The organism is Paenibacillus sp. PvR098, from assembly GCF_017833255.1.
In the GTDB taxonomy this organism is placed as follows: domain Bacteria; phylum Bacillota; class Bacilli; order Paenibacillales; family NBRC-103111; genus Paenibacillus_G.
Genome location: NZ_JAFIBU010000001.1, coordinates 2,865,686 through 2,907,500 on the forward strand (window position 1 = coordinate 2,865,686; position 41,815 = coordinate 2,907,500).

General features: G+C 47.1%; 34 protein-coding genes, 12 tRNA genes and 2 rRNA genes (1 of these 48 only partly in view). 5 read left to right on the plus strand and 43 right to left on the minus strand.

Annotation, left to right across the window (positions count from 1 at the left end; translation table 11 throughout):
* Window positions 1–2,632 carry the 5' portion of a phosphoenolpyruvate carboxylase gene (gene ppc / locus JOE45_RS14130; RefSeq protein WP_210019609.1) on the minus strand. 158 nt of this gene lie to the left of the window's left edge, so 2,632 of the gene's 2,790 nt are visible here — the first part of the coding sequence; its start codon is at window positions 2,630–2,632; its stop codon lies beyond the left edge, outside the window.
* Window positions 2,633–2,823: 191 nt separating this feature from the next.
* Here ppc and JOE45_RS14135 point away from each other — a divergent pair, with 191 nt between their 5' ends.
* From JOE45_RS14135 to JOE45_RS14150, 4 genes are all read left to right on the plus strand, one after another.
* Window positions 2,824–5,535 (plus strand): CHASE3 domain-containing protein, encoded by a 2,712-nt coding sequence (locus JOE45_RS14135; protein ID WP_210019608.1) that lies wholly within the window; start codon window positions 2,824–2,826, stop codon window positions 5,533–5,535.
* A 117-nt stretch (window positions 5,536–5,652) separates the two neighbouring features.
* The gene (locus tag JOE45_RS14140) at window positions 5,653–7,398 is read left to right on the plus strand and encodes an alpha-glycosidase (RefSeq protein WP_210019607.1); all 1,746 of its coding nucleotides are present in this window, start codon (window positions 5,653–5,655) and stop codon (window positions 7,396–7,398) included.
* Window positions 7,399–7,442: 44 nt separating this feature from the next.
* A complete protein-coding gene (locus JOE45_RS14145) occupies window positions 7,443–8,504 on the plus strand; it encodes an AI-2E family transporter (RefSeq protein ID WP_210019606.1) in 1,062 nt (353 codons plus the stop codon).
* 20 nt (window positions 8,505–8,524) lie between these two features.
* Window positions 8,525–9,346 carry an SDR family oxidoreductase gene (locus JOE45_RS14150; RefSeq protein WP_210019605.1) on the plus strand — a complete coding sequence of 274 codons (822 nt, stop codon included), beginning with the start codon at window positions 8,525–8,527 and terminating at the stop codon, window positions 9,344–9,346.
* Window positions 9,347–9,395: 49 nt separating this feature from the next.
* On the opposite strand, the gene melA is transcribed toward JOE45_RS14150, so the two are convergent.
* The 20 genes from melA to JOE45_RS14250 all read right to left on the minus strand — a co-directional run bounded on the left by melA (window position 9,396) and on the right by JOE45_RS14250 (window position 25,104).
* Window positions 9,396–10,733, minus strand: coding sequence for an alpha-glucosidase/alpha-galactosidase (melA, locus tag JOE45_RS14155; protein WP_210019604.1), 1,338 nt, complete (start codon window positions 10,731–10,733; stop codon window positions 9,396–9,398).
* Window positions 10,734–10,777: 44 nt separating this feature from the next.
* Complete coding sequence (locus JOE45_RS14160) at window positions 10,778–11,665, minus strand: carbohydrate ABC transporter permease (RefSeq protein WP_210019603.1); 888 nt, start codon at window positions 11,663–11,665, stop codon at window positions 10,778–10,780.
* Window positions 11,662–12,546: a carbohydrate ABC transporter permease gene (locus JOE45_RS14165; protein WP_210019602.1), complete on the minus strand. Its 885-nt coding sequence runs from the start codon at window positions 12,544–12,546 to the stop codon at window positions 11,662–11,664. Before JOE45_RS14165 ends, JOE45_RS14160 begins: the two co-directional genes overlap by 4 nt.
* Before the next feature lie 34 nt (window positions 12,547–12,580).
* Window positions 12,581–13,921: an ABC transporter substrate-binding protein gene (locus JOE45_RS14170; protein WP_210019601.1), complete on the minus strand. Its 1,341-nt coding sequence runs from the start codon at window positions 13,919–13,921 to the stop codon at window positions 12,581–12,583.
* Between the two features lie 133 nt (window positions 13,922–14,054).
* A complete protein-coding gene (locus tag JOE45_RS14175; RefSeq protein WP_210019600.1) occupies window positions 14,055–15,077 on the minus strand; it encodes a LacI family DNA-binding transcriptional regulator in 1,023 nt (340 codons plus the stop codon).
* Between the two features lie 228 nt (window positions 15,078–15,305).
* Window positions 15,306–15,376, minus strand: a tRNA-Gly gene (locus JOE45_RS14180).
* 9 nt (window positions 15,377–15,385) lie between these two features.
* Window positions 15,386–15,462 (minus strand) — tRNA-Pro (locus tag JOE45_RS14185).
* Between the two features lie 29 nt (window positions 15,463–15,491).
* Window positions 15,492–15,568: transfer RNA gene (locus tag JOE45_RS14190), tRNA-Arg, on the minus strand.
* A gap of 10 nt (window positions 15,569–15,578) precedes the next feature.
* Window positions 15,579–15,653, minus strand: a tRNA-Gly gene (locus tag JOE45_RS14195).
* 244 nt (window positions 15,654–15,897) lie between these two features.
* Window positions 15,898–16,254, minus strand: coding sequence for a Rieske (2Fe-2S) protein (locus JOE45_RS14200; protein WP_210019585.1), 357 nt, complete (start codon window positions 16,252–16,254; stop codon window positions 15,898–15,900).
* Entirely contained in the window at window positions 16,251–17,366 is a 1,116-nt protein-coding gene (locus tag JOE45_RS14205; protein ID WP_210019599.1) for an amidohydrolase family protein, read from the minus strand. Before JOE45_RS14205 ends, JOE45_RS14200 begins: the two co-directional genes overlap by 4 nt.
* 366 nt (window positions 17,367–17,732) lie before the next feature.
* Window positions 17,733–17,918, minus strand: a complete 186-nt coding sequence (locus JOE45_RS14210) for a hypothetical protein (protein WP_245246974.1) — start codon at window positions 17,916–17,918, stop codon at window positions 17,733–17,735.
* Between the two features lie 24 nt (window positions 17,919–17,942).
* Window positions 17,943–18,131 carry a hypothetical protein gene (locus JOE45_RS14215; RefSeq protein ID WP_210019598.1) on the minus strand — a complete coding sequence of 63 codons (189 nt, stop codon included), beginning with the start codon at window positions 18,129–18,131 and terminating at the stop codon, window positions 17,943–17,945.
* A gap of 266 nt (window positions 18,132–18,397) precedes the next feature.
* Window positions 18,398–19,417 carry a tripartite tricarboxylate transporter substrate binding protein gene (locus JOE45_RS14220; protein ID WP_210019597.1) on the minus strand — a complete coding sequence of 340 codons (1,020 nt, stop codon included), beginning with the start codon at window positions 19,415–19,417 and terminating at the stop codon, window positions 18,398–18,400.
* Window positions 19,418–19,449: 32 nt separating this feature from the next.
* Entirely contained in the window at window positions 19,450–20,466 is a 1,017-nt protein-coding gene (locus JOE45_RS14225; RefSeq protein ID WP_210019596.1) for a zinc-dependent alcohol dehydrogenase, read from the minus strand.
* Between the two features lie 54 nt (window positions 20,467–20,520).
* Window positions 20,521–21,807, minus strand: a complete 1,287-nt coding sequence (locus JOE45_RS14230; RefSeq protein ID WP_210019595.1) for a TRAP transporter large permease — start codon at window positions 21,805–21,807, stop codon at window positions 20,521–20,523.
* Window positions 21,804–22,382: a TRAP transporter small permease gene (locus JOE45_RS14235; protein ID WP_210019594.1), complete on the minus strand. Its 579-nt coding sequence runs from the start codon at window positions 22,380–22,382 to the stop codon at window positions 21,804–21,806. The genes JOE45_RS14230 and JOE45_RS14235 overlap by 4 nt, the downstream gene beginning before the upstream one ends.
* An 83-nt stretch (window positions 22,383–22,465) precedes the next feature.
* Window positions 22,466–23,503, minus strand: coding sequence for a TRAP transporter substrate-binding protein (locus JOE45_RS14240; RefSeq protein WP_210019593.1), 1,038 nt, complete (start codon window positions 23,501–23,503; stop codon window positions 22,466–22,468).
* A gap of 93 nt (window positions 23,504–23,596) precedes the next feature.
* Window positions 23,597–23,968 carry a Rieske (2Fe-2S) protein gene (locus JOE45_RS14245; RefSeq protein WP_210019592.1) on the minus strand — a complete coding sequence of 124 codons (372 nt, stop codon included), beginning with the start codon at window positions 23,966–23,968 and terminating at the stop codon, window positions 23,597–23,599.
* Window positions 23,965–25,104 carry an amidohydrolase family protein gene (locus tag JOE45_RS14250; RefSeq protein WP_210019591.1) on the minus strand — a complete coding sequence of 380 codons (1,140 nt, stop codon included), beginning with the start codon at window positions 25,102–25,104 and terminating at the stop codon, window positions 23,965–23,967. The genes JOE45_RS14245 and JOE45_RS14250 overlap by 4 nt, the downstream gene beginning before the upstream one ends.
* Window positions 25,105–25,919: 815 nt before the next feature.
* Here JOE45_RS14250 and JOE45_RS14255 point away from each other — a divergent pair.
* Entirely contained in the window at window positions 25,920–26,684 is a 765-nt protein-coding gene (locus tag JOE45_RS14255) for an IclR family transcriptional regulator (RefSeq protein WP_210019590.1), read from the plus strand.
* 96 nt (window positions 26,685–26,780) lie between these two features.
* Here the strand turns inward: JOE45_RS14255 and JOE45_RS14260 are convergent, their stop codons facing one another.
* The 22 genes from JOE45_RS14260 to JOE45_RS14365 form a co-directional block, all read right to left on the minus strand.
* Window positions 26,781–28,286, minus strand: coding sequence for a tripartite tricarboxylate transporter permease (locus JOE45_RS14260; RefSeq protein ID WP_245246976.1), 1,506 nt, complete (start codon window positions 28,284–28,286; stop codon window positions 26,781–26,783).
* Window positions 28,287–28,298: 12 nt separating this feature from the next.
* Window positions 28,299–28,748 (minus strand): tripartite tricarboxylate transporter TctB family protein, encoded by a 450-nt coding sequence (locus tag JOE45_RS14265; protein WP_210019589.1) that lies wholly within the window; start codon window positions 28,746–28,748, stop codon window positions 28,299–28,301.
* A gap of 93 nt (window positions 28,749–28,841) precedes the next feature.
* Window positions 28,842–29,846, minus strand: coding sequence for a tripartite tricarboxylate transporter substrate binding protein (locus JOE45_RS14270; protein ID WP_210019588.1), 1,005 nt, complete (start codon window positions 29,844–29,846; stop codon window positions 28,842–28,844).
* 30 nt (window positions 29,847–29,876) lie between these two features.
* Window positions 29,877–30,539 carry an RraA family protein gene (locus tag JOE45_RS14275; protein WP_210019587.1) on the minus strand — a complete coding sequence of 221 codons (663 nt, stop codon included), beginning with the start codon at window positions 30,537–30,539 and terminating at the stop codon, window positions 29,877–29,879.
* A gap of 44 nt (window positions 30,540–30,583) precedes the next feature.
* Window positions 30,584–31,234 (minus strand): GntR family transcriptional regulator, encoded by a 651-nt coding sequence (locus JOE45_RS14280; protein ID WP_210019586.1) that lies wholly within the window; start codon window positions 31,232–31,234, stop codon window positions 30,584–30,586.
* 98 nt (window positions 31,235–31,332) lie between these two features.
* The gene (locus tag JOE45_RS14285) at window positions 31,333–31,689 is read right to left on the minus strand and encodes a Rieske (2Fe-2S) protein (RefSeq protein ID WP_210019585.1); all 357 of its coding nucleotides are present in this window, start codon (window positions 31,687–31,689) and stop codon (window positions 31,333–31,335) included.
* Entirely contained in the window at window positions 31,686–32,801 is a 1,116-nt protein-coding gene (locus JOE45_RS14290; RefSeq protein ID WP_210019584.1) for an amidohydrolase family protein, read from the minus strand. Before JOE45_RS14290 ends, JOE45_RS14285 begins: the two co-directional genes overlap by 4 nt.
* Window positions 32,802–33,430: 629 nt before the next feature.
* Window positions 33,431–34,078, minus strand: a complete 648-nt coding sequence (locus JOE45_RS14295) for a GntR family transcriptional regulator (protein ID WP_210019583.1) — start codon at window positions 34,076–34,078, stop codon at window positions 33,431–33,433.
* Window positions 34,079–34,237: 159 nt separating this feature from the next.
* Window positions 34,238–35,233 (minus strand): 2-dehydro-3-deoxygalactonokinase, encoded by a 996-nt coding sequence (locus tag JOE45_RS14300; protein ID WP_210019582.1) that lies wholly within the window; start codon window positions 35,231–35,233, stop codon window positions 34,238–34,240.
* A gap of 17 nt (window positions 35,234–35,250) precedes the next feature.
* Window positions 35,251–35,928 carry an RraA family protein gene (locus JOE45_RS14305; protein WP_210019581.1) on the minus strand — a complete coding sequence of 226 codons (678 nt, stop codon included), beginning with the start codon at window positions 35,926–35,928 and terminating at the stop codon, window positions 35,251–35,253.
* A 186-nt stretch (window positions 35,929–36,114) separates the two neighbouring features.
* Window positions 36,115–36,594, minus strand: coding sequence for a 2,4'-dihydroxyacetophenone dioxygenase family protein (locus JOE45_RS14310; RefSeq protein ID WP_210019580.1), 480 nt, complete (start codon window positions 36,592–36,594; stop codon window positions 36,115–36,117).
* A 41-nt stretch (window positions 36,595–36,635) separates the two neighbouring features.
* On the minus strand, window positions 36,636–37,406 hold the full coding sequence (locus JOE45_RS14315; protein WP_210019579.1) for an SDR family NAD(P)-dependent oxidoreductase: 771 nt from the start codon (window positions 37,404–37,406) through the stop codon (window positions 36,636–36,638).
* Window positions 37,407–37,842: 436 nt separating this feature from the next.
* Window positions 37,843–37,922 (minus strand) — tRNA-Leu (locus JOE45_RS14320).
* A gap of 10 nt (window positions 37,923–37,932) precedes the next feature.
* Window positions 37,933–38,005, minus strand: a tRNA-Lys gene (locus JOE45_RS14325).
* Between the two features lie 5 nt (window positions 38,006–38,010).
* Window positions 38,011–38,085: transfer RNA gene (locus JOE45_RS14330), tRNA-Gln, on the minus strand.
* A 21-nt stretch (window positions 38,086–38,106) separates the two neighbouring features.
* Window positions 38,107–38,182, minus strand: a tRNA-Thr gene (locus JOE45_RS14335).
* Window positions 38,183–38,188: 6 nt separating this feature from the next.
* A tRNA-Val gene (locus JOE45_RS14340) sits at window positions 38,189–38,264 on the minus strand.
* A gap of 5 nt (window positions 38,265–38,269) precedes the next feature.
* A tRNA-Glu gene (locus JOE45_RS14345) sits at window positions 38,270–38,344 on the minus strand.
* A 9-nt stretch (window positions 38,345–38,353) separates the two neighbouring features.
* Window positions 38,354–38,429 (minus strand) — tRNA-Thr (locus JOE45_RS14350).
* A 5-nt stretch (window positions 38,430–38,434) separates the two neighbouring features.
* Window positions 38,435–38,510 (minus strand) — tRNA-Asn (locus JOE45_RS14355).
* Window positions 38,511–38,515: 5 nt separating this feature from the next.
* Window positions 38,516–38,632: ribosomal RNA gene (gene rrf / locus JOE45_RS14360) — 5S ribosomal RNA — on the minus strand.
* A gap of 60 nt (window positions 38,633–38,692) precedes the next feature.
* Window positions 38,693–41,614 (minus strand): 23S ribosomal RNA (locus JOE45_RS14365).
* Between the last annotated feature and the right edge of the window lie 201 nt (window positions 41,615–41,815).

Below are 41,815 nucleotides of genomic sequence, written 5' to 3' on the forward strand. Positions count from 1 at the left end.
GGCGGATCGATTCCTGAATCACAGGCACGTTATCGAGAATTTCCTGCTGGCCGGTAATTTGCAGAATGAGCTCCGACGCTTGACGGTACTCCTCTTGAATCAGATTGAAAATGCGTTCAGCAATGCTCTGATCGTGAATCATGCTGCTGTACTCTTTGGCAATGAGCAGATCTGCCTTGGCCAGCGCCATCTGAAGATTATCGATCAGGGAGCGGAAGAACGACCACTTCTGATACATCTCCTGCATCACTTTCAGATTGTCCGGGTTTTCTTGATAAAAGCTGTTCAAGCCGGAACCCGAAGCGTACCAAGCCGGAAGCAAATACCGGCTCTGTGTCCACGCGAACACCCACGGGATAGCCCTAAGATCCTCGAAACGATCGCTATTCTTGCGTTTGGAAGGACGGGAGCCGATGTTCAGCTCGCCGATCTCCGGCAGCGGCGTCGACTCCTTGAAGAACGTCAAGAAATCCGGATCGCGGAAGATAAGGTCCTGATACTTCTGCTGCGCCTTCTCGGAAATACCGAGCATGATCTTTTCCCAAGCCTGCTCCGCATCGTTCGTTTGCGGGTTCTTCGCCCACAAAGCGCTTGTGATGAGCGCCGATGTCGCTTGCTCCAAACTGCGGTATGCGATGCCTTTCATCGAATAGCGCGAGGAAAGCACCTCACCCTGCTCCGTGATCTTGATGCCTCCGCCAACCGTATCCGCCGGCTGCGCCAGGATACTGCGGTTAAGCGGCATCCCCCCGCGGCCGAGCGCACCGCCGCGGCCATGGAAAAACTTCAGCTTCACCCCGAACGGCTTCGCTGCGGCCGTAATGCTGCGCAGCGCCACACGTAGCTCCCAGTTCGCGGTAATCACGCCGCCGTCCTTATTGCTGTCGGAGTAACCCAGCATGATCTCCTGCAGATGGTTCGTGCTGTTCAAGCTGTTCCGGTAAGCTGGAATCTGGAACAACATCGTCATGATCTCCGGCGCCGCATGCAGGTCATCGATCGTTTCGAACAACGGAACGGACTGCAGCGTGCAGGTGATCGAGCCGTCCGCCTCATGCAGATACAGTCCCGCTTCTTTACCGAAAACAAGCACCTCCAGAAGATCGCTTGCTCCCTGCGTCATACTGATCAAGTAGCTGGATATGCAGTTCCGGCCGAATTCCTGCTGGGCTTTGCCGATAACGCGAAAAACATCCATGCACTCTTGGGTCGATTCGGTATAATGCAAGTACGGAGAAGTAATCGGTCTGGGATCATTCAGAATGCCCGTCAGCAGCTCAATTTTTTGCGTTTCCGTCAATGCGCTGTAATCCGGACAAATGCTCATCTTGGCCAAAATCTCCGTCATGGCCGCTTCGTGCTCCTTGCTGTGCTGCCTTACATCCAGAGCAACAAGGTGAAAGCCGAACAGTTCCACTTGGCGAATGATTTTCTGTACATAAGAATCGGCGATAAAATCGGCATAGTGATTGCGCAAACTGCGTTCCATCACAAGCAGATCTTCCATCAACTCGGATGGATTGTTATATTTTTGCCCTTCCCCGACATTCGGATTGGCGGTATTGCGAATTTTCTGAATCATATACTTCACTTTAATGCGATATGGCTCATTTTCGTTGCGCCACACGACACCTGGAGGAAGGGTAATGCTGTCCCGGTCTTTCTGAATGGAATCCAGCAGCTCGGCCGTCACATCGACGATATTCTTGCTGAAGCTCATACGCCGCATGAGTCCGGTCAGCTGCTCTTCATATTTTTTCAGCACCAGATTCCGGTGCATCGTGAGTGTTTGCCACGTAATCGTGGAAGTTACGGACGGATTGCCGTCACGGTCTCCGCCGATCCAAGAGCCGAACTTCAAGTACGTCGGTACGTGCCAAGACTGGTCCGGATAATATTTATGCAAGCAGCGCTCAAGCTCCTGATACACTTGCGGAAGCACGTCGAACAGCGTTTCGTCAAAATAGTAAAGGCCATTCTTGACTTCGTCGATGACCGTAGGCTTACGGTCACGCAGCTCATCGGTCTGCCAGAGGGTGATGACTTCGCCGAGAAGATTCTCTCGCAGCTGCTCGCGCTCACGGAACGTTAGATTAGGGTTGTCCAGCTCCATGACGTCTTTTGCGATGCGCTGATGAATGTCCAGCACCGCGCGGCGGGTTGCTTCCGTCGGATGCGCGGTCATGACGAGCTCAAGTGAGATGCCTTGGATTATCTCCTGCACTTCGGCGAAGCCGATGCCGAGATTCTTCAGCTCGCGAACCGAATCCTCGATCGATCCGGGCTGAACGCTCTCGCCTGCCGTACGCTCATAATCGCGCTTACGGCGAATCCGGTGGTTCTGCTCCGCAATATTAATTAGTTGGAAGTAAATGGCGAATGCTCGAATCACCTGATAGCGAATCTCCGGCTCCAAGCCATTCATCGTATCCTTTAATTCGGCATACATTTCCGGTGAATATTGAGCACGCAGCGATTTACTCATTTCTCTAATTTTCTCTACAATGGTAAACAGCTCATTTCCGCCTTGATGCACAAGCACCTCACCCAGGATATGCCCTAGAAACCGTACGTCTCTGCGCAGCAAATTGTTGGACGTGTTTTTGTTAATCAAACTGATTGAATCCGACATGAGTATCCTCCATCCTACCAATGCAAGGTAATAGCCACTATTTTAACACATCCTACTGAAACCATGTAGTCCATTTATGCGGTGAAGTGAAAAAATCCCCAGAACCACTCTTATCATTGCCGCATTTGATATGAAGGGTTACAATGAATGGAAGGGAAGGAAACTTATTCTTCCCTAGAAGGGACATGGATATGTTCAAATTAAAAAGAACGAGCATCCGTACAAAAATTGCCCTGGGCTATCTGGCCATTCTTCTTTGTCTCGGATTCTCTACCTTCGTCCTCATGGACCAAATGTACACCCGGCAGACAGAGATTCAACATATGATCAGTCATGATCTGGAAACCAATCATTTATCGAACAGGATTGAAAAGCATGTGCTAGACATGGAGACCGGGTATAGAGGCTATGTCCTGACAGGCAACTCGACTTATCTGGAGCCTTATTACAAAGGAAAGCAGCAATGGCTTCAAGACTACAATAGGCTGCTTCTTTTGATTTCAGATGATACGCCGAGCCAGCAGCAAAATCTCGAAGCGATCAAATCTACAATTGAGGAGTGGATACTGACCTCCGAAGATCCCTCAATCGCGTTAACGGAACAAAGCAGAATCGAGCTCTTGAACCAAATGTATAAAGATGATCCCGGCAAAAAGCATATGGACCTGCTGAGGCAGCAGTTCGAAAGCCTCCGAAGCATAGAACAAGAGCGGACCGCCGCTCGCATATCGGAGCTCGAAAGTAAAATCACCCTGCTGAAAACCGAGCTCTATCTGCTAGTATTGGCGGCTATTCCCATTTCCATTATAATTACCTTCCTCATTTCAAACTCCATCGTGGAGCCGATCCGGCAGGTAGTCGGTACGATCCGAAGCATCGCATCGTCCGAAAACAATTTGACGACCCGCATCAAAGTCCATACCAAGGATGAGATCCGCGATCTGGCCGAGGTGACCAACCTGCTTCTGGACAGTTTTGAGCATCAGAACTGGCTGAAGTCGACCATTGCAGAAACGGCGACGATATACCAAGGCAAAGTTAACGTAACCGAGCTGGCGCAATCTTTCCTTAATAAGCTGGCCGTTCTGCTCAATGCTACACACGGCGTGTTCTATATAAAGTCCGGCTTCGGAGAGCCGAACAAGCTGATAAAAGCGGCCACCTATGCGGAATCGGGGGATTTACCGGCGAAGAATACGATATGGATCGGTGAAGGATTGGTCGGTCAAGCAGCGCAGGAACAGAAAGTGATTTCCGTCCCTGACATTCCTCCCGATTATGTTCAGATTAGCTCGAGTTTCGGGAACGCCCCGCCGCGCAGCTTGCTGATCTTTCCGGTGACCTTCGAAGGTGAGGTAGAGGCCGTCATTGAGCTCGCTTCACTGAAGTCGTTTACCCCGCTTCAGCTAGAGCTGCTGGAACAAATCCGCGATTCCTTCGGTATCGCCGTTCACAGCGTCGCCGGCCGCATGGAGCTGGAACGGCTGTACTGCGAGTCTCAAGCTTTGACCGAGGAGCTGCAGTCGTATTCCACGAAGCTGCGAATCCAGCAGGAAGCCTTAATCGCAACCAACGAGTCGCTGCGACAGTCGGAAGAAAGGCTTCAATGGCAAAAGCACGCTTTAGAGCAGCAGGCTGAGGACCTTTCAGCCATGTCCAAGTATAAATCCGAGTTTCTCGCCAACATGTCTCATGAATTGAGAACCCCGCTGAATAGCATGCTGATTTTGTCTCAATTGCTTGCCGACAATAAAGAGGGGAACCTGACCGACAAACAAAAAGAATTCGCCCAGACGATCTACTCCTCTGGCTGCGACCTCCTCCGCCTGATCGACGAGATTCTTGATTTATCGAAGGTGGAAGCAGGGAAAATGGAGTTGAACCTAGAGCTGTGCAGCCTCGAAAGCCTGACAGACAATTTGGCCCGAAGCTTCGACCCTGTGGCGGATAAGAAAGGCATTCGATTTCATATTCAGTACGGTCAGAACGTGCCGAGTGAGATCTACACCGACGAATACCGACTTCAGCAAATTTTGCGCAACTTTTTGTCTAATGCGTTCAAATTCACCTCGAAAGGCAGTGTATCGCTGCGCATCGAGCGCATGACCCATATATTCCGGAATGACGACGAAGACGTTATTCCTGCTATCGCCTTCTCCGTTATGGATACAGGCATCGGAATTCCCTCAGATAAGCTGGACTTGATTTTTGAAGCTTTCCGACAGGTGGACGGATCCACGGTACGCAAATACGGCGGCACAGGGCTTGGACTGACCATCAGCCGGGAGCTGTCTCGCCTGCTCGGCGGAAGCATTCGCGTCGAAAGCTCAAGTGGTGCAGGCAGCCGCTTCACCCTTTATTTGCCCGAAAACCTTAAATCTCCAATCATTTCACCGAATACAAGTGAGTCGGATTTAGAAGTTGCCGCTTCCTCCGCCGACAACGTGCAAAGCAGCTATCTCGCCGAGGTCTATCATACTCTCGAGGAGACCGAGACCACGGCTGACGGACGGGAAAATGCAGAGCACATGTTCGCAGATAAAAACGTATTATTGGTGGAAGACGACATCCGTAATGTTTTCGCCCTGTCCAGTGTTTTGGAGAAGCTGCGGATGAACGTGATCTATGCCGATAACGGCCGGGATGCGCTGACACAGTTGGAAAGCCTGCCTGAAATCGATCTCATCTTAATGGACATCATGATGCCGGAGATGGGCGGCTTGGAGACCATAAGGCAAATCCGCAGCATACCGGAATACGAGCAGGTGCCCATCATCGCTTTGTCGGCGAAAGTCATGGCGGAAGACAGGCAGCAAAGCCTGGAGGCCGGCGCATCCGACTACATCAGAAAACCGGTCGACTTGTCCAAGCTGCTGTCCATGCTGGCCCGGGTCATGAATTGAATGAAACCGTCATGCCTAACCGGCTGACGGTTTTTTTGCATGTGTTTAAAGGTCAGTTCCACAGGTTAATAGGTTGATAGGTTGATAAACCGCCTTACGGGAGAAGGAGCTGACGCTATGCTTTGGGAATGCTTTTATCACGTTTCTCACAGTAACTGGGCCTATGCCTATGATAACGAAACTGTGCATCTTCGAATCCGTACCAAACGCGACGATGTAGAAGAAATACACGCCGTAACAGGAGACAAGTACGATTGGGATCGTACGTATGCGGAATACCCGATGATGAAGACTGCTTCGGATGCCATGTTCGATTACTGGGAGGCGTATCTCAAACCCGCTTACCGCCGGGTTTCCTACGGATTCCGACTCAGGTCGGGAGAGGAGACAGCCTGGATGGTCGAAACCGGAATTTACGGTGAACCACCCACCCCGCCAGGAGGATACTTCGACTTTCCTTACATCCACGAAATTGATACGCACTCGGCTCCGGACTGGGCGAAATCGGCCGTATTTTATCAAATATTCCCTGACCGCTTCGCAAACGGCAATCCGGACAACGATCCGGAAGGAACCGAGGAGTGGGGAAACCAACCGACAACGGACAACCTATTTGGCGGAGACCTGCAGGGCATCATCGATCATCTCGATTACATAGAAGATTTAGGCGTCAACGCGCTTTATCTTACGCCGGTATTTCGCTCCCCATCCAATCATAAGTACGACACGCTGGATTACAAAAAGGTAGACCCTCAGTTCGGGAATATCGATACCTTAAAAACATTGGTGGAAGCCTGCCACGAACGAGGTATCCGCGTCATGCTGGATGCCGTATTCAACCACTGCAGCGTGGAGTTCCCTCCGTTTCAAGACTTGGTCAAGAACGGCGAGGACTCCATGTACGTCGACTGGTTTCACGTACGCAAGTATCCGCTGGAGGTACAAGACGGCATTCCCACTTATGATACCTTCGGATTTTTCGAGCACATGCCCAAGTTCAACACCGCGAACCCGGAAGTAAGGCAATACTTGCTGGATATAGCCGAGTATTGGATCAAGGAAGTTGATATCGATGGCTGGAGGCTTGATGTAGCTAACGAAATCGACCATCAATTTTGGCGTGACTTCCGCAAGGTCGTCAAAACGGCTAAGCCTGAGGCGTATATCGTTGGCGAGGTGTGGAACGACTCCATGAAATGGCTGCTCGGAGATCAGTTCGATTCGGTGATGAACTATCCCTTCTCCTCCAAAGTGCTGGAGTTTTTCTCCGGGTCTTATATCGACGGACATACCTTCTCAAGCAGCATGGGCCACCTGCTCATGCGTTATCCGCAGCAAACGAACGAAGTCATCTTCAACCTGCTCTGCAGCCATGATACACCCCGCATGCTCACACGCGTCGGTGAAGACAAACGAAGACTCAAGCTTTGCGTCGTTTTTCTGCTGACCTATATGGGGACGCCCTGCATCTTCTACGGCGATGAAATCGGTTTAAGTGGCGGGGATGACCCTGATTGCCGCAAATGCATGGAGTGGGACCCGGAAAGACAGGATAATGAGCTTTATGATTTCTATAAACTGATGATCGCGCTGCGCAAAGAATACGATGTCCTTCGTAAGGGGAGTTTTCGCTTCTTGAAGGCCGATTCCGGCGATTCACGAATCATCTATGAGCGGATCGATGACAGCATGCATTTTACCATATGGATGAATAACACGGAAGAAGAGACGGTACTGAGCCATCCGATGGAAACGAGCGATTGGAAGGATGCACTCTCGGGTCAGGAGGCACTTCCCGAGGACGGCATGATGAACATTAAGCTGGATCCGCTCGGGTATCGCATTTTGTATCGCTCACTCTAAGGCTTCATCGGCAGCAACAGGTATAAAGAAGTGGAGTGGTCCTTGTGCCGCAGAGTCGTTGGTTCCGTATCAGCCTTGGTCTGATCCTGCTGCTGATTATTATCAATTTATTCAACCAAATCAGCTTTCTGTTTGTGCCGATCTACACCATGGCCAAGATGCTGCTGATTCCATTCGCCGCGGCGGGCTTCTTCTACTACCTACTGCGTCCACTAGTTCACCTCTGGGAGCGTCGGGGGATGAAGCGTAAGGAAGCTACGCTGCTGATTTATGTGGTCTTGACCGCTTTTACCGCGCTGCTCATGATCGGCCTAGGTCCCATGCTTCAGAGTCAGTTAAATCTCTTTCTGGAAAATGTGCCTGAGCTTCTGGAGGCGCTGCGCGTACAGTTGGAGCATTTCGAAGAAAATCGTTTTCTTGCCGCATTCTTTCCGTCAGACAGCTTTGATCTCACGGCCAAAGTGTCGGATTGGGTAAACCGCAGCATCACCTTAGCTACGAACTACGTTACCGGTTTAATCAGTCTGGTAACTAGTACGCTACTGATCCTGACGGCGATCCCCGTCATTTTGTATTACTGGCTGACGGAGGGGCATTATGCGAAGCAAGCGCTTCTGGACTGGCTCCCTGAGAGAGTGAATTCCGTCGCGGAAGAGCTGCTGACAGAGATCGATAGTGTGCTGGGTGAATTTACGATCGGCCGTATCGTAGTCTGTCTTGTGGTGGGCGTCATGGTCTATGCCGGATTCCTTCTGATCGGCCTCCCTTATCCGATGCTGCTCGCCCTCTTCGCCATGGTCATGAATCTGATACCTCTCATCGGTCCGATGATCGGTACGATTCCAAGCTTTATTGTCGCATTTACGGAATCCTCTGTCATGGCCGTGTGGGTCATCGTCATCGTTGTAGTGGCCAAGCTGGCCGATAACATATTAGTCTCGCCGCAAGTATTCAGCAACCGGATGGACCTGCACCCGTTAACCGTGCTTCTCCTGCTGATCATATCTGCGGAAGCAGCGGGAATTCTCGGCATGATATTCGTCATTCCGGTATATATGGTTGTCAAAATTATGTGGCTTCGCTTCCGGCCGAGGCTGAGCACTTGATATAACAGGAGGAAAAAGAGATGAATACCAATCCAGTGCAATCGGGTGTTGGCAAGGACAGACGCATGGAAGGACAAGTGGCGCTCGTCACCGGCGGAGGGTCGGGGATCGGTAAAGCTTCCGCTCTGCTTCTTAGCGAGCATGGAGCAAAGGTGTGTATCCTTGGAAGAACTGCGGAAGAGCTCGACGAAACGAAAAAGCAAATCGAAGCACGCGGCGGCGAAGCGATGGCTGTAGTCGCGGATATCTCTGTCCCAAGCGATATGGAGGCAGCTGTAAAGCAAACCGTAAATCACTGGGGCCGTCTCGATGTTGTTTGCGCCAATGCCGGCATCAACGGCGTCATGACCTCGATCGAGGACATGGAAGTTGACGATTGGCAGCAGGTGGTGGACATTAACCTAAGAGGTACCTTCCTCACAGTGAAGTATGCAGTGCCTTACATGAAAACAAGCGGTGGCAGTATCATCATCACCAGCTCCATCAACGGCAATCGGGTATTCTCTAACTTAGGCTTCAGCACCTACAGCACCACCAAGGCCGGCCAAGTCGCCTTCATGAAGATGGCTGCCCTGGAGCTGGCGCAATACCGTATTCGCGTCAATGCCATATGCCCTGGCGCGATTGAAACCAACATTGACGATAGCACGCATAAACGTCCGGCGCTGGAGGAGATTCGCATTCCAGTAGAGTTCCCTGAGGGCGACCAACCGCTTGCTCGCGGCCCAGGGTCCTCGGAGCAGGTGGCGGATCTGGTGCTTTTCCTGGCCGGCAAAGCGTCTTCCCACATTTCAGGCACCGAAATTTACATCGACGGCGCGGAATCGCTGCTTCGGGGATAAACAAAGGGCTGCCCCTCTTCTAAGGGGCGGCCCTTTGAGGCTTTTATGATCAGATGCTTCCTATCTTGGACACGGACGGATTCAATACATAATTCCGCCCTTTGGTAAACTGAGGCAATAAAACCGCATGGGCGTGCAATAATTCTTGGGTCATATCCCAGATTTCATCTAAAGACAGTACGGATGAGGTATGCGGATCCAGCATCACCGCTTGATACACATAATCCACATTCCCTGTGAGCACGGCCTCAACCGTTAACTGCTGAACATTAATATTGGTCATGTTCATGGCTGCCAGCTGCGGCGGAAGGTCGCCCACATAGCAAGGCTGAATTCCGCCCTTATTCACAAGGCAAGGTACTTCCACGCATGAATTTTGCGGCAGGTTGGTAATTAAGCGGGTATTCAGAACGTTCCCCCATATGACACGGTCCGTTCCCGTTTCAATTGAATGAATAATCGGAGCGCCGTATTCATGGCTTTTTTCCGTTTCGAACGATTCGCCGTTCTCGATCTTCCGCTTCGTTTCCTCAAACCGCAGCAGATTCCTCTCGCTGCGGCGAATATACTCGTCAATCGGAATATCAAAATGCTGAATCAAATCGTCTCGTTTATTGAAATAAGGCGTGTATTCAGACATATGCTCACTGGATTCGGTAACAAAAAAGTTCAATCGACGCATCATTTCAAAACGAACCTTGTCTTGCGCGAAAATCTCCACTTTATCCATCGCTTGAAAGAGCCTCGGGTATAAGTCTTCTCCCTTACGCTTTAACTCCAGAAACCAGGCCATATGGTTAATGCCGGCCACTTTATAATCCAGTTCTTCTATCGGAATATTAAGATAGGAAGCCAAATCATCTGCCGTATTCTGTACACTGTGACAAAGTCCGACCGCCTTGACGGAGCTCGCCTTCGCTACGGCCAGCATAAGCATCGCCATCGGGTTCGTGTAGTTTAACAAGAGAGCATCGGGACATACCTCTTCCATGTCACGGCAAAAATCCAGCATAACCGGGGCTGTACGCAATGCTCTGAACACGCCGCCAATACCTAGTGTATCGGCAATGGTCTGCTTCACGCCATATTTTTTAGGGATTTCAAAGTCCTTCAGGGTGGCCTCATGCAGGCCCACCTGAATGAGGTTCAGCACATAATTAGCACCCGTTAAGGCTGCCTTGCGATCGAGCGTTGCTTCCACTCGCGCTTTATTGCCATGCTGCTCCACCAATTTTTTTGCCATTTGCTCAGCGGTCTGCAAGCGGACCGGTTGGATATCGGTTAAACTGAAGGTACTGTCTGAAAGCTCGGGATACGATAAAATATCGGAAATTAATCGTTTCGCAAAAACTACGCTTCCCGCTCCAATAATCGTAATCTTAGCCATGGTTGGTCCCTCCCAATGAATGATGTTATCTCTCTTCTATTTGATTATTCTTTCGTACCTGAGCTGACCATCCCTTGAACAAAATAACGCTGGAACAGCAAGAACACAATCATGATCGGGATGATGGAAAGCAGCGTCAGACACATGGTCATCGTCCAATCAATGTAATGCTCCCCTTTGACCATCGCCAAGCCCAGTTGGACAGTGTACATGCTCTTCTCGGAGACGGCAATCAGCGGCCAAATCAGATCGTTCCATCTCCACATGAAGGTGAAGATGACCAGCACGGCAATCAATGGCTTCACGTTAGGCAGGATGATCCGGTTAAAGATTTTCAACTCACCCGCACCGTCGATTCGCGCCGCTTCAATGAGGGAGTCGGGAATGTTCATGATATACTGCCTTGCTAAGAATAAGCCGAACGCCTCCGCGCCCCGCGGAACAATGAGCCCTGCGTAGGTATTGATCCAATCTAGCTCCTTCAGGATATAGAAGTTAGGTACCATAATGATTTGCGTGGGAATCATCAAGGTACTCAAAACCATCATAAAAAGCACCGTTTTCCCAACAAAGTTATATTTGGCGAAGGCATACCCGGCCAGACAGTTAATGAAGACCGTCATAACGACTGAGAAGACCGCAACAATCATGCTGTTCCCTACGTAGCCCATGAACGGCGCGGCATTCAACGCATCAGAGAAATTGCTCCACATGAGCTTCTCCGGAATAATATGTATCCTGCTTCCGGCCGCTTCCGCCGGAGTTTTTAATGCCGTTGAAAGCATCCAGATAAAAGGAAGCAAAAACAAGGCCGAACCTGCGCAAAGGATCAAAAAAATCATACTGGTTTTCCATGAATTTCGATTCAGCTTAGGGATCGACGGGACCAGGATGGACCTTTTCTTAAGGCCGGTCACTTCATGTGCTTTCATCCTTTCTCCCTCCCTAATCTTAATTGAATCGCCGCCAAGACCATCATGATCAGGAACAAAACCGCACCGAGCGCCGACCCGTATCCCATATCTCCTTCTACGAACGCTTTCTGGAAAATGTATTGGACAATGACGGTCGTAGAATGACCCGGACCTCCGTTCGTCATCGTGTAGATGAGATCAAACACCATAAACCCGTAAATCACAGAAATGACCAATACAAACGTTGTGGTATGTCTTAGCAGTGGTAAGGTCACATGCCAAAACTTTTGCCAACTGCTCGCGCCGTCAATTTCCGCCGCTTCATACAAGGAGTCCGGAATAGCTTGCAGGCCTGCCAAGTAAATAACCAGACAATACCCGATTCGCACCCAAAGCGTCGTAATGATCACAGCGGGCATAGCCCAAGTAGTAGAGGAAAGCCAATTGACGCCTTCAATTCCAACAAATTGAAACAGATGATTAAACAGGCCGTAGTTCGGATTATACATCCATGACCAGATCAAGCCTGTAGCCACCAAGGAAACCACGACAGGAGCAAAAAAGACGCCGCGAAAGAAAGAGCGTAGGGGAATCTTGCGGTTGAGCAAGATAGCCCCGGCCAAGCCTAAAGCCATACTTAAGGGAACGGTGCCTACCGTATAGTAGAGGGTATTCCATAGCGATATCCAGAATACGTTGTCCGTCAATAACTGATAGTAGTTACTCAAGCCTACGAAATTCGGTTTCCCCAGGATCGTCCACTTGTGAAAACTGATATAAAAGGTGAATAAGATCGGAAATATCATAAACACAAGGAACAAAAGGATATTCGGTGCAATAAATAGGTAAGGTGCTATTTTGATCGATCGTTTTTGATACCAACTCATCAGACTAGGCACCGTTAGCCCCCCTACTCATTATTCACTTCATAAACTATTTACCGCTTAAAATATCATTGACCTTATTATTCAGCGTTTGGGCCGTTTGTTCCGGAGACACGCCCTGGGCGAATAAGCCTTCCAGCGAGTCAGCCAGAGCTTGATTAAGCTTGGCAAAGCTGGTTAGGGTTACCGTGTTGGCCATCTCTTTAGGCACTGTCTTGGATTGTTCAATAAACTTATTCATGAGCGCCGGTTCTTTAATACTGTAATTAAACGGTCCTTCAACATCCGTCCGGCCTGGCAGAAACAAGCCCTTTTCAACGAACTTTTTCATATTCTCCTTCTCACCCATGAAGGCCAGGAACTTCTTGGCCGCCTCCGGATGCTTGCTGTTCACCGGGATCGTTAACGCATTGCCGCCCAAGTCGGAAGCCATAGACTTCTTACGCGGCATAAAGGTAACTCCCCACTCATATTCTTTCATTTCCTTCTCCCACCTTGGAATCATCCAGTTTCCGTTGATGAGCAGTCCTGCTTTGCCTGTCGTAAAGAGAAGGTTGTAATCATCGGTTCCCTTCATGCTGTTTCCTTGTGACATGTGATTTTTGAACATCGTCTGCAGGAATTTGAACGTTTCGATCGCTTCGGGTGTGTCTATATTTCCTTTCGTCAAATCATCCGTCACGAGGGAAGCGCCGTTCTGGAAGAAATACGGCAATGTACGATAAGCCGATGAGGCAGACCAGTTGGAAGCAATCCCGTATGCTGCCAGCTTTTCGTCCTGCAATTTCTTGGCAACTTCCATAAGCTGCTCCCAAGTCCAGGCTTCCTCGATTTTGTCCGGCGCTTTGATGCCCAGCTTATCCAGATAAGTTTTGTTATAAAAAACGGCTAACGTATCGGTATGATGGGGCAGGCCGTATATTTTATCTTTGAATGTAACCGCTGTCAAAAGACTTTGATTAAAATTTCCCTTATCCTTGGCAAACGCATCCGTTACATCCAGCAAGGCATCTTGACTGGCAAATTCGCCTATCTTCTGATACTGAACCCGGAACACATCCGGCGCGCTGTTCCCGGCAATTCTCGTTTGGATTTTCGTGTAGTAATCCCCCTGAGTCGGAGACGGAACCTGCTGCGCATTAACCTTGATCTCGGGGTGCTTGGCTTCAAAATCCGCAACCAGATTCTTAAAACCCTCCTCTTCGCCGCCTGCGCTTGCCCAATAAACGAATTCAATCGTTTCTTGACTACCCGAAGCTTGCCCGTCACTTTTCGAATCACCACTGCTCTGCGGTGCGGCTGTTTTCTCAGCCGCGCAACCGGCCATGACTGCCATAGATAGGACCGCTGTTAACCCGCCATAAACCAATTTGCGAAAAGTCGTTTCCATTTGTCCCCTCACCTTTCACCTCATTAGTTATCCCCGAAGACTTAACGCCATTGCGTGCTGCGAGCGAAGCCAACCCTCTCCTTCAAGGAGAATGGAAAACAGTCAAGCCATCACCCCTTTCAAGTAAAGCCAGCTATTTCATCGCAACCCCGCAGCTTTCCCGAACGACCAACTTGGTTGGCAGATAGGTTGCCATCGGGAGCGGCAAAGATCCTTCCATCCGTTGAATAAACAATTTGACCGCAATTCTGCCCAACTCTTCTTTATCCACTTTAACCGTGGTCAACGGAGGATGCATAAATTGAGACATTTCGATATCATCAAAGGAGGAGACGGCCACATCGCCGGGGATCGATAATCCGGCTTCCTGTATGGCCCGATACGCACCCAAAGCCATCTGATCGCTAGCTGTAAACAATGCTGTAGGACGATCCTTGGCCATAAGAATTTGTTTCATCGCCTCGTAGCCGCCGCCAATCGTAAATTGACCATCCGCTATCCATTCTTGATGAAGTGTAATCCCTTGGTTCTCCAAGGCCGTCTTATAGCCTAGAAATCTCCCTTCTTTTACTAAGGAAACACTGGATTGGAAAGAACTCGAACCGATATAGGCAACCTTCTTATGTCCCAAACGGAGCAGATGATTTACACTTTCCCTCGCTCCCTTTTCAAAATCAACGGTGACATAATCGATATCCAATTCAGGTGTGCCCCCGACACTGATGATGTATTGCACTTTCTTTGATAACTGGTCTAAAAGCTCGGTACTGGTTGCAATGCAAATGATGCCATAATCGTTTCCTTGAATTTCATCCATGAAACTCATATTGATGAGGTCCTGCGCATCATAGGTAAAGCCTAAGGTATACCCCAGATCCAGCAATTCACGCTCTAATCCATAAATCAATTCGGAGAAATATGGATCATGGTATTTATCTTTCATCTTGTTAATAATTAATCCGATTTGTTTTTCTGAAATTTTCTTGCGATTTTGCTCTGTTTTTTTCGCCCGCCTGTAGCCCAAATCCTCAGCAACCTTGAGAATACGCAAATGCATCGCGTCCTCAACCCCATGCGGGCCATCATTCAATACCCTTGAAACCGTAGATATAGAAACATTGACTTTCTCGGCGATGTCCCTAAGCGTAACCTTCATCGTTTCCTCCGGCATCATTTTCATATTTTATCAACTGTTTTTTCACTGGTTTAATGGAATTATATTCATTGATCTGAGAAATATTAATCGTTGTCGAGAAAAATTTTCACACTTTCTCAGAAAATCCTGAAAATATTCTCCACATTTATTCTGTAAACCGCTCAAAAAATCGTAAAACACAAAAAAGCTTCTGACACTTAAGTGTCAGAAGCTTTTTTGTGTTACGTAAGCGGGTGATGGGAATCGAACCCACGCTACCAGCTTGGAAGGCTGGAGTTCTACCATTGAACTACACCCGCATCATAAGATGGTCGGGACGACACGATTTGAACATGCGACCCCCTGGTCCCAAACCAGGTGCTCTACCAAGCTGAGCTACGTCCCGTTAGTATATGATAGTAACTTGTCTTAAAATGGCGTGCCCTGAGAGATTCGAACTCCCGGCCTTTTGATTCGTAGTCAAACGCTCTATCCAGCTGAGCTAAGGGCACATATTTATTATGGAGCGGAAGACGGGATTCGAACCCGCGACCCTCGCCTTGGCAAGGCGATGCTCTACCCCTGAGCCACTTCCGCACTGACTGGCGAGATTGTTCATCCCTCAACAGCGACAAGAATTAATATATCAGTTTTTGAAGAGAAATGCAAATCTTTTTTTTAATTATTTATAAAATCTTTTTCAAGGAAGATATCGGAGGACTACCAGATCATTACACTGTACTATGAAGCTGTATAGATCTGATCCAACAGATTCGTTGGAACGACAAACACCCCTTAGACAGACGAGTCCGTCTAAGGGCGTTATCTATACATACAACAATTAATCCATGTGTACCAATACTCTGTTATTTTCAATCGATACGTCATACACCTTTACTCTGTATCGATCAGGGTCGACCAATGCCTTACCCGTCTTCACGTCGAACTCCCATCCGTGCCAAGGGCAAGTCAGGATCTCGCCCTCTCTTCCATAAATGTACTCATGTGGCTTGGATTCCAATGTCGTACCTGTAAACTTACCTTTACACAGTTCGACTTGCTGATGAGGACACACATTACGGATAGCATAATATTCATTACCGTTGTAGTAGACGCCGATGCTTTTTCCCTCAATCGTTGTAATCTTGCAGGCTCCAGCTTCCAACTCTTCTACTCCGACTACATCGTGCTTCGTCATTTCGCTACACCTCCTGCTAGTAAACCTCTTTCTTGCAGCTGATACATCTCAGCAGCGTTCTCGTACGCTACGCGGCGGCGCATCTCTTCAGGCAATTTATTGAGCACAAATAATGGCGTGTCATTATCCCAGTGCGGGTAGTCCGTCGAGAACATAACCGTTTTTTCTGCATGCATCAATTGGAACATTTGTACCAGTTCTTTGTTATCCGGCTCTTCGATCGGTTGGGTCGTCAAGCGGACATGCTTAAGGATATATTCGCTTGGTTTATACTTCAACCATGGCACTTCATTGCGCATTGCTCGGAAGTTTTTGTCCATTCTCCACATCAGATGCGGAAGCCATGCCAAACCGCCCTCGATGAATGCCACCTTTAATGTTGGGAATCTTTCGAAAACGCCTTCACATACGATACTATTCAGCTGCGACATATGATGGATGGCCAGGATGTTGTGCCGTTCAAAGTTAGTCGTCGGATACCCTGCTGCCGTAGTGGAGGGATTGATTCCGTCTCCTTCGCCGCCGCCGTGAATACCAATCACCAGGTTGTTACGTGCTGCTGCTTCATAGATCGGGTAGTAACGGCGCTGTCCGTACGGTTCGCGCGATGCAGAAGTCAGAAGCACCTGAACCACTCTCGGATGTGAACCCAGACGATCGATCTCTTTTGCTGCGAGCAGCGGGTCTTGCGTAGCTACCACGATGGAGCCCAACCAGCGCTCATCGCTCGGAATCCACGTGTCCATCGTATAATCGTTGAATGCGGAAGCCAGCGCTGCAGCATAATCCGGATTGTTGTGGGCAGAGATCGAAAGCAGGTTGCCGGTCAGAATGGCTCTCTCTATATTATAGCGGTCCAGCAAATCGACCTTCGCAAATTCTGGGTCTGAACCCGATGGAAGTCCGTTGCCTGGAGCTGCATCATTGCGTTCCAATGGAATAGGGCGAAACATAAGAAACGGAAGCGTTGCATTGTGGGCCTTCAGTCTATCCCACCATACCCGCGGCATATAAGGCTTTAAATCGTCGTAGCTTTTGACTCCTTGGTGCACATCGCAATCGATAATTCCATGATTAAACTTAGAAGCTTTCTTCGTCGTTGACGCTTCCATACATTCCAACCTCCCATTTTTTTGAGTTTCGTGGTCTTGACCACAATCCTCTCATAAGATCGAACCGAAAATACATGTAAACGGTTCCATTTAACCCCCAATTAACAAAGCAGTCTACAGCTTCCTGTCCGTTCATCTCCTTCAACAGATCTTGCTTCCAACTTAGATGACGTTTACATTTTCACTACCTGTCGAAAAAAAAGTCAACTGATATCTAATATATCTGATATCTAATATATCAGTTGATTACTATATCCAACATTATAGCACAATCAACATAACTGTCAATTCTCATTTTTCCCTATATTTCTTCATTTTCCGGCATATTCCCACCCTTATCGTTCTCACATTCAGGCAGTCTAGATTTTACTGTTCCTGCAAGCGAGCCGTAAAAAATCCGTTCGGATGGGAACGATCCAAAATAATATTTTTATACCAATTTTGGTCTGCTTTTGGATAATCTTCGCGATAATGCCCACCCCGACTTTCTTTTCTTTCAAGCCCGGAAGTAGCCATGATCTTCCCAACATCTAGAAAATTTTTCAACTCCAACGAACGGATACATCATTCGGGTCATTAAATGTTCACTTCATTAAACAGCAAATGCTCCATCTCATTTAACTCTTCTTTAAATGTGAATAACCCCTGCTCGTTCCTAATAATGAGCAAGTGTCGATTCGCCGCCTTTTGCAGACGCTTTCTAAGGTCACGCAACTTCTCAATGACCTGCTCCTTTAAATCCCGTTTGTATCTCAAATTTGCCATAAACTTATCCTCCCTAAAATAGGGATATATAGATTTGACCAATGACTAAAACAAACCTACCGGTTTAGGATAAAATAACCATTAAAAAAGGGGCGAAGAGTCATCATCAGATCAACCTTCACCCCACCAAATTAGTTATTATTGTTTTTTAGCCATTTCATCCGGCGTTCCCCCGGGAGCAGCAAGACACGATAGGTCCCGCTCCGTCTTCTGCTTATTCTCGCTTGATCGTATCTAATCAACATTCCAGGCTGAACGGGAGACCATTACTTTTGCCTTTTCACAACTTCGGCGACCATCTCCAAAACTTCAAGATCTTCTTCAAGCATCTTTTTGAAGTCTTCCCCACTCTGATAGTCAATGAACAAGTTTTGTTTATTCATGAACTCGATAAACTTGGGATCCTTTGCAGCCTTGGCAAGGGCATCTTCCAGGATCGTTATGATTTCGTCTGGTGTTCCGCCTGGTGCGGCAAGACCCCGATAGGCATGGGCGAGCACATCAATTCCTTTTTCCTTCATGGTCGGTACATCCTTAAAATATCCTTCAGCTCGCTTGTCCGCCATAAGCGCCAACGGACGCAAGCCTCCGCTTTCGATGTGATTTTTCACTTCCCCGATTCCATAAATTCCGAATTCAGCTCTTCCACCCAAAACCTCTACGACCGCCTGCCCTGTACCTTGAAAAGGAATAGTCACAAAATCCAAATTTGCAGCTTCGGCAAATGGAATACTGTAATAGCTTGGCGTAGAGGACGAAGCGAAATTCAACTTGCCAGGATTGGCTTTGATATCGGCTACCAAATCATCAAAGGTTTGATATTTCGATTTGGAGGAAACGACAACCATGGCCGGATCTGTATTGATTTTGCCGACAAATTTAAAATCGAATGTTTTAAATGGCGCCATTCCAAGCACAGGAAGCGCAGCAATCTCTCGGTTGGCTGCCGTTAATTTGTACCCGTCAGGCTTGGCATGAAGGCCTTCATTCATGCCAACTGCACCGGAACCTCCGGTTTTATTGACAATCACCACATCCTGCCCAAGCACGGTCTTCATCGATTCAGCAAGGGCTCGCCACATGATATCTGTTCCGCCACCGGCAGCGAAAGGAACAATGATCTCGATCGGCTTCGTCGGATAATTGACTGTTGTTTTTTCTTCTTTCTTGTCATTGGCCTTCGGTTCCGCCGAATTGGAACTCGCCGTTTGATTGGCGCAGCCTGAAGCAAGCAGGGTTGTCAGAAGAAGAGAACCAGTTGCAATAATTGTCGATATTTTTTTCATACCGTGTATCCCCCTATTTGTATAACATCAAATTACGAGCACCTCAGCAAAATTTTCATTACGCTGCCTCCGCTTTCCATTTGCTTGAAACCTTCCTCTAATCGCTCCAGCGGGTAGACTTCAGTAATCAAACGGTCCAACGGTAATTTTCCCAAGGCGGACAACTGTATCGCTTTTTCAAAATCCTCATGCTCATACACCCTAGCTCCAGACATTTGTAACTCCCGCCAGAAAAACCGGTGCAAATCTACTTTTGGCGGCTGTGGAAAAATCCCCACCACTACGATTCGTCCACGGGTACGCGGCAATTGGGTCATCACTTCTGCACCTGCTGCCGAGGAAGTGACTTCGAACACAACGTCTGCCCCCGCCCCTCCCGTTTGCTGATTGACATAATCGACGATGTTAGTCTCTTTCGGATTAATGGTATCCAACCCGAGCTCTCTGGCTAATTCCAGGCGAAACGGATTGATTTCCGATATTAATACTTTAGCTCCCGCTTCTCTGGCTACTAGAGCAATCAGCATCCCAATCGGACCTCCGCCAAGCACAACCGCATATTCTCCGTTCTGCACTTCACCCCTCCGCACATCGTGACATGCCACTGCAAGCGGTTCGATCATCGCCCCGTGCTCCAGCGATAAGCTGTCCGGCAGACGGTGCAAGGTATAAGCTGGAACTGTCCACGAGCTTTGAAAAGCTCCCGGAGTTTCAATCCCGAGAAATCTCAAGTTCTGACAGATATGACTGTGTCCGGCCGAACAGGCTGGACATTGACCGCATGGGCTTAGAGGCATGACCGTAACACGGTCTCCAATGGCATAGTCGGTAACGCCCTCCCCTAACTCTTGAATCACCCCTGACATCTCATGACCCATGGTTTGCGGAAAGCTTACTCTTTTGTCCATATGACCGTGATAAATATGTAAGTCCGTTCCGCAAATACCGGCATGCGAAACCTTAATTTGTACTTCCCCCATACCGGGTGGCACGGGGATGCATTCTCCCATCCGAATCTGTCTGTTTCCTTCATAAAATGTAGCCTTCATCCGAATTTCTCCCCACTTATTATATTTATTATTTGCCGATCGCTTATCATTTCTCTATCCTTGCATGAATGATGGAAGCCATGTGGTTATGGCAGGTACATAGCTGATAATCAAAACATCTAACGTTAAAATACCTAAGTACAGCAACACCGGTCGAGTCAACTGACTCATTTTTATTTTAGCAATTTGACAAGCCACCACTAGATTTACGGCTACCGGTGGAGTTAACATGCCGATCGCTACGTTAACCACCATTATGATCCCGAAGTGCACCGGGTCAATTCCAAACTGAAGAGCAATCGGAGCTAAGATCGGTGCAACAATAATGATGGTGATTAGAGCTTCCATGATCGTTCCTGCAATAAATAAGAACACATTGACTAACAGTAAAAACACAATAGGATTATCTGAAAATTCGGCTATCGCTTTTCCCAGCTTTTGTGGGACTTCTTCGATCGTTAAAATATAACCAAAGATCGAAGCATAGGCTACAATCATCATGATCACGGAAGTCGCAAGACTGGATTTTGCAAAAATAGGCATTAAATCTTTCCATTTAATCTCACGATACACAAACATCCCAACGGCAAACCCGTAAACTACGGCAATAACAGACGCCTCTGTCGGAGTAAACCAGCCTTTATAAATACCCCCGAGAATAATGAAAGGCATGAGGAGAGCTAGCGCCGAGTCTGCAAAAGCTTTCCACAAATCCTTCAACCATTGACGTTTGCTTGTACGGTTGACAACGTCATAGCCTTTCACTCTTGCAACAATGATGATCGTCAGAATGAGGGAAAGACCAATCATGAGCCCTGGAATGAAACCGGCTAAGAATAAACTTCCAACTGATACATTCGCTACTAATCCATAGATGACCATAGGAATGGATGGTGGAATAATGACCCCTAGTTCACCCGAAGCGGCACATGTAGCTGTGGCAAAGTTTTTCGGATAACCCTTCTTCTCCATCGCTGGGATTAGCGTTGAACCAACCGCAGCTGTTGTCGCAGAGGATGAGCCCGAAATGGTTGCAAAAAACATGGATGTTAACACAGCCACCGAACCAAGACCGCCTCTGAACCAACCTACCAAAACATTTGCTAAGTTTATAAGACGTCTGGACATGCCGCCGGTCTGCATCAGGTTGCCCGCCAAGATAAAAAAGGGGACTGCCATCAGAGCAAAAGAATCCAAACTTTCAAATACGGATTGTGCCACTGTAATGAGAGGAATATCTTTCATATATAAGGCAACTAAGGATGCGAATCCCAAACAAACCGCAACCGGAAGACTTATGAATAAGAAAACCAAGAAGGATATGAACAATAATGAAATCATACGGCTATCTCCTTCCTGTTCTTCTGGTAATCTTCTAAAGCCGTTTCTATTTCTGCGTTTAGTTCTTCATCTGACGTATCAAGAATATTTTTTTTGTTAACATAGATATCAACTAGCATTGTAATCGTATTCAATACAGTTAAAGCTGCGCCAACGGACATCGCGGAATATACGTAAAGCATCGGCACCTTCAGGACGGGAGCCTTTTCGGAAAGACCGAATTGGGCCATTTGTAGACCAACCCAAAAAATGCAGGCATAGAATACAAGAGCAATAAGATGAGCGCCTACTTTTATTATTTTGCCAACAGACGGAGGAACGGCCTGAACCAATAGTTCAACAGCAAGCGAATCGGATTTACGCGCCATAACAGCTGCTCCTACAAAAATAGCCCAAATCATGAGATATCTTGCCAATTCCTCAGTCCATGGCACAGATGCCTGAATACCCATTGCGCCGAGAACAAACCGAACCAATACCTGCAAAAATACAACGGCAGTCATAAGTACTAATGCGGTTCCGGCAAGATACTCCATCACCTTATTTAACTTGTCTACGAGTTTGATGAATAACAAAATATCAACCCCTTTCTAACGTCGGCTTGAAGGGTGAAGATGGGGGCATCCCCTGCCCCCATCACCATCAAGTATCAGTCGATTTACTTCTTGGCAGCTTCAATTTCTTCCAGGAGCTGCTTTCCGTTCGGAATATCCTTCAAAATCACATCGTAAGCTTTGTTGGTTTGCTCCTTCAAAGCTTTGACGTCGGTTTCAATTACCGTAACGCCAGCTGTCTTCATCTTTTCGAGCGAATCACTATATTCTTTCTTGTAGTATTCGGTTTGGAAGGCCAATGCTTCTTTAGCCGCTTCTTGAACGATTTTTTGTTGATCCGGGCTCATCTTATCCCATTGGATTTTGGACATGGTTAAGATCAGCGGTAAATAATGAATCTTGGTCATGTTATAGTATTTAGCCACTTCAATAAATTTGTCCATAATAAACTGGTCGGGAGTCGTGTCCCCCCCATCAACAACACCTTGCTGCAGGGACAAATATACTTCGGAATAAGCCATTGGTGTCGGTTGCGACCCTAGCAGCTCATAGGCTTTGATGTGCCCTGGAGCCTGCATCGTTCTAAGCTTTAATGATTTCATGTCTTCAGGCTTATTAATGGCTTTGTTGGCGAACACGTTGCGTTCCACTACGCTCATATACCCCAACCCGACGAGTCCATGCTGTGGCAGCAGATCCAGATATTTTTGACCTACGGGGCCGTTAAGCACCTTATTCGCTTGATCTATACTGTCAAACAGGTAAGGCAGGTCGAAAATGGTTAATTCCGGAACCGTATTTACTAGGGAGGCCTGATTCGTAATCGACAAGGATTGGACTCCTGTACGCATGGATTGAATCATTTTCGAGTCCCCGCCTAACTGGGACTGAGGAAACACCGTAATTTTAATAGAGCCATTCGATTTCTGTGAAGCAAGCTCCGCCATCTTATCTGCCATTACCTGAAAGTGGCTATCCTGAGCAAGCACATGGCCAAATTTTAGCTCTACGGTCTCAGCCTTGGCTGCTGTCCCGCCAGCTCCTTGACTGCTGGTTGCTTGAGAGCTGGTACCGCAACCGGCTAATATGGTGCTCAATGCCATTACGGCTGCTAATCCTAAGGTTAAACGTCTCTTTATCATAAAATTACCTCCATGTCATAGTGATACTAGGATCTAACTGATCACTCTTACAGATAAAGCCAGGCCACAAGCCTGGCTTTATGCAGATACCTTTTAAATATGAACGTATAATTGATTCTCCTCAACGGAGACATCGTACCGTTCTACAGTTACATCATATGTCTTTGTCCTCATCTTCGGGTCGGTAATCATGCAGCCTGTCTTAATGTCGAATTCCCATTGATGCCAAGGACAGCGTACGAGTTCACCTTCACGCTCGTATGCAAAATCTCCCGGGCCGTTAGAAGTAATATACGATGCCGTAATACCTGAGCAAAGCTCGGCTCCCTGATGCGGGCAGGTGTTGCGAAGCGCATAATACTGCCCCTCTATATTATAAATACCGACGCTGCGTCCTTCGGCTTGAATAATCTTCTTCGAACCTTCAGGAATCTCGGATGCCATTCCTACCAGAAACCGGTTCATACCTGTGTACCTCCCTGTTCGATTCTTCGTGCAGGGAGTTCGTATAAGTCCGCTGCATTCTGATAGAAGATTCTTTCCCATGTCGCATCATCCAATTTGGGGAACGTCAACAACGGTGAATCAAAATCCCAATGCGGGAAATCGCTGCAGTACATCATGCATTCATCGGCATAAACAGCCTTCATCATTTGCTGGAACAGCTCGGTGCTTGGCGGTGCCTCAATCGGCTGCGAGGTCACTCTAACATTGCTGCGGAAATATTCGCTAGGCGCTTTTTTCACCCATGGTGTCTGGAAGCGAAGGCTTTTCCAGTCGGCATCGAGCTTCCATAAAAAAGGCGCGATCCAAAACGCTCCGGCTTCCTGAAGCACGACCTTCAACGTCGGGAATTTCTCGAAGACCCCTTCAAAGATGAAGCTGGCCAGGTGTGCCATCATCACCTGCGGTCTTGCAGCCCTGTACTCGGGATAATAAGTGACGTAACCTGCGCCTGTCGGTCCTGTATTGATGCCGAGCCCTTCCGTAAGCACGTGGATGTTAAATGGTAGGTTATGCCGGACACAAGCCTCATAAATCGGATGGTAAAAACGGTTTCCGTATGGCTTCTCAGCACCGCTCGCCACGATAACCTGAACCATGTCCGGATGCGAACCGATCCGGTCGATCTCTTTGGCTGCCAGCAGCGGATCCTGCTTCGCAATGAACGCGGAGCCTTTCAACCTGCTGTCCTTCGAAGTCCAGTGCTCTATTGTATAGTCGTTGAGTGCGGAACAAAGGGCTGCTGCGTAGTCAGGATCTGGCGATGCCTGGAACGAGTAATCACTGCCGGTTAATATACCGTACTCGACATTAAACGGATCCATATGCTGCGTTCTCAAGTATTCCATGTCACCGCGACCGCCAGTAGGATTGGATCCATCAGGAGGAGTAGAGTCCACTGTCAAGCCCTGTACCCCTCCGTTTAAGTAGATTGGGCCTGGAAGCCGCCATCCCCATAAATCAATCTGATCACGGTAGAACCTCGGCAAATTGTCTTTTATTGCAGAGACTGGGGCAAGATGATGAACGTCACAGTCAATAATGGAGCGTTTCATTCGAACTTTCTTTTCCGGTGTTTTGGATTCAGATATTGCCATATTTTACCACTCCTTTGATGAATTAAAAACTACTATGTGGGTTATGCGTTATAAGTACCCCTATCCAACATCATCAGTTTGTCAGACTTACTCGTTTTTCCAATTCTACAATGCAAATGATCCCGTCCCCCTTTCAAGCAAGCCTTCCAGTATGGCAGTACTTCCTTTTTTCATGAAATAGCGCCCTTCTCTTTATGTATTTACTGGAATCGCTTTCATTAGTTTGAAATCATGTCTTTCAGCCATCTTTACTGCTCTTTAAATCAATGACTGAAATCACTGGATTTCACATATGAGATATTATGTTTTGTATATATGCAATATATTACTTTGTATCCGCTTTCTTGTCAATGATAAAATTCCTCAAATTTCATATACAAGGAATTCATTTTCATATATGATAAAAAGTGCAACGTATTCTACTGATCTTATGGCTAATACATAGAGCCTTCAGAGCCATAAAACCATTGTTTCTCGTCACTTTTGTGGACATCGGATATGTTTTTTATTGAAGGTGAGTTTGTTTCGACAAGATAAGAGCATCATCGAGGACTCCTTACGCCGCGGCTGCTCTACCGAATAAACGATTCGAACAGCTCGAGATGGAGTTGGGATTTTATCGTAGTATTTAAGGGAACACTGTAGTCGGAATAGATTCGGGGATGGTTTGGATCTTGATTCTCGATGTTAGCTCATCCAGAATAGACAACTTCTCTACTCCGGCAGGACAAACACCCAATGATAGGACATTATACTTAGACCGTGCCTGCTATGCTATAATTAAGTTATCATCATGTACATATGGGGGTTGTCCGATGAAAAACAAACCATTTATGCCTGTCAAATCGGCAGACCGAGTGTTTGATATATTAGAAGAGCTAGTCAAGCATAATGACGGGCTTCATATTCGAGAGCTGGGCAAAAAGCTCAATATTGCGGATAGCAGCATCCATGCGTTGGTGCATACCATGCTGCAAAGAAGATACTTAAAGATGGATGAGTCCCGTAAGCTTTTTCTCGGATCCAAATTTTATCAATTTTCCAATATGATGTCTGCCACTCCTTTAGTTCCAATCGCCAAACCTATTATGAAACAAATCAAAATTAAATTTAACGAAAATGTCCACTTGGCTGTTCTAGACGGCTTAGATATCGTCTACGTTGCTTATGAAGAATCAACCAATCCCCTGCGCTATCATATGGAGGTTGGCAGGGCTCAAAGCGCTTATGTTACGGCTGTTGGTAAGATGCTTTTGTCCGCTCATTCCAATGATCAGATCAGGATGCTCTATGCGGGATATACATTTGAAAAAATGACCCCCAATACGATCACCAACTTAGATGACCTCATTGCTGAACTGGAACGAATACGAGAGAGAGGTTACAGCAAAGATGATGGAGAATCCTATGAAGCCTGTATCTGCTTTGCTGCTCCCATCTATGATTCCACCAACCATATGATTGCCAGTATGAGCATCTCTATTCCGTTCGTCACTGCTCAGGAGAAAAGAGAACCCGAAATGATCGCTACCATCAAAGAAGCGACAAACCGAGTCTCCTCCTTGCTTAAGGACAATTAGTACTAGCAGATAACGACGCGAACCCAGCTACCTGAAAGGCACTGGGTTCCATCGTATAGATCTCATAGTGTTATTAAACAATCGGGTTTTAATAGATTACGCTTCAACGTCGTCCGCAAGGAATCCTCTTTTGTTCTTTACACTGGAGTAAATGCTAAAGATCATAATAATAATAGCAATCACAAGTAAAGTACCAGAAATAGGGCGGTGGAAAAAGCCCATCATGTCACCCTTGAAGAACATTAACGATTGCAGCAATGACGTTTCTAACATTTTACCAAGAACGAACGTCAGCACGAGAGGCGCCAACGGAATATCCAATTTTTTCATAAAATACCCTACAATACCGAACAAGAACATGATCGCTACGTCCCAAAGGTTATTATTTACGCTATAAGCTCCGATTACGGAAACAACAATAATCATAGGATAAAGCAATTTCCCTGGAACCATGGCAATTTTCGCCCACATCCCCGCCATAGGCAAGTTCATGATAAGAAGAATCGTATTTCCGATGAACATGCTGGCAATAATCGCCCAAACAATGTCAGGGTTGGTTTGGAATAACGTGGGGCCTGGTGTAAGGCCATGCATGATAAAAGCTCCAAAAAGAATAGCAATCGTAGGTGAACTTGGAATTCCCAGTGTGAACAATGGAATCATAGCCGATCCGCAATAGGCATTGTTCGCTGTTTCAGGTCCTGCAACGCCCTCGATCGCACCTTTACCGAACCGTGAAGGGTCCTTTGCAAGCTTCTTCTCCAAGGAATACGACAGAATAGCAGGAATAACGGAGTTTGAACCTGGAATGAGACCTGTTAAAAATCCAATTCCGGTGCCTCGGCCTATCGCCTTTAAAGTAGGCGGCCATTCTTCCCGTCTAGGGAGAAGTCCTTTTACCTTGGCAGGTTTTTGCGCCTTCGACATGTTTTCCATCCCGAAAAGCACCTCGGAAATTCCGAACAAACCCATCGTGATCGTGACAAAATCCAAACCGCTCATTAAAAAGGGCTGACCTAAATCAAAACGCACTGCTCCTGAAATCGTGTCCATCCCAACCAAGGACAAGATCAAACCCAGAAGGGCAGAAATCAATCCGCGAATTAATGATTTTCCCATTAATCCAATAACCATGACCAGACCTACTACAATCAGAGCAAAAAATTCCGGAGGACCGAATTGTAAGGCCATTGCAGCGAGTGGCGGGGCCACAAATACGAGACCTAACGTCGTGAAAATGCCCCCGATGAATGAACCGATACCCGCAACCCCGAGTGCAGTTCCAGCCCGGCCTTGTTTGGCGAGCGGATGACCATCGAGACAAGTGATAACGGAGGCCGCTTCACCTGGAGTATTAATCAAGACGGAAGTGATGGTGCCTCCATAAAGGGAACCGTAATAGATACCTGCTAGCATAATGATGGCAGATACAGGTTCCATCGAGAAAGTGATCGGTAGCAAAAGAGCTGTAGCAGTTGTAGGGCCTAGGCCGGGCAATACGCCAACCAGCATCCCTATGGTAACTCCAATTAAACAGTATAGAAGATTCCACCAACTCAGCGCTGTCTCAAATCCCATTATTAGTTGTGTAAACGACTCCAAACTATTTCCTCCTTACCATCCGAGTGCGTTCACAGGTAGTGGAACACCCAACAACGTATAAAAAACATAAAATACAAATAATGAAGTGACAATCGATATACCTAATGCCGAATACCATTTATATTCGCGAACCAACGAGATGAACAGTAGCACAATAGCGGAAATAACAAACCCAGCAAAACCTACAATCGCAATAAATACGAGGAGCGATCCAAGTGCAACAAGCACACTTATTAATGGCCTTCCTTTGGGCAATATATCCGTAAAATAAATCACACTTTTTTTAATCGATTCCCACATATACAAAAGAGAGAGTACAATTAAAGCGCCGCCTATCCATCTAGGCAGAAATCCGGGTCCAGGACCGGAAGAGGTATAGTAAGGATAAGATAAAGACTGCCAAAACATAAATATAGAAAATACGAGCAATAGTAAAGACGCCCACAAACCCGCGTTTCTCAATCCTACACACCCTTTCTCAGAAGTAGAGGGTCAAACCGTAAAAGGGGAGGGGGAAGTGACCAGATCATGCCCCGCCCCCATTCCTAGTGACTATTACTTTTGCTTTTTAACGACTTGTACAATAGCATCCAATGCTACAGTATCATTCTTGATCATTTCTTCAAATTCTGCTGCATTTAAGTAATCAATAAACAGGTTTTGTTTATTCATGAAATCAACAAACTTTTGATCCTGCACTGCTTTACCAACAGCTTCTTCCAAAATTTTCACAATTTCATCCGGAGTGTCGTCAGGTACTGCAATACCGCGGTAAGTTCCGGCCCAATCAACGTTAATTCCTTTTTCCTTCACGGTCGGCACATCTTTAAAGAATCCTTCAAGTCGGTTCTCATTCATTACAGCGAGCGGAAGCAAATCTCCACTTTCAATTTGCGATTTTACTTCGCCAGGATTGTAAATCCCGAATTCAGCTCTGCCGCCGAGCACCTCTACAACCGCCTGAGCTGTACCTTGGAAAGGAATCGTAACATAATCCAAATCTGCCGCTTCAGCAAATGGAGTACCATACAAGCTAGGCGTGGAGGATGAAGCAAAGTTCAGCTTTCCAGGGTTCGCTTTGATATCGCCAAGCAGGTCCTCAAACGTCTTATATTTCGATTTGGAGGAAACGACGATCAAGGCAGGGTCTCTGTTGAGGTTTGCCACAAACTTAAAATCGCTTGTTTTAAATGGCGCGAGGCCGAGCAGCGGATTCGAGACAATCTCACGTGTCGCCACTACCATTTTGTACCCGTCGCCTTTGGCTTGAGCGACTTCATTCGTTCCTACTGCACCGGAACCTCCTGTTTTATTGACAACCACTACATCTTGTCCAAGCACAGGCTTCAGCGCTTCAGCTATAGCACGGCCTACAAGATCCGTTCCACCGCCGGCAGCGTAAGGAACGATAAGCTCGATTGGCTTTGTAGGGAATTTAACAGCCTCTTTTGGTGCACTCCCTGAATCTGTCGAACCTCCTGATTGATTGCCACAGGCTGAAGCCAGTACAGTTACTCCTAGAAGTAATCCAGCCGAACCAAGTTTCATTGTCTTTTTCATATTATTTCCCCCTAGTTTAAATTAAAATTTTTATAATATACCATAGGTTTGAAACGCTTCTGAAACCTTCATGCCTTCGCGAATTTTATCGCGAACCAAATTTTCTCCGCTGACCTTATCCAGGGCCTGCTCAATGACCTGCTTTTCTATTGCCTTCGGAACCACGACAACCCCATCCATGTCGCCAAAAATGAGATCTCCCGGCTGAATGGTAACTCCACCACATTCGATCGTAACGTCGTACTCAATCACTTCATTTCGTCCCAAGGAGTCGGTAGGCCGAAAACCTAAGGAAAATACCGGGAATTTCAAATCCAGGATTTTCTTGGCGTCCCTAACCATCCCGTCAATAATGGCCCCTCTGCCGCCAGCAACCTGTGTTGCTGTTGACATCAGTTCTCCAAAAAAGGCCGAACGCTTGGAACCGCTTACCGCCCCGACGAATACCTCGCCTGGTTGAATGGCGTCCAGTACTTGAATCTGCTTCTCATACGGTTTATCGGGAATCCGATGGACATCAGCCACCTGGACCGTTTTGGCTCGACCAACGACAACCATATCCGGGATCAACGGCCGAATATCTGGATACATGGTCTGATTTCGGTAACCTAGAGAATCCAAAATATCGGAAATGACGGCGGAGTACAAACTTTGCTGCAGTGTGTCATAATATGACTGAGGCCACCCTGGCAATTCCTCTCACTCCCTTCTTTCATTATACTCTGCGTGTGGACATATCATTTTTTCATCCGCCACCAGACCTTGATATGTTTGCTAAAGATTTGTTCTGCTTCATTAACGTCACCGTTTTCTAGAGAACGGAGAAGCGGAATGTGACTATCCGCAATCGCTTCCAAATTCGGAAAATAGATCTGGGTCGCGACCGCAATGAATCTTTTGATTTGGATATTGATCTGATTCCATAATTGAGTTATTACTTCGTTGCCACAGCGTTCATAGAAAAAACCATGGAAACGCATGTCATACTCCATTAGTTGGAATACATCATCCTCTTGGGCACATCTTTTCATTTCAAGATACAATTGGTTTAAATGATCTAAATCGCTTGACTTCAAGGTAGGGATTGTTTTCTTTATTGCATATCCCTCAATCAGTTCCCGCATTTCGTAAATATGATCTATTTTTTGCTGCGTGATATCGGATACGAACGAACCCTTATGATGCTTGCTGATAAGCAAGCCTTCTTGTTTTAGCCGTTCCATGGCCTCTCTAACTGGGGCCTGACTAATACCAAGAGAATTGGCTATATCCAAAACAACCAACCGGAAACCAGGATAAAGTTCTCCCGTTAAGAGCGCTTTTCTTAAAGACAGATAGACGCGTTCACTGAGTGAATCCCCTTCTGGATCCAATTTAAGCGTTATCATGTTTCAGCTCCTAGAACCCCTATACTATATTATCGATAATTTTATCCAGAAAATTATCGATAAAATTAACGAGAGTTATGCTCAGTCGATTACAGCAATTAATCCATGTGTACCAATACTCTGTTATTTTCAATCGATACGTCATACACCTTTACTCTGTATCGATCAGGGTCGACCAATGCCTTACCCGTCTTCACGTCGAACTCCCATCCGTGCCAAGGGCAAGTCAGGATCTCGCCCTCTCTTCCATAAATGTACTCATGTGGCTTGGATTCCAATGTCGTACCTGTAAACTTACCTTTACACAGTTCGACTTGCTGATGAGGACACACATTACGGATAGCATAATATTCATTACCGTTGTAGTAGACGCCGATGCTTTTTCCCTCAATCGTTGTAATCTTGCAGGCTCCAGCTTCCAACTCTTCTACTCCGACTACATCGTGCTTCGTCATTTCGCTACACCTCCTGCTAGTAAACCTCTTTCTTGCAGCTGATACATCTCAGCAGCGTTCTCGTACGCTACGCGGCGGCGCATCTCTTCAGGCAATTTATTGAGCACAAATAATGGCGTGTCATTATCCCAGTGCGGGTAGTCCGTCGAGAACATAACCGTTTTTTCTGCATGCATCAATTGGAACATTTGTACCAGTTCCTTATTATCCGGCTCTTCGATCGGTTGGGTCGTCAAGCGGACATGCTTAAGGATATATTCGCTTGGTTTATACTTCAACCATGGCACTTCATTGCGCATTGCTCGGAAGTTTTTGTCCATTCTCCACATCAGATGCGGAAGCCATGCCAAACCGCCCTCGATGAATGCCACCTTTAATGTTGGGAATCTTTCGAAAACGCCTTCACATACGATACTATTCAGCTGCGACATATGATGGATGGCCAGGATGTTGTGCCGTTCAAAGTTCGTCGTCGGATACCCTGCTGCCGTAGTGGAGGGGTTAATTCCGTCTCCTTCGCCGCCGCCGTGAATACCAATCACCAGGTTGTTACGTGCTGCCGCTTCGTAGATCGGGTAGTAACGGCGTTGTCCGTACGGTTCGCGCGATGCGGATGTCAGAAGCACCTGAACCACTCTCGGATGTGAACCCAGACGATCGATCTCTTTTGCTGCGAGCAGCGGGTCTTGCGTAGCTACCACGATGGAGCCCAACCAGCGCTCATCGCTCGGAATCCACGTGTCCATCGTATAATCGTTGAATGCGGAAGCCAGCGCTGCAGCATAATCCGGATTGTTGTGGGCAGAGATCGAAAGCAGGTTGCCGGTCAGAACGGCTCTCTCTATATTGTAGCGGTCCAGCAAATCGACCTTCGCAAATTCTGGGTCTGAACCCGATGGAAGTCCGTTGCCTGGAGCTGCATCATTGCGTTCCAATGGAATAGGGCGAAACATAAGAAACGGAAGCGTTGCATTGTGGGCCTTCAGTCTATCCCACCATACCCGCGGCATATAAGGCTTTAAATCATCGTAGCTTTTGACTCCTTGGTGCACATCGCAATCGATAATTCCATGATTAAACTTAGAAGCTTTCTTCGTCGTTGACGCTTCCATACATTCCAACCTCCTATTGTTGTGATACTAGTAAAGCGTCAATACTTGTAACCGGTTCCAACAGAGTGCTTATATGATGCGTTCCTCTTTCGTTGGAAACGTTTAAATATTTCGCATCACTTAGTATCTACGACTTGCCGTGACGAACGGCCTGTCCACAAATACCGCTTGACTAAAGTCTCATTGATCAACTATGGTATAGCTTCCTAGCCTTTCACTTCCTTTTGAACATCTCAACAGGGAGTAAATAATACCTTTATTCCATATGATCATTTTTGTTCAGTAAATTAAATTACCGAAATAATGGAAGCTAATATCTAATATATTAGTTTTCATTTGATAATTCACATTATATCACATATAAAGCTTCTGTCAATTTATTTTTGATCATTTTGTGTCTTATGCTTTGAACGCGAGTGTATGGAAAGTCGCGGACCACTATCGCATGGATTATGAGATGACTGAATGGTTCTTGTTAATCGTCAAGAAGGTTGTTCTTTTCTAAGAACGGTACAAAGCGGGACATGCTCAAGGCATGACCCCTCTAGAACCGGAGGCGTATACATGTCATACTAGATATGAGGATAGGCAGTCACGAGCATCGCTTGAAATAAGCCTCGCTGCGGTAGTCATGAATAGTCTTCAACGGTATGATGTTTAATTTCGTCGATATGCAGTTCCATTAACTGTATGGCCTCTTCTAAGTTCGAATCGTAAAGAGCTCCCAAAATCTTCTTGTGCATTTCGTTTGCTTTCCTAGGTCTGTCATAATTCTTGGTAATAATAACCCCATACCATTTAATCTTCAATTCCAATGTGCCCATAATGGATACTAATAATTGATTATTGGAATGCTGAATAATCGTTCGATGAAGATTCCTGTCGGCCTCAAAAAAAGGCTTCATATCTCCTTGATGAATCGCCTCTTCCGCTCTGTCTGCTTCATCGATCAATAACTGAATTTGACTTTTAGGCATTATACGTGAAGCTATGGTAATGGCTTTAAGCTCCAAAGCTTTCCTTACATCATATAAATCTTCGATATCCTTTACATTTGGCATATTGACAAAGGAGCCAGATCGAGGCTTAACATCAATCAGACCGTCTTGTTTCAGCCTATTAATCGCATCCCGAAGCGGTGTTCGACTAACCCCTAACTCTTTGATGATATCTTCATAGATGATTTTTGAGCCTGGTTTTAGCTCATTGTTTAGTATTTTATCCCGCAAGTACCCATATACACGCTCATGAAGATTACTGTTGTCAAATATAATCATCTTATCACCCTCTTGTTCAAGGTGCATGTCCAAAGTATATCGGATTCATGCACCCGTTTCATTCTCGTGATCTCTAAGTGCAATTTTACATGTAGAAATGTAAAATGTAAAATATCAGACTGTTTATCCTCTTAGTTTAAAGTAAACTTGCTTTGAATGTCATTGGGAAATTAACCCGTGGTTTTCTGCAATACGCAGCACACCATATCCAGCCAAGTGATTCATGGTTTGCGATTCTACAGGAATGATATCTCCCTCGTACTTCTCAAAGGCAAAAAGCAAGGCGAGCGCATCCCTTACAATCTCTTTTCCCGCTATATATACCGGAATCTGTTCTGAAGCGGCAATGGCCGAATGATGAAGGATGGCCCGGAGATCTTCAGCGAAAATAACCCCCATAAGCATATTTGCTTTCTCATTCACGCTAAGCTCTGAGAATTGGTCCAATACTCGAATGGAAAATGCCGCGCGGCTTAGACCCGCTTGTTTGGCATGCTGATATCCTTGAATTACCCGGTCCGGGAGCAATGTCGTGGCATAAGACTTATCCACTGCATTTGCGATAATCGTATGATTAGACACGGCCGAAAGAAGCTCACCTGTAAGGGTTGTAAGACTTTCCGTTATGCGTTCCTGCGAATCGAGGAAAACAAATTTTGTATGCGAGCCGGGCAATATGAAGAGTGCAGGTCCTACTACATTAAGCTTTCCCACTAATGCAAAGGTTTCTACCTCTTCTCCCCTCATAATATCAATAACCTCATCCTTTGCTGCAGAAGAAGGAGATATGCTTTTCACTCCGGGGACAAACCATATGTCTTGATCGACGATTTCAGGAAACCGCTTGCAAACCATGCTTTTTGAAAGTGACTCCATTCCTGCAGGTGAGGGGATATGCGGTACTTCCACAAGCCCCACATTCGATGTAATCATACCTGAAGCTGCAATTAAATCAATGGAATTTAAATTCAAATCATTGGTTTGTAATACCCTTGTAATCAGTTCGCTGATCGTCGATTTCAACTCTTCGTTATGACCGTTAATTACGGTGGTTCTAACTCCAACCTCGGCGGATAGAGAGTCAACGACATCGTAACCCTTCCATAAAACAACACGGGTATTGGTCGTTCCGGTATCAATGGTTATTCTGAACATCGCAACCAGCCTTTACATTAAATTCTACCGAATTTACGAAGCAACTCCTCTACAGACGCACCTTTCAATATTTCTTCCCGGGTAGCGATTTCCTTATCCGCCTGTTCACGCGCATTGGCGTATACCTCTTCCAATTGTTGATAAGGGACAACAGCAACACCGATCTCGTCAGCCACAATAAGATCGCCAGGTTGAACAATAACCCCGCCGCAGCTAATAGGAACGTTAATTTCTACGGGCTCTTTTCTTCCAGAATACGCCGTGTGTGCGGCCCTTGGACCAGAAACCTTCGCAGTGACAGGGAATCCAAGCATTCTAGATTCGTCCGTATCTCTGCAGCTTCCGTCAATCACCGCGCCTACGACACCTGCGTTTCTTGCTAAACCTGACATTAAACCTCCCCAAATAGAGGTTTCCGTTTCCCCGAATGCATCTATTACGATTACGTCACCAGGTTTGGCAACCTCGAACACTTCCAAGCAATCCACAATATCGCCTGCGGTTAATTTGACCGTAATCGCGGGACCAATGATCTTCTTCTCTGCCGCTTTTGGTTTCATATCATGCCTCATGACTTGATTACGCTGCATCGCATCACCGACCACACACGATAACGATAACACATCGTCCATATCACGAAAAGGCTTGATTTTAGATTCATCAATCTCCGGTCTAGGATTAATAATTTTTTTCATATAAGCTCCCCATCTCTTCATTATATTAGGTAAACTTAATCACTTTCAAAACTACTCAGGCCTAGCTCTTGGCTTAAAAAACAAAAGTACCCATCGTAACAAGTCGATAGATACTTTTGTGTATAATGCGGTTTGTGTGGATAACGTCTATCTTGCTATATTAAATCATCAATGTGCGTATCAATTTTAGTACAGCAAGTTTCTTTCTGGAATATTGTGTTTTTCGCAATATTCTTTATAGAGCTTCAATTTAGTAAAGACATCGTCTTGATAGAATACCTGATCGTTATCGTCCAAATACTGAATGGTACCCTCTAGGATGAACAGAGTGATCATTTCTTCTTCGCCATCAATAACAAGCGTATGAATGTCACCCGGTGGCTCATAAACAAACGTACCCGGTTTAGCAACCCATGTTCTTTCCAGGTAGCGCCATTGGCCTTGAATCGTGTATGCCATTACTTGACCGCCGGTATGACGGTGACGGTTTACTGTACCGCCCGGCAATACTTTCAACAGGTTAATCCAGCGTCCTGTAGCCAAATCAAAACGAACCGGTTTAAACCATACGCGATCTGTTTGTGGAACCCAAGGAATCTCGTCAATATCAATTGCCTGATCCGGTAATCCAACCATCTGTGTGAATTCGTCTAAAGTTTGTGCCATTTGTAATCTCCTCCAAATTTTGTTTTATTGTTGTTGCTATATTATGCAGGTGGGAATAAAGAAGGGTCACCTGCAAGGAGTCCGCCGTCTACAGGCAGAACAGCACCCGTAATAAAGCTCGCATCCATTGAACTTAGAAAATCAATCGCCGCAGCAACTTCTTCCGGCGAACCAAAACGCCTTTGCGGAGTTCTCGAAAGGATTCTCTCCTTAAAGACAGGATCTCTCGTAGCACCAGATGACAATGGTGTCTCGATATATCCAGGGCTAACAGCGTTGACACGAATATTAAATTCAGCCCAATCTACTGCCAAGCATTTTGTAATCTGAACTATTCCACCCTTTGAGGCAGCGTAGGACAGCAGATTCTTACTTCCATAATGGGCTAGCATTGAAGCAAAATTAACGATTGCTCCGCCGCCGCCTTCGGCCATAAATGGTTGAACCGCTTGACACATGTAAACGGTTCCATTTAGATTAACATCTAGGACTCCTTTAAGCTCCTGGTCCGTTACTTTTACGTTAGGAGAACGTCTGATGATTCCCGCCGCGTTAACCAGGATATGAATACTCCCTAATGCTTCGAAGACCTTCTCTGCAACTTCTCTGGCACTCTCTTGGTTAGATACATCGGCCGTAAAGAAATGCACATCGTGACCTTCAGCTCTTAACCTATTTTTCTGTGCTTCTCCGTTTTCCGCTGCAATATCGATCATAGCAACGGTCAAGCCTTTTTCGACAAATCGTTGGACAACGGAAAGGCCCAGACCTGACGAACCGCCAGTAACAATTGCCACTTGTTTTGAGCTCATGCTTACACTCCTATCTATTGTCTTCTGGTCATTCGTATCCATTACTAGTCTACAACAGAGAGTGGATAACTTTGAAACCTGTTCCCATTGATCCTCCCCGTTCATTTCCTATCAACGAATTCCACTAACATAATCTAATATCTAATATATTAGTTTGTTTCTATAAATAAGATTATAACACACTTATACCGTCTGTCAAATTCTTTTTAATCCTCTCCATTGAAACCAAAATATATACTCTTTGCTATCGTCGAAGCCAACAGAAAAAATGATCTCATGGGTTACGCTGGAGATAGCGGATGCCACAAACAGCTATTAAACCAACTCTTTATTGAAGAGAGTGAAGTCTCCAGTGTTTCAGTCCACAACAACTATAAGTATTACTATACAAAAAGTCCCTTAGAACGAATAGTTCTAAGGGACTTTTTGTATAGTATGCGCGTAGAGGGACTTGAACCCCCACGGTCGCCCGCCAGATCCTAAGTCTGGTGCGTCTGCCAATTCCGCCATACGCGCGTAATGAAAGTGAGCCATGTAGGACTCGAACCTACGACACCCTGATTAAAAGTCAGGTGCTCTACCAACTGAGCTAATGGCTCATACATGGCTGGGGATCTAGGATTCGAACCTAGGCATGACGGAGTCAAAGTCCGTTGCCTTACCGCTTGGCTAATCCCCAACAATATGTATTGAATGTTACTGGTGCCGCCGAGAGGACTTGAACCCCCAACCTACTGATTACAAGTCAGTTGCTCTACCAGTTGAGCTACAGCGGCATAATATGGTGGAGGCTGACGGGATCGAACCGCCGACCCTCTGCTTGTAAGGCAGATGCTCTCCCAGCTGAGCTAAGCCTCCATAAGTGGTGACCCGTAGGGGATTCGAACCCCTGTTACCTCCGTGAAAGGGAGGTGTCTTAACCCCTTGACCAACGGGCCTTATATGTATGGAGCTTCCAACCGGAATCGAACCGGTGACCTCATCCTTACCATGGATGCACTCTACCTACTGAGCTATGGAAGCAAGTATGGCTCCCCGAACAGGACTCGAACCTGTGACAACTCGATTAACAGTCGAGTGCTCTACCAACTGAGCTATCAGGGAATAATGCTTGGCGACGTTCTACTCTCCCAGGACCCTGCGGTCCAAGTACCATTGACGCTGGAAGGCTTAACGTTCGTGTTCGGTATGGGTACGCGTGGTTCCCTTCCGCCATCATCACCAAACATATTCAGGTTTGCGCCCTGAAAACTGGATCGAAACAAAGCATGCTGAAGTTCATGTATTTGGATAAGCCCTCGACCGATTAGTATTCGTCAGCTCCACACGTTGCCGCGCTTCCACCCCGAACCTATCAACCTCGTCGTCTACAAGGGGTCTTACTAATTGGGAAATCTCATCTTGAGGGGGGCTTCACGCTTAGATGCTTTCAGCGCTTATCCCTTCCGTACTTAGCTATCCAGCCGTGCCTCTGGCGAGACAACTGGTACACCAGCGGTACGTCCATCCCGGTCCTCTCGTACTAAGGACAGCTCCTCTCAAATTTCCTACGCCCACGACAGATAGGGACCGAACTGTCTCACGACGTTCTGAACCCAGCTCGCGTACCGCTTTAATGGGCGAACAGCCCAACCCTTGGGACCTACTTCAGCCCCAGGATGCGATGAGCCGACATCGAGGTGCCAAACCTCCCCGTCGATGTGGACTCTTGGGGGAGATAAGCCTGTTATCCCCAGGGTAGCTTTTATCCGTTGAGCGATGGCCCTTCCATGCGGTACCACCGGATCACTAAGCCCGACTTTCGTCCCTGCTCGACCTGTTTGTCTCGCAGTCAAGCTCCCTTATGCCTTTGCACTCTTCGAATGATTTCCAACCATTCTGAGGGAACCTTAGGGCGCCTCCGTTACTCTTTAGGAGGCGACCGCCCCAGTCAAACTGCCCACCTGACACTGTCCCCATACCGGATCACGGTACCAGGTTAGAACTCCGATACGATCAGGGTGGTATCCCAACGTCGCCTCCACACAAGCTGGCGCTCATGCTTCTCAGGCTCCCACCTATCCTGTACAGATCGTACCAAAGTCCAATATCAAGCTGCAGTAAAGCTCCATGGGGTCTTTCCGTCTTGTCGCGGGTAACCTGCATCTTCACAGGTATTAAAATTTCACCGGATCTCTCGTCGAGACAGCGCCCAAGTCGTTACGCCATTCGTGCGGGTCAGAATTTACCTGACAAGGAATTTCGCTACCTTAGGACCGTTATAGTTACGGCCGCCGTTTACTGGGGCTTCGGTTCACAGCTTCGGATTGCTCCTAACCGCTCCCCTTAACCTTCCAGCACCGGGCAGGCGTCAGCCCGTATACTTCGCCTTGCGGCTTCGCACAGACCTGTGTTTTTGCTAAACAGTCGCTTGGGCCTTTTCACTGCGGCCCCCTCGGGCTATTCACCCTACCGAGGCACCCCTTCTCCCGAAGTTACGGGGTCATTTTGCCGAGTTCCTTAACGAGAGTTCTTCCGCGCGCCTTAGCATGCTCTGCTCGCCTACCTGTGTCGGTTTGCGGTACGGGCACCTTCTCCCTGGCTAGAGGCTTTTCTTGGCAGCCTGAACTCATGACCTTCGGTACTGTAATTTTCCCTCCCCATCACAGCTTAGCCTTAATGATGTGCGGATTTGCCTACACATCAGCCTTACTGCTTGGACGAGCATCCATCAGCTCGCGTCACTATCCTTCTGCGTCACCCCATTGCTCATAACGGTTCACGGTGGTACAGGAATTTCAACCTGTTGTCCTTCGACTACGCCTTTCGGCCTCGCCTTAGGTCCCGACTAACCCTGAGTGGACGAACCTTCCTCAGGAACCCTTAGGCTTTCGGCGGATCAGATTCTCACTGATCTTTTCGTTACTCATACCGGCATTCTCACTTGTAACCAGTCCACCAGTCCTCACGATCTAGCTTCAACCCGATTACAACGCTCCCCTACCCCATGACGTCATAGACGTCTAGTCATAGCTTCGGTGGTGTGTTTAGCCCCGTTACATTTTCGGCGCAGAGTCACTCGACCAGTGAGCTATTACGCACTCTTTAAATGGTGGCTGCTTCTAAGCCAACATCCTGGTTGTCTGTGCAACTCCACATCCTTTCCCACTTAACACACACTTGGGGACCTTAGCTGATGATCTGGGCTGTTTCCCTCTTGACAATGGATCTTAGCACTCACTGTCTGACTCCCGGGATAACGTCTGTGGCATTCAGAGTTTGACTGGACTTGGTAACCCTTGGCGGGCCCCGCACCCAATCAGTGCTTTACCTCCACGACGCATCTCCCGAGGCTAGCCCTAAAGCTATTTCGGGGAGAACCAGCTATCTCCGAGTTCGATTGGAATTTCTCCGCTACCCCCACCTCATCCCCGAATTTTTCAACATTCGTGGGTTCGGGCCTCCAGTGCGTGTTACCGCACCTTCACCCTGGACAGGGGTAGATCACACGGTTTCGGGTCTACGTCCACGTACTCAAGCGCCCTATTCAGACTCGCTTTCGCTGCGGCTACGGCTTCTCACCTTAACCTCGCACGGGAACGTAACTCGCCGGTTCATTCTACAAAAGGCACGCCATCACCCATTAACGGGCTCTGACTTCTTGTAAGCACACGGTTTCAGGTTCTTTTTCACTCCGCTCCCGCGGTTCTTTTCACCTTTCCCTCACGGTACTGCTTCACTATCGGTCACCAGGGAGTATTTAGCCTTGGCAGATGGTCCTGCCGGATTCCCACGAGGTTTCACGTGTCTCGCGGTACTCGGGATCCGTCTAGGGTTTTCGCAGAATTTCAGCTACAGGGCTTTTACCTTCTTTGGCCGGCCTTTCCAGACCGCTTCACTTACTCTGCTCAACCCACATTGACGTCCCACAACCCCAGAAAGCAAGCTTCCTGGTTTGGGCTAATCCGCTTTCGCTCGCCGCTACTGACGGAATCACTTTTGTTTTCTTTTCCTGAGGGTACTTAGATGTTTCAGTTCCCCTCGTATGCCTCCAATGCAGCTATGTATTCACTGCATGGTACATGCGAATTACCACATGCGGGTTCCCCCATTCGGACATCCCCGGATCAAAGCCTGCTTACGGCTCCCCGAGGCATTTCGTCGTTCGCCACGTCCTTCTTCGGCTCCTGGTGCCTAGGCATCCTCCGTGTGCTCTTTATAGCTTAACCAATGCTTTGACATGAAGTCTTAGCGTAGTTATAGATCAAAGATCTAAGGATGATTCAGCATTGTTACTTTGTTTCGATATCCAGTTTTCAAGGAACAAACTTTGTTTATTCGCTACCGTTTCACCGGCAGGAACGATATCTTAGCATGTCCGCCGCGGCCGATGCAAGCATCAGCTTTTGACATTTTTGCCAAGACCGAAA

Excerpts from the sequence above, each read along its gene's own strand:
- JOE45_RS14160 (WP_210019603.1), bottom strand. The coding sequence starts at position 11,665 with ATGAAAGCACATGAAGTGACCGGCCTTAAGAAAAGGTCCATCCTGGTC.
- JOE45_RS14270 (WP_210019588.1), bottom strand. The coding sequence starts at position 29,846 with ATGAAAAAGACAATGAAACTTGGTTCGGCTGGATTACTTCTAGGAGTA.
- JOE45_RS14135 (WP_210019608.1), top strand. The coding sequence starts at position 2,824 with ATGTTCAAATTAAAAAGAACGAGCATCCGTACAAAAATTGCCCTGGGC.
- JOE45_RS14295 (WP_210019583.1), bottom strand. The coding sequence starts at position 34,078 with ATGATTATATTTGACAACAGTAATCTTCATGAGCGTGTATATGGGTAC.
- JOE45_RS14205 (WP_210019599.1), bottom strand. The coding sequence starts at position 17,366 with ATGGAAGCGTCAACGACGAAGAAAGCTTCTAAGTTTAATCATGGAATT.
- melA (WP_210019604.1), bottom strand. The coding sequence starts at position 10,733 with ATGGCTAAGATTACGATTATTGGAGCGGGAAGCGTAGTTTTTGCGAAA.
- JOE45_RS14315 (WP_210019579.1), bottom strand. The coding sequence starts at position 37,406 with ATGAGCTCAAAACAAGTGGCAATTGTTACTGGCGGTTCGTCAGGTCTG.
- JOE45_RS14305 (WP_210019581.1), bottom strand. The coding sequence starts at position 35,928 with ATGAAAAAAATTATTAATCCTAGACCGGAGATTGATGAATCTAAAATC.
- JOE45_RS14310 (WP_210019580.1), bottom strand. The coding sequence starts at position 36,594 with ATGGCACAAACTTTAGACGAATTCACACAGATGGTTGGATTACCGGAT.
- JOE45_RS14285 (WP_210019585.1), bottom strand. The coding sequence starts at position 31,689 with ATGACGAAGCACGATGTAGTCGGAGTAGAAGAGTTGGAAGCTGGAGCC.
- JOE45_RS14225 (WP_210019596.1), bottom strand. The coding sequence starts at position 20,466 with ATGAAGGCTACATTTTATGAAGGAAACAGACAGATTCGGATGGGAGAA.
- JOE45_RS14175 (WP_210019600.1), bottom strand. The coding sequence starts at position 15,077 with ATGAAGGTTACGCTTAGGGACATCGCCGAGAAAGTCAATGTTTCTATA.
- JOE45_RS14290 (WP_210019584.1), bottom strand. The coding sequence starts at position 32,801 with ATGGAAGCGTCAACGACGAAGAAAGCTTCTAAGTTTAATCATGGAATT.
- JOE45_RS14240 (WP_210019593.1), bottom strand. The coding sequence starts at position 23,503 with ATGATAAAGAGACGTTTAACCTTAGGATTAGCAGCCGTAATGGCATTG.
- JOE45_RS14255 (WP_210019590.1), top strand. The coding sequence starts at position 25,920 with ATGAAAAACAAACCATTTATGCCTGTCAAATCGGCAGACCGAGTGTTT.
- JOE45_RS14140 (WP_210019607.1), top strand. The coding sequence starts at position 5,653 with ATGCTTTGGGAATGCTTTTATCACGTTTCTCACAGTAACTGGGCCTAT.
- JOE45_RS14280 (WP_210019586.1), bottom strand. The coding sequence starts at position 31,234 with ATGATAACGCTTAAATTGGATCCAGAAGGGGATTCACTCAGTGAACGC.
- JOE45_RS14220 (WP_210019597.1), bottom strand. The coding sequence starts at position 19,417 with ATGAAAAAAATATCGACAATTATTGCAACTGGTTCTCTTCTTCTGACA.
- JOE45_RS14200 (WP_210019585.1), bottom strand. The coding sequence starts at position 16,254 with ATGACGAAGCACGATGTAGTCGGAGTAGAAGAGTTGGAAGCTGGAGCC.
- JOE45_RS14300 (WP_210019582.1), bottom strand. The coding sequence starts at position 35,233 with ATGTTCAGAATAACCATTGATACCGGAACGACCAATACCCGTGTTGTT.
- JOE45_RS14215 (WP_210019598.1), bottom strand. The coding sequence starts at position 18,131 with ATGGCAAATTTGAGATACAAACGGGATTTAAAGGAGCAGGTCATTGAG.
- JOE45_RS14170 (WP_210019601.1), bottom strand. The coding sequence starts at position 13,921 with ATGGAAACGACTTTTCGCAAATTGGTTTATGGCGGGTTAACAGCGGTC.
- JOE45_RS14230 (WP_210019595.1), bottom strand. The coding sequence starts at position 21,807 with ATGATTTCATTATTGTTCATATCCTTCTTGGTTTTCTTATTCATAAGT.
- JOE45_RS14250 (WP_210019591.1), bottom strand. The coding sequence starts at position 25,104 with ATGGCAATATCTGAATCCAAAACACCGGAAAAGAAAGTTCGAATGAAA.
- JOE45_RS14150 (WP_210019605.1), top strand. The coding sequence starts at position 8,525 with ATGAATACCAATCCAGTGCAATCGGGTGTTGGCAAGGACAGACGCATG.
- JOE45_RS14245 (WP_210019592.1), bottom strand. The coding sequence starts at position 23,968 with ATGAACCGGTTTCTGGTAGGAATGGCATCCGAGATTCCTGAAGGTTCG.